Annotated in this window: 59 protein-coding genes and 1 tRNA gene (2 of these 60 cut by a window edge); 20 read left to right on the top strand and 40 right to left on the bottom strand. The window is 71.7% G+C overall.

Annotated features, from left to right (window positions below; genetic code table 11):
* From ACN27A_RS21170 to ACN27A_RS21160, 3 genes are all read right to left on the bottom strand, one after another.
* Nucleotides 1–217, bottom strand: partial view of a phosphocholine cytidylyltransferase family protein gene (locus tag ACN27A_RS21170; protein ID WP_132240563.1) — the beginning only. Its footprint begins 515 nt before the window's first position; 217 of the gene's 732 nt are visible here — the first part of the coding sequence; the start codon lies at nucleotides 215–217; its stop codon lies beyond the left edge, outside the window.
* Between the two features lie 79 nt (nucleotides 218–296).
* Nucleotides 297–1067: a hypothetical protein gene (locus tag ACN27A_RS21165; RefSeq protein ID WP_421456156.1), complete on the bottom strand. Its 771-nt coding sequence runs from the start codon at nucleotides 1065–1067 to the stop codon at nucleotides 297–299.
* On the bottom strand, nucleotides 1064–1513 hold the full coding sequence (locus tag ACN27A_RS21160) for an NUDIX domain-containing protein (protein WP_421456154.1): 450 nt from the start codon (nucleotides 1511–1513) through the stop codon (nucleotides 1064–1066). Before ACN27A_RS21160 ends, ACN27A_RS21165 begins: the two co-directional genes overlap by 4 nt.
* A gap of 180 nt (nucleotides 1514–1693) precedes the next feature.
* Here ACN27A_RS21160 and ACN27A_RS21155 point away from each other — a divergent pair, with 180 nt between their 5' ends.
* From ACN27A_RS21155 to corA, 3 genes are all read left to right on the top strand, one after another.
* A complete protein-coding gene (locus ACN27A_RS21155) occupies nucleotides 1694–2152 on the top strand; it encodes an ester cyclase (protein ID WP_132240536.1) in 459 nt (152 codons plus the stop codon).
* Nucleotides 2153–2258: 106 nt separating this feature from the next.
* The gene (locus ACN27A_RS21150) at nucleotides 2259–3353 is read left to right on the top strand and encodes a PLP-dependent aminotransferase family protein (protein WP_421456150.1); all 1095 of its coding nucleotides are present in this window, start codon (nucleotides 2259–2261) and stop codon (nucleotides 3351–3353) included.
* A 437-nt stretch (nucleotides 3354–3790) separates the two neighbouring features.
* Nucleotides 3791–4849 (top strand): magnesium/cobalt transporter CorA, encoded by a 1059-nt coding sequence (gene corA / locus ACN27A_RS21145; protein ID WP_421458551.1) that lies wholly within the window; start codon nucleotides 3791–3793, stop codon nucleotides 4847–4849.
* Nucleotides 4850–5000: 151 nt separating this feature from the next.
* On the opposite strand, the gene ACN27A_RS21140 is transcribed toward corA, so the two are convergent.
* The gene (locus tag ACN27A_RS21140) at nucleotides 5001–5813 is read right to left on the bottom strand and encodes a hypothetical protein (RefSeq protein ID WP_421456147.1); all 813 of its coding nucleotides are present in this window, start codon (nucleotides 5811–5813) and stop codon (nucleotides 5001–5003) included.
* Nucleotides 5814–5897: 84 nt separating this feature from the next.
* Between ACN27A_RS21140 and ACN27A_RS21135 the strand changes: the two genes are divergently transcribed.
* A complete protein-coding gene (locus ACN27A_RS21135) occupies nucleotides 5898–6428 on the top strand; it encodes a peptidylprolyl isomerase (protein ID WP_132240538.1) in 531 nt (176 codons plus the stop codon).
* Nucleotides 6429–6522: 94 nt separating this feature from the next.
* Nucleotides 6523–7437, top strand: coding sequence for a rhomboid family intramembrane serine protease (locus ACN27A_RS21130; protein WP_421456143.1), 915 nt, complete (start codon nucleotides 6523–6525; stop codon nucleotides 7435–7437).
* 27 nt (nucleotides 7438–7464) lie between these two features.
* Here ACN27A_RS21130 and ACN27A_RS21125 read toward each other — a convergent pair whose 3' ends face one another.
* The gene (locus ACN27A_RS21125; RefSeq protein ID WP_421456140.1) at nucleotides 7465–7893 is read right to left on the bottom strand and encodes a PH domain-containing protein; all 429 of its coding nucleotides are present in this window, start codon (nucleotides 7891–7893) and stop codon (nucleotides 7465–7467) included.
* A gap of 88 nt (nucleotides 7894–7981) precedes the next feature.
* Here ACN27A_RS21125 and ACN27A_RS21120 point away from each other — a divergent pair, with 88 nt between their 5' ends.
* From ACN27A_RS21120 to ACN27A_RS21095, 6 genes are all read left to right on the top strand, one after another.
* A complete protein-coding gene (locus tag ACN27A_RS21120) occupies nucleotides 7982–9154 on the top strand; it encodes an acetyl-CoA C-acyltransferase (protein ID WP_132240541.1) in 1173 nt (390 codons plus the stop codon).
* 77 nt (nucleotides 9155–9231) lie between these two features.
* A complete protein-coding gene (locus ACN27A_RS21115) occupies nucleotides 9232–10299 on the top strand; it encodes a phosphotransferase (protein WP_421456138.1) in 1068 nt (355 codons plus the stop codon).
* Between the two features lie 722 nt (nucleotides 10300–11021).
* Nucleotides 11022–11534: a hypothetical protein gene (locus tag ACN27A_RS21110; RefSeq protein ID WP_421456135.1), complete on the top strand. Its 513-nt coding sequence runs from the start codon at nucleotides 11022–11024 to the stop codon at nucleotides 11532–11534.
* Between the two features lie 68 nt (nucleotides 11535–11602).
* Nucleotides 11603–12295, top strand: coding sequence for a response regulator (locus ACN27A_RS21105; protein ID WP_393171922.1), 693 nt, complete (start codon nucleotides 11603–11605; stop codon nucleotides 12293–12295).
* Complete coding sequence (locus tag ACN27A_RS21100; RefSeq protein WP_421456132.1) at nucleotides 12288–13703, top strand: sensor histidine kinase; 1416 nt, start codon at nucleotides 12288–12290, stop codon at nucleotides 13701–13703. Before ACN27A_RS21105 ends, ACN27A_RS21100 begins: the two co-directional genes overlap by 8 nt.
* A 54-nt stretch (nucleotides 13704–13757) precedes the next feature.
* The gene (locus ACN27A_RS21095; RefSeq protein ID WP_421456130.1) at nucleotides 13758–14348 is read left to right on the top strand and encodes a hypothetical protein; all 591 of its coding nucleotides are present in this window, start codon (nucleotides 13758–13760) and stop codon (nucleotides 14346–14348) included.
* A gap of 101 nt (nucleotides 14349–14449) precedes the next feature.
* Here ACN27A_RS21095 and ACN27A_RS21090 read toward each other — a convergent pair whose 3' ends face one another.
* Complete coding sequence (locus ACN27A_RS21090) at nucleotides 14450–16048, bottom strand: ricin-type beta-trefoil lectin domain protein (protein WP_421456127.1); 1599 nt, start codon at nucleotides 16046–16048, stop codon at nucleotides 14450–14452.
* Between the two features lie 156 nt (nucleotides 16049–16204).
* Nucleotides 16205–18421: a hypothetical protein gene (locus ACN27A_RS21085; RefSeq protein WP_421456124.1), complete on the bottom strand. Its 2217-nt coding sequence runs from the start codon at nucleotides 18419–18421 to the stop codon at nucleotides 16205–16207.
* Between the two features lie 121 nt (nucleotides 18422–18542).
* Here ACN27A_RS21085 and ACN27A_RS21080 point away from each other — a divergent pair, with 121 nt between their 5' ends.
* Nucleotides 18543–19250, top strand: a complete 708-nt coding sequence (locus ACN27A_RS21080) for a glycosyltransferase family 2 protein (protein WP_311410093.1) — start codon at nucleotides 18543–18545, stop codon at nucleotides 19248–19250.
* 80 nt (nucleotides 19251–19330) lie between these two features.
* Here ACN27A_RS21080 and ACN27A_RS21075 read toward each other — a convergent pair whose 3' ends face one another.
* The gene (locus tag ACN27A_RS21075) at nucleotides 19331–20233 is read right to left on the bottom strand and encodes a transketolase family protein (RefSeq protein WP_421456121.1); all 903 of its coding nucleotides are present in this window, start codon (nucleotides 20231–20233) and stop codon (nucleotides 19331–19333) included.
* A 2-nt stretch (nucleotides 20234–20235) separates the two neighbouring features.
* Nucleotides 20236–21003 (bottom strand): transketolase, encoded by a 768-nt coding sequence (locus tag ACN27A_RS21070; RefSeq protein WP_421456119.1) that lies wholly within the window; start codon nucleotides 21001–21003, stop codon nucleotides 20236–20238.
* 46 nt (nucleotides 21004–21049) lie between these two features.
* On the opposite strand from ACN27A_RS21070, the gene soxR reads away from it, so the two are divergent.
* The gene (gene soxR / locus ACN27A_RS21065; RefSeq protein ID WP_421456116.1) at nucleotides 21050–21514 is read left to right on the top strand and encodes a redox-sensitive transcriptional activator SoxR; all 465 of its coding nucleotides are present in this window, start codon (nucleotides 21050–21052) and stop codon (nucleotides 21512–21514) included.
* 20 nt (nucleotides 21515–21534) lie between these two features.
* Here the strand turns inward: soxR and ACN27A_RS21060 are convergent, their stop codons facing one another.
* Nucleotides 21535–22512, bottom strand: coding sequence for an NAD(P)H-quinone oxidoreductase (locus ACN27A_RS21060; protein WP_421456113.1), 978 nt, complete (start codon nucleotides 22510–22512; stop codon nucleotides 21535–21537).
* A gap of 9 nt (nucleotides 22513–22521) precedes the next feature.
* Nucleotides 22522–23073, bottom strand: a complete 552-nt coding sequence (locus ACN27A_RS21055; protein WP_421456110.1) for an AAA family ATPase — start codon at nucleotides 23071–23073, stop codon at nucleotides 22522–22524.
* Nucleotides 23074–23156: 83 nt separating this feature from the next.
* Between ACN27A_RS21055 and ACN27A_RS21050 the strand changes: the two genes are divergently transcribed.
* A tRNA-Ser gene (locus ACN27A_RS21050) sits at nucleotides 23157–23243 on the top strand.
* A gap of 124 nt (nucleotides 23244–23367) precedes the next feature.
* On the opposite strand, the gene ACN27A_RS21045 is transcribed toward ACN27A_RS21050, so the two are convergent.
* The 15 genes from ACN27A_RS21045 to ACN27A_RS20975 form a co-directional block, all read right to left on the bottom strand.
* Nucleotides 23368–24777: a tyrosine-type recombinase/integrase gene (locus tag ACN27A_RS21045; protein WP_421456107.1), complete on the bottom strand. Its 1410-nt coding sequence runs from the start codon at nucleotides 24775–24777 to the stop codon at nucleotides 23368–23370.
* Nucleotides 24774–24980 (bottom strand): helix-turn-helix transcriptional regulator, encoded by a 207-nt coding sequence (locus ACN27A_RS21040; protein ID WP_145774200.1) that lies wholly within the window; start codon nucleotides 24978–24980, stop codon nucleotides 24774–24776. The genes ACN27A_RS21045 and ACN27A_RS21040 overlap by 4 nt, the downstream gene beginning before the upstream one ends.
* Nucleotides 24977–25174 carry a hypothetical protein gene (locus tag ACN27A_RS21035; protein ID WP_421456103.1) on the bottom strand — a complete coding sequence of 66 codons (198 nt, stop codon included), beginning with the start codon at nucleotides 25172–25174 and terminating at the stop codon, nucleotides 24977–24979. Before ACN27A_RS21035 ends, ACN27A_RS21040 begins: the two co-directional genes overlap by 4 nt.
* A gap of 342 nt (nucleotides 25175–25516) precedes the next feature.
* Nucleotides 25517–27115, bottom strand: a complete 1599-nt coding sequence (locus tag ACN27A_RS21030) for a YfjI family protein (RefSeq protein ID WP_421456100.1) — start codon at nucleotides 27113–27115, stop codon at nucleotides 25517–25519.
* On the bottom strand, nucleotides 27112–28206 hold the full coding sequence (locus tag ACN27A_RS21025; RefSeq protein ID WP_421456097.1) for a bifunctional DNA primase/polymerase: 1095 nt from the start codon (nucleotides 28204–28206) through the stop codon (nucleotides 27112–27114). Before ACN27A_RS21025 ends, ACN27A_RS21030 begins: the two co-directional genes overlap by 4 nt.
* A complete protein-coding gene (locus tag ACN27A_RS21020) occupies nucleotides 28203–28508 on the bottom strand; it encodes a hypothetical protein (RefSeq protein WP_421456095.1) in 306 nt (101 codons plus the stop codon). The genes ACN27A_RS21025 and ACN27A_RS21020 overlap by 4 nt, the downstream gene beginning before the upstream one ends.
* The gene (locus tag ACN27A_RS21015) at nucleotides 28505–28744 is read right to left on the bottom strand and encodes a hypothetical protein (protein ID WP_421456092.1); all 240 of its coding nucleotides are present in this window, start codon (nucleotides 28742–28744) and stop codon (nucleotides 28505–28507) included. Before ACN27A_RS21015 ends, ACN27A_RS21020 begins: the two co-directional genes overlap by 4 nt.
* Before the next feature lie 147 nt (nucleotides 28745–28891).
* Nucleotides 28892–31066 (bottom strand): cell division protein FtsK, encoded by a 2175-nt coding sequence (locus tag ACN27A_RS21010; protein ID WP_421456089.1) that lies wholly within the window; start codon nucleotides 31064–31066, stop codon nucleotides 28892–28894.
* Between the two features lie 99 nt (nucleotides 31067–31165).
* Entirely contained in the window at nucleotides 31166–31372 is a 207-nt protein-coding gene (locus tag ACN27A_RS21005) for a hypothetical protein (protein ID WP_421456086.1), read from the bottom strand.
* 88 nt (nucleotides 31373–31460) lie between these two features.
* Nucleotides 31461–31631 carry a hypothetical protein gene (locus ACN27A_RS21000; protein WP_421456083.1) on the bottom strand — a complete coding sequence of 57 codons (171 nt, stop codon included), beginning with the start codon at nucleotides 31629–31631 and terminating at the stop codon, nucleotides 31461–31463.
* Between the two features lie 28 nt (nucleotides 31632–31659).
* On the bottom strand, nucleotides 31660–32127 hold the full coding sequence (locus ACN27A_RS20995; RefSeq protein WP_421456080.1) for a DUF3307 domain-containing protein: 468 nt from the start codon (nucleotides 32125–32127) through the stop codon (nucleotides 31660–31662).
* A gap of 91 nt (nucleotides 32128–32218) precedes the next feature.
* The gene (locus ACN27A_RS20990) at nucleotides 32219–33091 is read right to left on the bottom strand and encodes an ABC transporter permease (protein WP_421458550.1); all 873 of its coding nucleotides are present in this window, start codon (nucleotides 33089–33091) and stop codon (nucleotides 32219–32221) included.
* Between the two features lie 245 nt (nucleotides 33092–33336).
* A complete protein-coding gene (locus tag ACN27A_RS20985; protein WP_421456077.1) occupies nucleotides 33337–34011 on the bottom strand; it encodes an NUDIX domain-containing protein in 675 nt (224 codons plus the stop codon).
* Nucleotides 34008–34382: an RRQRL motif-containing zinc-binding protein gene (locus ACN27A_RS20980; RefSeq protein WP_421456074.1), complete on the bottom strand. Its 375-nt coding sequence runs from the start codon at nucleotides 34380–34382 to the stop codon at nucleotides 34008–34010. Before ACN27A_RS20980 ends, ACN27A_RS20985 begins: the two co-directional genes overlap by 4 nt.
* Nucleotides 34382–34633, bottom strand: a complete 252-nt coding sequence (locus tag ACN27A_RS20975) for a DUF6284 family protein (RefSeq protein ID WP_421456071.1) — start codon at nucleotides 34631–34633, stop codon at nucleotides 34382–34384. Before ACN27A_RS20975 ends, ACN27A_RS20980 begins: the two co-directional genes overlap by 1 nt.
* A 407-nt stretch (nucleotides 34634–35040) precedes the next feature.
* On the opposite strand from ACN27A_RS20975, the gene ACN27A_RS20970 reads away from it, so the two are divergent.
* Nucleotides 35041–35907, top strand: a complete 867-nt coding sequence (locus ACN27A_RS20970; protein WP_421456069.1) for a winged helix-turn-helix domain-containing protein — start codon at nucleotides 35041–35043, stop codon at nucleotides 35905–35907.
* Nucleotides 35904–36599 (top strand): HAD family hydrolase, encoded by a 696-nt coding sequence (locus ACN27A_RS20965; protein WP_421456066.1) that lies wholly within the window; start codon nucleotides 35904–35906, stop codon nucleotides 36597–36599. The genes ACN27A_RS20970 and ACN27A_RS20965 overlap by 4 nt, the downstream gene beginning before the upstream one ends.
* Nucleotides 36600–36616: 17 nt before the next feature.
* On the opposite strand, the gene ACN27A_RS20960 is transcribed toward ACN27A_RS20965, so the two are convergent.
* The 7 genes from ACN27A_RS20960 to ACN27A_RS20930 form a co-directional block, all read right to left on the bottom strand.
* Nucleotides 36617–37240 carry a hypothetical protein gene (locus ACN27A_RS20960; protein WP_421456064.1) on the bottom strand — a complete coding sequence of 208 codons (624 nt, stop codon included), beginning with the start codon at nucleotides 37238–37240 and terminating at the stop codon, nucleotides 36617–36619.
* Entirely contained in the window at nucleotides 37227–37670 is a 444-nt protein-coding gene (locus ACN27A_RS20955; RefSeq protein WP_421456061.1) for a hypothetical protein, read from the bottom strand. The genes ACN27A_RS20960 and ACN27A_RS20955 overlap by 14 nt, the downstream gene beginning before the upstream one ends.
* A 294-nt stretch (nucleotides 37671–37964) precedes the next feature.
* Nucleotides 37965–38618, bottom strand: a complete 654-nt coding sequence (locus ACN27A_RS20950; RefSeq protein ID WP_421456060.1) for a hypothetical protein — start codon at nucleotides 38616–38618, stop codon at nucleotides 37965–37967.
* 571 nt (nucleotides 38619–39189) lie between these two features.
* Nucleotides 39190–39444, bottom strand: a complete 255-nt coding sequence (locus tag ACN27A_RS20945; protein WP_421456057.1) for a Txe/YoeB family addiction module toxin — start codon at nucleotides 39442–39444, stop codon at nucleotides 39190–39192.
* The gene (locus tag ACN27A_RS20940) at nucleotides 39441–39725 is read right to left on the bottom strand and encodes a type II toxin-antitoxin system Phd/YefM family antitoxin (protein ID WP_421456055.1); all 285 of its coding nucleotides are present in this window, start codon (nucleotides 39723–39725) and stop codon (nucleotides 39441–39443) included. Before ACN27A_RS20940 ends, ACN27A_RS20945 begins: the two co-directional genes overlap by 4 nt.
* A 155-nt stretch (nucleotides 39726–39880) precedes the next feature.
* A complete protein-coding gene (locus tag ACN27A_RS20935; RefSeq protein ID WP_421456053.1) occupies nucleotides 39881–40399 on the bottom strand; it encodes a hypothetical protein in 519 nt (172 codons plus the stop codon).
* A 59-nt stretch (nucleotides 40400–40458) separates the two neighbouring features.
* Nucleotides 40459–41262, bottom strand: a complete 804-nt coding sequence (locus ACN27A_RS20930; RefSeq protein ID WP_421456050.1) for a cyclase family protein — start codon at nucleotides 41260–41262, stop codon at nucleotides 40459–40461.
* 463 nt (nucleotides 41263–41725) lie between these two features.
* Between ACN27A_RS20930 and ACN27A_RS20925 the strand changes: the two genes are divergently transcribed.
* Nucleotides 41726–42970: a hypothetical protein gene (locus ACN27A_RS20925; protein ID WP_421456047.1), complete on the top strand. Its 1245-nt coding sequence runs from the start codon at nucleotides 41726–41728 to the stop codon at nucleotides 42968–42970.
* 17 nt (nucleotides 42971–42987) lie between these two features.
* Nucleotides 42988–43815, top strand: a complete 828-nt coding sequence (locus tag ACN27A_RS20920) for a PhzF family phenazine biosynthesis protein (protein WP_421456044.1) — start codon at nucleotides 42988–42990, stop codon at nucleotides 43813–43815.
* Here the strand turns inward: ACN27A_RS20920 and ACN27A_RS20915 are convergent.
* From ACN27A_RS20915 to ACN27A_RS20885, 7 genes are all read right to left on the bottom strand, one after another.
* Entirely contained in the window at nucleotides 43805–45091 is a 1287-nt protein-coding gene (locus ACN27A_RS20915; RefSeq protein WP_421458549.1) for an MFS transporter, read from the bottom strand. The genes ACN27A_RS20920 and ACN27A_RS20915 overlap by 11 nt on opposite strands.
* 50 nt (nucleotides 45092–45141) lie before the next feature.
* Nucleotides 45142–46503, bottom strand: a complete 1362-nt coding sequence (locus tag ACN27A_RS20910) for a hypothetical protein (RefSeq protein WP_421456041.1) — start codon at nucleotides 46501–46503, stop codon at nucleotides 45142–45144.
* Between the two features lie 72 nt (nucleotides 46504–46575).
* Complete coding sequence (locus ACN27A_RS20905; protein WP_421456040.1) at nucleotides 46576–47841, bottom strand: hypothetical protein; 1266 nt, start codon at nucleotides 47839–47841, stop codon at nucleotides 46576–46578.
* A gap of 8 nt (nucleotides 47842–47849) precedes the next feature.
* A complete protein-coding gene (locus ACN27A_RS20900) occupies nucleotides 47850–48695 on the bottom strand; it encodes an aspartyl/asparaginyl beta-hydroxylase domain-containing protein (RefSeq protein WP_421456037.1) in 846 nt (281 codons plus the stop codon).
* 65 nt (nucleotides 48696–48760) lie between these two features.
* Nucleotides 48761–49888: a DUF6421 family protein gene (locus ACN27A_RS20895; protein ID WP_421456035.1), complete on the bottom strand. Its 1128-nt coding sequence runs from the start codon at nucleotides 49886–49888 to the stop codon at nucleotides 48761–48763.
* Between the two features lie 100 nt (nucleotides 49889–49988).
* Complete coding sequence (locus tag ACN27A_RS20890) at nucleotides 49989–50789, bottom strand: DUF6202 family protein (RefSeq protein WP_421456032.1); 801 nt, start codon at nucleotides 50787–50789, stop codon at nucleotides 49989–49991.
* A gap of 229 nt (nucleotides 50790–51018) precedes the next feature.
* Nucleotides 51019–52449, bottom strand: a complete 1431-nt coding sequence (locus ACN27A_RS20885; protein ID WP_421456029.1) for an FAD-dependent oxidoreductase — start codon at nucleotides 52447–52449, stop codon at nucleotides 51019–51021.
* 341 nt (nucleotides 52450–52790) lie between these two features.
* Between ACN27A_RS20885 and ACN27A_RS20880 the strand changes: the two genes are divergently transcribed.
* Together ACN27A_RS20880 and ACN27A_RS20875 are read left to right on the top strand one after the other, a co-directional pair.
* Nucleotides 52791–54188, top strand: a complete 1398-nt coding sequence (locus ACN27A_RS20880; protein WP_421456027.1) for an FAD-binding oxidoreductase — start codon at nucleotides 52791–52793, stop codon at nucleotides 54186–54188.
* A 42-nt stretch (nucleotides 54189–54230) separates the two neighbouring features.
* On the top strand, nucleotides 54231–54314 hold the start of the coding sequence (locus tag ACN27A_RS20875; protein WP_421456024.1) for an ATP-grasp domain-containing protein. Its footprint extends 1155 nt past the window's final position; only the first 84 of its 1239 coding nucleotides appear in the window; its start codon is at nucleotides 54231–54233; its stop codon lies off the right edge, out of view.

Genomic DNA, 54314 nt, shown 5'->3' with positions numbered 1-54314 from the left:
CGTACCGCTTCTCCAGGTCGGCCTGGCGGGAGACGACCGCGTCGGCGGCGTAGCCGACCACGATCACGATGTCGGTGAGCCCCACCTCGGCCAGGTTGCGCAGCGCGATGTCCAGGATGGTGGTGTCGCCGTCCACCGGCACCAACGCCTTGGGCAGGGTGTCGGTGTACGGGCGCAGCCGGCGCCCCGCCCCGGCTGCGAGCACCATCCCGATCATTGAGGCGTCCTCCCTCGTACGACTCCCGGTCACCGCTGGAGGATAGCCCCGCGCGGCGGCACCCCTGCGGCCAACCGGGTCAGCCGGGCAGCGCCGCCAGGTCCGCCAGCACCGCCAGCCGCTCCTCGGCGGTCAGCACCGCGTACGGGGCGGCGGCCCGCCGGTCGGTCTCCAGCTCGATGGCGAGCTGCTCGGGGCCGGGCGGCAGGGCGGCGGCGCTCGCCGCGCTGTGTCCGGCGGCGGTCCACGCGGCGGCGTGCGCGTCGGCCCGGTGGTAGCGCATCGTGCCGAGCCGGTTCAGCAGCAGCACGCCGGTCGTGGTGCCGTCCGGCTCGTAGGGCGGCGCCGTCGCGGCGAACGCGGCACCCGCGTCGGCGCCCTCCTCGTCGGCCAGCACCAGCGCGCACGTGAGTACCCGGCCGAACGCCTCCACCAGCCGCAGCACCCGGTCCTCGTGCCCCGCCCAGAGCTCCTCGGTGACCTCCGCGTGCACCTGCCAGATCTCGGCGAGGAAGGCCAGCCCGCGCTCGGTGGCGGAGAGCCCGCCCTCGGGGCTGCGGTGGATCATCCCGTACGCGACCTGCTTGTCCAGGGCCCGCCGGCACTCGACCGGGTCCCGGTAGCGGGTGACGGCGGCGAAGCCCGCCTCGTCGACCGTCCCGCCCGGCGCCGCGAGGCGGGTGCGGAACTCCAGCAGGAAGCCGGTGGCCGCCGGCCCGCCGTACCGCTGGCTCAGCTCGGCGCCGCCGCCGTCGCGGCCGGCGAGGATGCCGGCGACGAACGCACGGTCCACCGCCGGGGCGACCAGGCCGGCGAACCGGTGCGGCGCCAGCTCGACGGTGTCGTTCACAGACCGATCGAACGCAGGGCGGCGAAGCCTTCGGCCGCGATCCGGCGGATGAGGCCGTCGTTGACGTCGCGGTGCTCGTCGAGCAGGTCCAGCTCGTCGGCGGCGAGCCACCGGAACTCGGTGTGCCTGCCCGCCTCCAGCGTCGGCCGGGCCAGGTCGCCGTCGACCCGGACCAGCCAGTCGCGCTCGACGCGGGCCAGGCCGTCGTCGGCGACGTAGCGGTACTCCCCGACGTGGCCGAGCACGTGCGACACCGTCCAGCCGGTCTCCTCGGTGACCTCCCGGCGCAGCGCGTCCAGCCAGTCCTCGCCCGGTTCCAGATGGCCGCCGACGATGTCCCAGCAGTTGGGAAAGATGCGCCGGTGGGGAGACCGTCGCTGGACGAAGAGTCGACCGTCGTCGTCGACGATCAGCGCGCCGGCGCAGCGTAGAGGCTCGGTGGACACGCCACGACAGTAGCGAGCGGTGGCGCGCTCCGGCGACGCCCGGCCTCGTCGCCGGTCCGGGGGCGGCCCCGATGGCCGGGCCGGCCGGAACGCCGGCACGCGCGATGGTGTGGCGGGCCGATCGACGGGTAAGGATTCCCTGCGGGCGCGGACGGGCCGTGACCCGCGTCGGAGGTCCTCATGCGTGGCGCGGATCGGCTGGTCGAGCAGCAGTACGCGATGCTCCTGCGGCGGGACGTGGCCCGGCTGCCGGACCTCTACGCCGCCGACGCCTTCTACTCGATGCCCGGCGTCACGGTGCGCCCGATCGAGTTGCCCGCCCTGCTGCGCACCTGGACCGGGGCGTTCCCCGACCTGTCCGTGGACCCGCTCGGGTCGGTGCAGACGGCCGGTGGCGCGGCCGTCGAGCAGCGGCTGACCGGCACCCACACGGGCGTGCTGCACACCCCGTTCGGCACCGTCGCGCCGACCGGCCGGCTGGTGAGCTGGGACGTGGTGGACGTCGTCCGGGTCCGGCGCGGAAGGATCGCGGCCTGGCGGTCCTACTTCGACTGGGGGCAGCTCATCGCGGCGCTCGGCCTGCACGTGGACGGGCTGTCCCGGGAAGCGCAGCACGACCCGCTCGGCCTTCCGGTCTGACCTGTCGCCGACCGGTCGACGCCGGTCACCCGTCCCGGTGGCTCAGGATGCGGACATCGCCGTGCCTTCCGCGCGCACCCCGTCGCCTTCCGTACGCTGAACAGCCATGACCGCCGAGCAGCTGATCTCCTTCGCCCGTGGCGCTCCCTCTCTGGACATCGTCGATGTCGAGGGGCTCAAGGCCGCCGCCGTCCGCGCGTTCGACGCCGACCCCGCCGGGGTGACCGCGTACGGCACCTCCGTCGGCTACCTCCCGCTGCGGAAGTGGATCGCCGAGAAGCACGGGGTCTCGGCCGACCAGGTGCTGATCACCAACGGGTCGTTGCAGGCGGACGCGTTCCTCTTCGACCACCTGGTCCGCCCCGGTGACGCGGTGGTGGTGGAGCGTCCGACGTACGACCGGACGCTGCTCAACCTCCAGCGGATGGGCAGCGAGTTGCACGGCGTCTCCATCCAGCCGGACGGGCTCGACACCGCCGAGCTGCGCAAGCTGCTGGAGTCCGGGGTGCGGCCCCGGCTGGCGCACGTCATCCCGAACTACCAGAACCCGGCCGGCGTGACGCTGAGCCTGGAGAAGCGCCGGGAGCTGCTCGACCTCGCGGCCGAGTACGAGTTCACGATCTTCGAGGACGACCCGTACGCCGACATCCGGTTCCGGGGCGAGGCGCTGCCGTCGATGCTCTCGCTCGACACCCGCAACGTGGTGGTGCACGCCTCCAGCTTCACCAAGACGGTCTGCCCGGGCGTACGGGTCGGCTACCTGGTGGGTCCGGCGGACCTGATCGGCGACATCGCGAAGAAGGCGACCAGCCTCTACATCTCGCCGGGCATGGTCTCCGAGGCGATCGTGCACCAGTTCTGCGTCTCCGGCGACATCGAGCGCTCCATCGAGACCGTGCGCGCCGCGCTCGGCGAGCGGGCCGGGGTGCTGGCCGAGTCGCTGCGCCGGCACATCCCGGAGGCCCGGTTCGTGGAGCCGGACGGCGGCTACTTCCTCTGGGTCGAGCTGCCCGAGGACGTCGAGGTCGACAGGCTCGCGCCGGCCGCCGCCGAGCGCGGCGTCGCCGTGGTCAAGGGCAGCGACTTCGTCGTCGACGGCGGGCGGCACGCCCTGCGGCTGGCGTACTCGGCGGTGACCGCCGACCGCATCGACGAGGGCGTGCGGCGCCTGGCGGAGGCCATGGCGGCCGTACGGAGCTGAATTTCTGTCAGATTTCTGACAGTTGGACGATCGTTGCCGCCCCGGGTCTCCCGCCGGGGCGGCCGACGGCCCACAATGCTGCGAGCGTCACTCACCACGTGTAGCGGAACTCATCGCCAGGTGCCGGCCCCCGCCGCGCCCGGCGACGGGACCGGGCCGGCCCGACCGGCGGCACGTGGGGCGGCGCGACCAGCACAACCCCCGCCCCCAAAGGGCGCCGGGTGGGCCGTGTCGTCCCCTCACCCCCCTGAAGCGACCCGGCCCACCCGGCGCCACCCTCCCGCCGATCGTCACCGGCGGTGATCATCGACGGCGGCGTACTGTTCACCGGCGGCAGCGCGTGGGGAGGGGGCGTGATGACGGACCGGGAACGGACGACCGCGTCGAACGGCGGACGGGTGCTCAGGCCCCGGGACTGGGTGGCGCCGGTGCGGGCGATGACCCGCCGGCTCAACTCCGACACCCCCCAGCAGGCGTCCCCGCCGACCGGCCCGCAGCGCAGCGCGGTGGTCGACTGCGCCCTCTACGTCGACGGCCGCCGGCAGCCCGGCGACTGGCGGTACGCCGAGGCGCTCGCCGCGGCCCGCCGCGAGGAGCACGGCTTCGTCTGGCTTGGCCTGCACGAGCCGGAGCTGGCCGAGATGACCGCCATCGCCGCCACGTACGGGCTGCACGAACTGGCCGTCGAGGACGCGGTGAAGGCGCAGCAGCGCCCCAAGCTGGAGCAGTTCGGCGAGGTCAGCTTCCTGGTGCTGCGGACCGCCCGGTACTGCGAGCACGCCGAGCTGACCGAGCACTCCGAGGTCGTCGAGACCGGCCAGGTGATGCTCTTCATCGGCCCGAACTTCCTGATCAGCGTGCGGCACGGGGACGCCTGCCGGCTCGCCCCCGTCCGCGCCGACCTGGAGACGAAGCAGGACCTGCTGCTCCAGGGGCCCTGGGCGGTGGCGTACGCGGTCACCGACCGGGTGGTGGACATCTACCTGGAGGTCGCCGACCGGCTGGAGGACGACCTCGACACGCTGGAGGCCGACGTGTTCGACCGCCAGTCCACCGGCCGGATCCAGCGGATCTACCAGATGAAGCGGGAACTGGTGGAGTTCAAGCGCGCGGTGATGCCGTTGCAGCGCCCGCTGCTGACCCTCACCGCGCAGATGAACCGCGACGTGCCGAAGGAGATCCGCCGCTACTTCCGCGACGTGCAGGACCACCTGAGCCGCACCGTCGAGCAGGTCAACTCCTACGACGACCTGCTCAACTCGATCCTCCAGGCGCGGCTGGCCCAGGTCACGGTCGACCAGAACAACGACATGCGCAAGATCGCGGCGTGGGCCGCCATCGCCGCCGTGTGGACCGCGATCGCCGGCATCTACGGGATGAACTTCGAGGTCATGCCCGAGCTGCGGATGACGTACGGCTATCCGGTCGTGCTCGCCCTGATGCTCGCGATCTCGCTGGCCCTCTACCGCTGGTTCCGCCGCAACGGCTGGCTCTGACGGCGGCCCGGCGCCCAGCCCGCTGACGGCCCGCGGCCTGACGCGCAACCGCCGGGCGCGGACCGGGCGCCGTGGGCCCCGTCGGGCGCGGAAGCGCCGGCGGTGCGGCCGGGAGCCGCTTCGCCGGCGCTTTCCGGGACCGACAGGGGCGTCAGCGACGGCCGTTCTTGGCGCCGCCCTTGCCGAGCGCCTCGGTCAGGTCGTCCGCCGGGCGGCCCGAGGTGTCCTTGGCGCCCTCGGCCACCGACGGGACCTTGTCCGTCGCGTGGACCGTCGGCTGCTTGCCGGGGGTGGTGGTGGAGGCGCTGTCGCCGCCGGCCACCGCCGAGCTGCCGGCGCCGGTCGGGCCGCCGGCCACGCCCGAACCGCTCGACACCGTCGAGGCGTCGGTCACCGGGGTACGGATCTCCATGGTCTCCACCTCGTCGCGCATCGGCTCCAGGGTGCGGGTCGGGTCGTACTCGGCCCACTCCTGCTGCTCCCGGCGCCGCCGCATCGCCACCGCGGCGACCCCGGCCACCGCGCCGGCCGCGAGCAGACCGGTCATCATGGACCCGCCCCGCCGGGAGTTCTTCTTCCGGGAAGCCTTCATGTTCTTCGCCTTGACCTTCCTGCCGGCCGCGACCTGCTTGGCTGCCAGGGCCTTCCTGCCGGTGACCGCCTTGCCCGCCGCCTCGGCCTGCGCCTTGCGGACGGCCAGGGCCAGCGGCGCGAGCGCGGCGACCGTGGACGCGAGGCCGCTCGACGCGCGGTCGCGCACGATGACGGCCGTCGGCGCGACGGCGCCCCGGGCCGCCTGGACCCGCGGGGCGACGGTGGCGCCGGCACCCCTCGCGGCGTACGTCGCGGCCTGCCTCAGGTGACCGAGGCCCTGGTTCAGCTCCACCTTGGCCAGCTGCCCCTGGGTCTTACGCCGCCCGATTCCAAACACGGTCCCACCTCCTGGGAGTTGTTCCTTCGTCATCCTCCACCTTCGGATGCCTCCGCACTGCCAGATCGGGCACATGGGAGGATCCGCATGGAACTGACCAACGAGTGAGGAGTACCCGTGGCCGAGGCTGTCTACGCCACCTTGCACACCAACGCTGGCCCGATCCGGCTGGAGCTCTTCCAGAACCACGCCCCGAAGACCGTGAAGAACTTCGTCGAGCTGGCGGAGGGCAACCGCGAATACATCGACCCGCGTACGGGTCAGCCGGGCAGCGGGCCGTACTACGACGGCACGATCTCGCACCGGGTGATCAGCGGCTTCATGATCCAGATGGGTGACCCGACCGGCACCGGGCGCGGTGGTCCGGGCTACAAGTTCGGTGACGAGTTTCACCCGGAGCTGCGCTTCGACCAGCCGTACCTGCTGGCGATGGCGAACGCCGGGCCGGGCACCAACGGCTCGCAGTTCTTCATCACCGTGTCGCCGACGCCGCACCTGAACAACCGGCACACCATCTTCGGGAAGGTGGCCGACGAGCAGTCCGTGAAGGTCGTCGACGCGATCGCCAACACCCCGACCGGCCCGAACGACCGGCCGCTTCAGGACGTCGTCATCGAGCGGGTCGAGATCGAGCGGACCGCTGCCTGAGCGGTCCGCGAGGTACCTTTGCCGACATGACTGAGCGCTCCGAGGGCCGGAACCGGTTGGTGGTCCGCGCGATCCGCGACGGCGGGCTGGCGTGGTGAGCGAGTCACCACCCACCACCCCGGTCTGCTATCGGCACCCCGACCGGGAGACGTACGTCCGCTGCACCCGCTGCGACCGGCCGATCTGCCCGGACTGCATGCGGGAGGCGTCGGTCGGCTTCCAGTGCCCGGAGTGCGTGGCGGAGGGACGTCGTAGCGTGCGGCCGGCGCGCACCGCCTTCGGTGGCGGTGCCGCCGGCCGCCACGGCTACGTGACCAAGGCGCTGATCGCGCTCAACGTGCTGATGATGCTGCTCTCCATCGCCTCCGACCGGGGCGGGGACGCGGTGGTCGGCGGCTCCGGCTTCGGCGGTCTGATGGGCGGCAGCACGCCGCTGACCGACTGGGGCTCGGTGCTCGGCGGCGCGATCTTCCCGGACGGCACGGTCGGCGGCATCGCCGAGGGCGAGTGGTACCGCCTGGTCACCGCGATGTTCCTGCACTACGGCGTGGTCCACCTGCTGCTGAACATGTGGGCGCTGTGGGTGCTCGGCCGGTCGCTGGAGGCCAGCCTCGGGCCGCTGCGGTTCCTGACGCTCTACCTGGTGGCCGGGCTGGGCGGGAACGTCGCCGCCTACCTGTTCAGCGCCGAGAACCAGCTCACCGCCGGCGCCTCCACGTCGATCTTCGGCCTGTTCGCCGCGCTGGTGGTCATCGAACGGAAGATGGGGCGGGACATCTCCCAGGTGCTCCCCGTCCTGGTGATCAACCTGGTCTTCACGTTCACCGTGCCGGGCATCTCGATCCCCGGGCACCTGGGCGGGCTGGTGATCGGCGCGCTGCTGGCGCTCGTGTTCGCGTACGCCCCACGGTCGCGTCGGACGCTTGTGCAGTTCGCGGGCGGCGCGTTGATCGTGGTGGCGTTGGTCGGGCTGGCCATGGTCCGTACCGCGGCCATCGTCGGCGGCTGACCTCTGCGCCCGGATGCGCGGGCCCGCTCAGTGCGGGCGGGCCTCGCGCAGGGCCTCGGCCACCTCGGCGGGATCCGCGCCGAGGTCGTGGCGGCCGAAGAGGTGCAGCGACTCCCCCGCGTCGATCTCCAGCAGTTCGCTGGTCAGGCCCCGCCGCGCGCGGCGGTCCACGGTCACCTTCTCGACGGCCGACCAGGGCAGAAGCCGGTGTCCCGCGAAGCCCTGGACGACCGTGATCCCGTCCGGGTCGACCGCGAGCCGGACGGGCGCGACCAGATCGCGCGCGGCCCAGCCGGCGAGCGCGGCGGCCGTGAGCACGGCCAGCGCCAGCCGGACCGGGTCGCTCCCGTCGAGGAGCAGGGCCAGCGCGAGCAGCGCGACCGCGCCGGTCAGCTTGAGCGCCGGCAGGGCGGGCGGCACCCGCCACTGCCGGGTCGGGGCCGGGTGTGCAGCCATCCGTTCAGCATGCCAGGGCACCGGGGGAGGACGCCCGACCCGCCGACGACGTAGGATCGGGGCCGGCCCAAGTTACCGGGGAGTAGTCATGAGTGACGCAGTCATCGTCGGCGCGGTACGCACCCCGGTGGGGCGGCGCAAGGGCAGCCTGGCCGCCGTGCACCCGGTCGACCTCTCGGCGCACGTGCTGCGTGCCCTCGCCGAGCGCACCGGCATCGACCCGGCGCAGGTCGACGACGTGATCTGGGGCTGCGTCTCCCAGGTCGGCGACCAGTCGTGGAACGTCGCCCGCAACGGCGTGCTCGCCGCCGGCTGGCCCGAGTCGGTGCCCGGCACCACGCTCGACCGGCAGTGCGGCTCCAGCCAGCAGGCCCTGCACTTCGCCGCCGCCACCGTCCTCTCCGGCCAGGCCGACCTGGTCGTCGCCGGTGGCGTCGAGTCGATGACCCGGGTCGCGATGGGCTCCAGCGTGGCCGGCGGGTCGCCCTTCAGCGACCAGTTGCGCGACCGCTACCGCGGCGTCGAGGGCTTCGCCGACGACGCGCCGCTGCCGTTCAACCAGGGCGTCGGGGCGGAGCTGATCGCCGAGCGCTGGCGCTTCTCCCGCGCGCAGCTCGACGAGTTCGCCCTCGCCAGCCACGAGAAGGCCGCCGCCGCGCAGGACGCCGGCGCCTTCGACGCCGAGATCGCCCCGGTCGCCCTGGCCGACGGCGGCAAGTTCGCCGCCGACGAGGGCATCCGGCGGGACACCTCGCTGGAGAAGCTCGGCGAGCTGGCCACCCCGTTCCGCCCCGACGGCGTCGTCACCGCCGGCTCCGCGTCGCAGATCTCCGACGGCGCGGCGGCGCTCGCCGTCACCACGAGCGAGTGGGCCAGCCGGCACGGTTTGCGCCCGCTGGCCCGCGTGCACACCGCCGTCGTCGCCGCCGACGACCCCGTCACCATGCTCACCGCGCCCATCCCGGCCACCGCGAAGGCGCTGCGCCGCGCCGGGCTGGGCATCGAGGAGATCGGGGTGTACGAGGTGAACGAGGCGTTCGCGCCGGTGCCGCTGGCCTGGCTGGCGGAGACCGAGGCGGACCCGGAGCGGCTCAACCCGCGCGGTGGTGCGATCGCCCTCGGCCACCCGCTCGGCGGATCCGGTGCCCGGATCATGACCACCATGCTCGCCCACATGCGGGACAACGACATCCGCTACGGCCTCCAGACGATGTGCGAGGGCGGCGGCATGGCCAACGCGACAATCGTCGAGCTGCTGTAGGGCGCACCGCCGAGCTGCCGTGGGGCGACGGGAAAACCCGTGGTCCCGCGGCACGGGCGGCGGCTAGGTTCCCCGGCGTGACCGAGTTGCCCGGCGTGCCTGACGCCACCACGCCGCCCGCCGACCGGGCGACCACGCCACGCGCCCACCGGGCGACCACACCACCTGTCGACTGGACGGACCCGCACTGGCGGGACGCCGCGCTCGGCTGGGTCGGCGACCATCTCGGTCGGCACGGCCGGCGGATCGTCGGGCCGGTCGAGCCCCGGGTCCGGCCCTGGTCGCTGGTCTGGCGGGTGCCGACCGACGCCGGCGACGTCTGGTTCAAGGCGAACAACCCCGGCACCCGGTACGAGGCGGCGCTGCTGGCCGCGTTGGCCCGGCTCGCCCCCGGCCGGGTGCTCGACCCGGTCGCCGTGCACGCCGAGCGCGGCTGGTCCCTGCTGCCCGACGGCGGCCGGACGTTGCGCGACGCGCTGGGTGGCGACCGGAGCCTGCTGAGCCGCTGGGAACGGGTCCTGCCCGAGTACGCCGACCTGCAGCGCGTGGTCGCGTCCGGGGCCGGCGAACTGCTCGCCCTCGGCGTGCCCGACCACCGGCCGGAGATGCTGCCGGAGCTGTTCGAGGCGTTGCTGGAGGACGAGGAGTCGCTGCTGCTCGGGACGGCGGACGGGCTCACCGCCGAGGCGTACGGGCGGCTGCGCGCGCACCGGCCCGCCTTTGCCGAGGACTGCCGGCGGCTGGCCGCGTCGGGCCTCACGCCGACCGTCCAGCACGACGACCTGCACGACGGCAACGTGTTCGTGGCCGGCGACGGGCACCGCTTCTTCGACTGGGGTGACGCCTCCGTGGCCCACCCGTTCGGCACCCTGTTGGTGACGCTCAACTCGGTCGCGGACGCGTTCGGGCTGCCCGAGGGCGACCCGGCGCTGACGCGGCTGCGCGACGCCTACCTGGAGCCGTGGTCGGACGGGCACGACCGAGCGACGCTGCGCGAGGCGGCCCGCCTGGCCGTCCGCGTCACCCGGGTCAGCCGGGCGCTCTCCTGGCGCCGCGCCTTGCGCAGCGTCGACCCGACCCGCGCGGAGTACGCGGCCGCGGTGCCCGGCTGGTTGCAGGAACTGTTCGCGCCGGACCCGGTCTGAGCCGGACGTCGGCGGCGGTGTGTCGGACGTGCCGGTGTCGGCGCCACGCCGGCCGACCGGTCCTCCGGTGGCCGGCGCTTCGGGCCGCACAGGCGGGGCGTCGGGTGGCTGCGGTGCGTCGGGGTTGTGGTGCGTCGGGTGGTTGCGGTGCGTCGTGGTGGGGGTGTGGCCCGCCGTGCCCGGCTCCGGGCGGTCAGGCTTGATCCCTGCGCCGGGCACGGCGGGCCACACCCCGTCGGTGCCTACTCTCGCATCCGTCCGCCGGGCTCCAACCGGAGATCTTGGCAAGAAACGGCCCCTCCAGGGGCCCGCTCCTACCAAGATCTCCACCGGTGCCGCGGTGCCGCGGTGCCGCGGTGCCGCGGTGCCGCGGTGCCGCGGTGCCGCGGTGCCGCGGTGTCGCGGTGTCGCGGTGTCGCGGTGTCGCGGTGTCCGGGGCGACCCAGGTGACTTCCGTGACCCCGTGACCCCGTGACCCCGTGACCCCGTGACCAGGGTCCCGTGGAGCAGGTCCCGCACCGCCTCCTCGGGGCGCGGTGCCGCCAGGAGTTCCCGCATCAGGTGGTGGTCGAGCTGGTCGTCGACGCCGTCGGCGCAGAGCAGCCAGACGTCGCCGGGGCGCAGCGACACCGCGAGCAGGTCCACCTCCGGCTCGTCGCGTGGAAGTTCCAAAATTCCGGCGTGACCCACGTCACCCCAGGTCGCGCCTCGTTGGGCAGGGCATGGACGTCTTCTCCCGAACGTTCCTCCCGGCCGCCACCGAGGCCGGGCTGGCGGTGCAGACCGTCACCCGGCACATGCCGGTCTTCCGGCGCTGCGTCGGTTCCGGCGACGCCACCATCCTCGTCACCCGGTGCGCCCGGCCGGACCGCCCGATGGCCGGCGAGTACCTGCTCCTGCTGACCCACCGACGGCTGGTCGTCACCCAGCAGACCCGCGTGCTGCACCGGCTGCGCCTGCACCTCAACACGGAACTGCGCGAGCTCAGCAACGTCACCTGGAGCCCCGACCCGCGCCTGCACTCGGTCGAGCTGGCCGCCACCGCGATCGACGGGATCCGCGAGCGGTTCCTCATCCGCACCCGCCACCCGAAGCAGGTGTGGCAGCTCGACGCGCTGCTCAACCAGGCCTTCCGGACCCGGCTGCGGACGCCCAGGGAGCGGCTCGTCGCCACCATCGGCGAGGTGCCGCCGGTCGCGCGGCCGGTCGCCTTCCGCCCCGCCGTGGTGCGCTGACCGTCTTCTTACCGAATCCGAACATCCGCTGACCCGCGCGGCGGCACCGGGTCGGCAATCATGGGCCGGTGACCGTCGACGCCGCGCCTCGCGGGCTCGTCCTCGTGGTGGAGGACGAGCCGGCCATCGCCGACCTGGTCCGGCTCTACCTGACCCGGGACGGCTTCGGCGTACACCTGGAACGGGACGGGGCGGCCGGGCTGGCCGCCGCCCGCCGCCTGCGCCCGGTGGCGTGCGTCCTCGACATCGCGCTGCCCGCCATGACCGGCACCGAGGTCTGCCGTCGCCTGCGCGAGGCCGGCGACTGGACGCCGGTCATCTTCCTCACCGCCCGCGACGACGAGGTGGACCGCGTCGTCGGGCTGGAACTGGGGGCGGACGACTACGTCACCAAGCCGTTCAGCCCCCGCGAACTGGTCGCCCGGGTGCGGGCGGTGCTGCGGCGCACCGCCGGGACGCCCGAGGGCACAGGCCTGCCCCGGGTCGTCGGCGCGGTGGCCCTCGACCCGACCCGCCGGACGGTGACGGTCGCGGGCACCCCGGTCCAGCTCACCTCCACCGAGTTCGACCTGCTGGCGCACCTGATGGCCCGACCGGGGCGGGTCTTCACCAGGGAGGAACTGCTCGCCGGGGTCTGGGGGTACGCGGCGCACGCCGGCACCCGGACCGTCGACGTGCACGTCGCACAGGTCCGGGCGAAGCTGGGCGCGGCCGGCGTGATCCGCACCCACCGGGGCGTCGGGTACTCCGCCGATGGCTGAGCCGACCCTCGCGCCGCCGCCACGGCACCGTCCCGGCCGGACGCTGACCTCCCGCGCGGTGCTGGTCACCTGCGCGGTCGCCCTGGTCTCGGTGCTGGTCACCGCGATCGTCGCGGTGCCCCTGGCGGTACGCGGCGTGGAGCGGCACGACCGGGAGGCGTTGGCCGCCCAGGCCCGGCTCGCGGCCGAGGTGCTGCGCCCCAGGCTGGAGACCGGGCGGACCACCGACGAGGAGCGGATCGTCCGGCAGCTGAATGCCCAGGGCGTCGACGCGTACCTCGTCCGGGGCGGGGCGGCCGAGCGCCCCGGCCTGCCGCCACGGGTGGTGCGGCGCGTCGCCGAGGGACGCAACGTGTCGACCCGCCGCGTGATCGACGGGCGGCGCACGCTGATCGAGGGCCGCGCCCTGCCCGGGGGCGACGGGGTGGTGCTGACCCGGGCCCGGCCCGCCGCGCCGTGGCGGCAGGTGGTGCCCAGCCTCTGGCTGCCGCTGCTGGCCGGGCTCGCCGCCGGGGTGGCCGCCGGGCTGCTGCTCGCCCGCCGGCTGGCCCGACCGATCCGGCGCGCCGCCGACGCCGCCGCCCGGCTGCGCGCCGGGGACCGGGCGGTACGCGTGCCGGTGGAGCCGCCCGACGAGGTGGCCGACCTGGCGTACGCGCTGAACGGGCTGGCCGCCGCGCTGGCCACCAGCGAGGGCCGGCAACGGGAGTTCCTGCTCTCCGTCTCGCACGAGCTGCGCACCCCGTTGACCGCGATCAGGGGCTACGCCGAGGCACTGGCCGACGGGGTGATCGAACCGGCGGACGCAGCGGGCGCCGGTCGTACCGTGCTCGCGGAGGCGCGGCACCTGGACCGGCTGGTCAGCGACCTGCTGGCGCTGGCCCGGCTGGAGGCCGCCGACTTCCCGCTCGAACCGGTGCCGGTGGACCTCGCCCGGCTGGCCGCCGACGCGGGCCGGACCTGGGCCGACCGGTGCGCGGCGGTGGGGGTGCCGTTCCGCGCGGAGGTCCCGGACGCGCCGGTGCCGGTCCACACCGATCCGGGCCGGATCCGGCAGGTGGTGGACGGGCTGCTGGAGAACGCGCTGCGGGTCGTACCGCCGGGGGCGCCGATCGTGCTCACGGTCCGGGCGGCCGGCGCGGACCCGCTGGCGGGCGGCGTCGTCGAGGTCCGCGACGGCGGACCGGGTCTCACGGACGACGACCTGGCGGTCGCCTTCGAGCGCGGCGCCCTGCACCAGCGTTACCGGGGGGTGCGCAAGGTCGGCAGCGGGTTGGGGCTGGCGCTCGCCGCCGGCCTGGTCCGCCGGCTCGGCGGGGACATCGCGGCCGGGCACGCGCCGGAGGGCGGCGCCGCGTTCACCGTCCGGCTGCCCCCGGATCCTTACCGGACCCGAACATCGCTCTGACCCTCCGCTCGCCGGTGGGCGGGAGGCTGGGGTTCCACGGACGAGAGGGAGACCATGGCACGTTGGGGAATCGCCACCACCACGCTGCTCGCGGCCGTCGCGCTCGGCGTCGGCGGATGCGGCGCCGCCGGACCAGCCGGTCAGCCGGCCCGGGAGACCGCCGTCGAGGTCGCCGCGGCGCTGGGCGCGGAGGGCCAGGCGCTGGCCGCGCTGGGCTTCGACGCCGGCGACCTGGACGTCGAGCCGCTGGCCGCACCCGCCTCGCCGGAGGCGTCGCCGGGCGCGGCCGGGGAGAAGCGGCGGGAACGCGCCGAGGAGCGCCGCGAGCGCCGGCAGGCCCGGGTGCTGCTGCGGCGCGACGCCCTGCACGGCGAGGCCGTGGTGCGGACGAAGGACGGCGGTACGCGGACCGTCGCCGTGCAGCGGGGCGAGGTGACCGCCGTCGACGGCGACTCGATGACCGTGAAGTCCGCCGACGGCTTCACCATGACCTGGACCTTCGGCGACAAGCTGCGCGTCGTGGAGCGTCGCACGACGATCCGCTCCACCGATGTGAAGGTCGGTACGACGGTCGGCGTGGCCGGTGCCAAGGAGGGCGACGGCGGGGTCGCCCGCCTGGTCGTCGTGCCGGCCCGGCAGAAGTAGGTGTGGAGGTGGCCCGTCGGCGACGGCGGGCCACCCCACGCCGGTCGGCGCGGGCGGTGCCACCCGGGGAGGGCGGCACCGCTCACGCGGACGGGTCGGACTCAGTAGACGCGGGAGCCGATGAAGTCGTCGTGCCCGTAGCCGACCGGGTTGGCGAAGTTGCGGGACTCGAAGGACCACTGCTGGCGGCTGCTGGTGGAGCAGGCGGCCAGGCGCAGCCGGGGGGTGCCCAGCAGCGGGCTGTCGAACGCCAGGCAGAGGTTGGCGTTGCCGGCCGCCTTGATCTGGTTGCCGGCCAGCACGAACTTCTGGTTGGCGCCGCCGTGGCAGTCGTGGATGTTCACCGCCGTGCCGGCGCTCAGCGATCCACCCGAGACGTCCAGGCAGCGGTCGTGGGAGAGCTCCGAGTGCAGCGACTGGCGGGTCGGGTCGTACCAGAAGCCCTGGTTGCGCCCGCCGTGACAGCCGTACGACTGCTGGGGGGTGCCGTTGCGCGAGTCGTAGCCCTTGCCGTCGACGCAGGTGCCCGTGGCGGCGTTGCGCAGCTGCTTGAACTCGAAGAGCCCGTCGTAGAGCACGCCGTTGCCGGTGCTCGCCGGGTCCACGCAGGTCGCCCGCTGCCGCCCGGAGTCGACGAACTGGGTGACGCACTGGGCGAACATGCCGTGCCCCCGCTTGTTCGGGTGGAACGACTGCCGGGCCGCGTTCTCGTCCCAGACGCCGAGCTCGATGAACAGGCCGCGTACGGAGGTGCTGTCAGTGCAGACCTCGTGGCCGTGGAAGAGCCGGCTGGCGTCCAGGTAGCGGGTGCCCGTGTTGGTCGCCGCCGCCCGCAGCGCCGACTCGAACAGCGGCACCGCCTTGTTGCGGGCGAACGCGGCGTCGGCCAGGTAGAGCAGGCAGCCGCCGGCGTACCAGCCTGGGAAGTTCGGGTTGTCCTCCACGTCCGGGCTGCCGGGGCTCGGGTACGACATGAGCACCAGTTCATAGTCGGACTGGAGGTAGCCGGCGCCGGTCATGGTCCGCCGGATGTCGGTGAGCGCGTCCTGCACGGCCCGGCGGCTGCCGTCGGTGCGGACGGTCCACTGGTCGGTGTAGGTGGGATAGCAAACGCCCTGGAGGAGGACCCGGCGGACGGCGCAGTCGGTGGCGACCGGGCCGAACTGGATCGTGCCGTCGCCGTTGGCGCCGACCACCACCCAGATCAGCTTGATGTGCGTGTTGCGCGCCTTGATGGCCAGGTGGTCGCCCTGGTTCAGCTCGTTGTGCTGGGTGGGCCCGCCCCGGATCAGGTTCCACGGGGTCGCCCCGGAGCAGGCGATGTTGTACTTCTCGTCGGCGGTCAGCCCGGTGCGGAACACCGCCTGGTCGTACGAGCGGTCGCACCAGTTGCCGGGCTGGTGGGTGCCGGGCACGTAGTTGCCCACCCCCTCGCCCGAGATCTCGCTGTCGCCCATGGTGATCAGCGCGGTGCGGCGCTGCTCGATGGGGCGGACGGCGGGCGTGCCGTAGAGCGCGGTGGCCTCGGCGGCGCGGATCGTCTCCAGGTTGGCGGGGAGCGGCTGGACGGCCGGACGGTCGGCCGCGGTGGCGGGGGAGGCCGTTCCGGCGAGCATCGGCAGGACGAGAGCGGCGGCGGCGACGACGGTGAGGGCCCGTCGTCGGGTCGCGCGTTCGCGCCTGGTGGAGGAACCAAGCATCGACGCACTCCTTTCGAACTCGATCGCGGGACGTCGATCGAGTTACCAGAAGGTAGCGTCGGCTTCGAGGTATGTGAATGCGTCTCGTAATCGTTGCGCGCAGAGTGCAGAACAGGGCGATCCGGTCGAATCGCGCAGCGGTCGGCTTCCCGGCGGTCAGCTCCCCGGCGGGAGGGCGTAGCCCACGTAGCCCCGGAACTGCACGCGCCAGCCCGCCGGCACGAGCGCAGTGCAGGCCGGCCGGCTGCCCGTGCAGACGATGGCGTCCATTGAGGCCGGGTCGGCCGGCGGGCGCCCCGGCAGCACCGACTGGAGCGCCACCAGCTCCGGCGGGCGGCCGTCCGCACCGCGCAGCAGCAGCCACCAGGGGTACTCCCAGTTGTCGTTCTGCTGCACCAGGCCGATCCGGCGGGCGTCCGTCGCGCGTACCGCCCCGGCGGCCCAGCGGAACTCCTCCGCCCACTGGGGACGTCGCAGGAACCGGGTGTCCCATTCGGAGGTGGTGAAGACCGAGCCCGCCCCGACCAGCCGGCGCGGGAAGCCGTACGACACCGCCAGCACCCCGGCCAGCGCGCAGCCGGCCAGCGTGCTCACCGCGAGCCCGAAGGCCACCGGCCGCCGGCCAGACGCGCCGCCGGCCCGGCGCCGGAACAGCGCTTCCAGCCAGAGCCCCGCCAGCGGTACGGCCAACGCCAGCGCGTAGAGCAGCAGGCGGTTGCCCCACGGCTGCCACTTGATCATGGCGGTGTGCAGCAGCACGGCCGCCACCACGACCACCGCGTACGCGCGCAGCGGACCCGCCTGCGTCGGGGCGACCCGACCGGGCCGGACCAGCGCGTACGCCGCCCCGATCGCCGCCAGCGCCCCGGCCAGCGGGAAGGCCACCCGGTCCTCGTCCGGGTACCACGACGGCACCGGGAACCGTTCCCGCCCGAAGGTGGTGGCCCGGTCCTGCGGGTCCACCCCGATGATCCCGGCGGCGCCGACGATCGCCTCGGCACCCGCCCGGCGCAGCGGCGCGAGCGGGGTGTCGAACGCGGTGTGCGCGATCCGCAGCGCGTTGACCAGCAGCGACGGCGGGTCGTGCCGTTCCATCGGAATGGACTCGCGCAGCCGGGGCGGCCCGAGCGGATGCCCGAACTCGGCGGTCACCCGGGCCAAGAACGGCCCGACCACCACCACCGCCACCAGCAGGATCAGCGCCGACCCGGCGACCGTCCGGCGCACCTGCCGCCGCGACCGGACGCCACCGGCCCGGGACGCGTCGGTGCCCCGGCCGGGCGGCCCGGCGCGATCCGGCGCGGAGCCGGCCCGGGCCAGCCGGAGCTGGGCCAGCCCCCAGAGCAGCAGCAGCGGCCCGACCGCGACCAGGCCGCTGGTCTTGGTCAGCGCGGTCAGCCCGGTGGCCGCCCCCAGCGCCAGCACCGCCCCGGCCCCGGCGCGCCGGCGCAGCCCGTCCAGCGCCACCGTGGCCGCGCAGGCCACCCAGGCGGCGCAGACCAGGTCCGTCTGGGTGCTGGTCGCCTGGAGCGCCACCATCGGGGTGGTGGCGAGCACGAACGCGGTCAGGAGTTGGGCCCGCCGTCCCCCGCCGAGCTGCGCGGTGATCCGGGTGGCCGCCAGCAGTACGCCGACGCCGGCCGCCCACTGCACCAGGTGGTGCAGCGCGTCCCCGCCGGTGAACAGGCGCAGGTGCAGCAGCAGGTACTCGGCGCCGGGCGGGATGGTCACCTGCCGGTGGATGGCGGTGGGCCAGAAGTCCAGGCCGCCCTGTGCCACCCAGCGCTCCACCTTCGGCAGGTGGTAGGTCTGCGAGTCGAAGTTGTTCGGCTCGGCCAGCAGGGCGATCAGCAACTCGACCAGCAGCAGCCCGCCGACCGTGCCGGCGAGCAGCCGCTCACCCCGACCCGCCGTACGCCAGGCGTCAGCCAGCCGGGCCCATCGGCCGGCGGGGCGGGGTGCGACGCGGCGCGCGGCGGCCGGCGGCGGAGGGGGCGGGGTGCCGCCGGCGGGGCCGGCCGTCGCGCCGACCAGCGCGGGCTCGGGCGCGGCGACGACCTCGACCGCGCGGTGCGCGGCGGCGACCACGGCCGTGCCGCGCGCGTCGTCGCAACGGCGTCGCCAGCCGACGGCGGCGAGCGCGCCGGCGAGGAACGTCAGCCAGGCCACGGCGAACGCCGGCAGGGTGAGCAGCCGCAGCGCGCCCAGCAGTTCCACCGTGAGCACCGCGAACGCCCCGGTCACCAGAGCCGCCCGGACCAGCGCGAGGCGCCGCCCCGCCACGGTCCCGGCCGCGACCGGACGGAGCGCGACGGCGAGCAGTCCGATCGCGGCGACCGGCGCCAGGGCGAGCGGGTAGCCGACTGCCGACATGGCGGCAGTAAACACCATGAACCTGAGGTCGCCGCGCCCAATGCCCGCAGTGCTGAGCACCGCGTCGTCAACCGCCAGGCTAGGCTAGGGCCGACATATCGTCGCCACCGTGGAGATTCCCGTGAAGCTCTCGATCCTCATGCCGGTCTACAACGAGGAAGAACGCATCGCGGATGCCCTCAAGCAGGCATTGGCGGTCGACTACCCGTGTGAGATCGAGCTGGTCGTGGTCGACGACGGCAGCCGGGACGGCACCGGTGAGATCCTCGGTCGGGCCGACGACGCGCGCCTGCGGGTCATCACCCACCAGCGTAACGCCGGCAAGGGTGCCGCCATCAAGACGGCGGTCGACAACGCCGAGGGCGACTACATGGTCATTCTCGACGCCGACCTGGAATACGACCCGCTGGACATCCCGAAGCTGCTCGACCCGGTGCTCGACGGGCGGGCCACGGTGGTCTACGGCAACCGCACCTTCGGCAGCCACAGCGCCTACAGCTTCTGGTACGTGATGGGCAACAAGGGCGTCACGATGGCGGCGAACGTCCTGTTCAACTCCTACATCGGCGACCTGGAGACCTGCTTCAAGCTGATGCCGGTCGCGCTCTACCGCTCGCTCGACATCCGCTCGCGCGGCTTCGGCATGGAGGCCGAGGTGACCGGCAAGCTGCTGCGCCAGCGCATCCGCCCCTACGAGGTCCCGATCAGCTACCGCGCGCGGGGCCGCGAAGAGGGCAAGAAGATCACCTGGAAGGACGGCGTCGAGGCGATCTGGATCCTGGGCCGCGAGCGCACCCGCCGCCGCCCCCTCGGCGCCCCGACCCGCTGACCCCTCCCGCCCTCCCGCGCCGCCCCCCGCCGCCGGCCTCCACGCGGCCGCCACCGGCGTGACTCAGCGGCCGGCGTGACTCAACGGCCAGCCGGCACCGGCGCCGCGTCCAGGAAGCCGGCGACCGAACGGCGCAGCCCGGTGGCGTCCAGCCCGTGCCAGCGGGTGTGGTCCTCGGCCGAGCCGTAGCGGCGCAGCTCCTCCCGTCCCACGCCGAGGGCCAGCAGCCGGTGCGGCCGGTCGGCCAGGGCCGCCGACACCACCCGGGCCGACGTACCGGCCAGGTAGGGCTCCACCAGGATCACCGCGTCGCCGGCCAGCGCCCGCAGCCCCGCCGTGTCGAAGGGCCGCGGCCGGTGGGTGTAGGCCACCGTCACGCCCAGGTCGGCCACCGCCGCCACCGCCGCGTCCAGCACCGGCCCCACCGCGACCACCAGCGGTGCGCCCGGCCCCGCGTCCCGGACGACCCGCAGCGCGCCGTCGCCGCCGTACGGCCGGGCGTTGTGCAGCGTCGACAGTCGCAGGTACGCCGAGCCGTCGGCGGCCACCGCGTCCCGCAGCAGCGCAGGCACCTCGTCGGGGTGACCGGGGACGTGCACGGTCCAGCCGTGCAGGGTGTCGATCAGCGAGACGTCGGCCGGGGACAGGTGGGTACGGCCGGCGGCCGCCCGGTCGTACGACGCGCCGATGCTGACCAGCACCGCCTCCACGCCCTGGTGGTCCAGGTCGAGCTTGAGTTGCTCGTACGCCCGCTCGACGAGGAACGGGGCGTAGCTGTGCGCGATCGGCCGGAGCCCGGTCAGGGCGAGTCCGCCGGCCACGCCCACCAGCAGTTGTTCCCGGATGCCGACGTTCAGCACCCGGTCCGGGTGCCGGTACGCGGCCGGGGTGAACGCGTCGGCGGAGATGTCGGCCAGCACCAGTGCCGTACGCGGATCCTCCGCCAGCAGCGCGGTGGTGGTCTCGATGAAGCGGTCCCGCACGGTCACTCCCCCTGGTCGACGACCGCGACGACGACGTGCGGCCGGTGGTTGTCGTGCCCGGTCAGGGCGGTGTGCAGGGCGTCGTGGTCGTGCCCGTCGACGGTGGTGGCGGTCCAGCCGTTGACGGTGAACCGGGCCGCGGCGCCGCCCGCCCAGCCGTGCGTGGCGGAGCCGTTGTCGACCACGATCGCGGTGAGGCTGCCCAGCCGGGTCGCCCCCGCGTACGCGATCGCCTCGTGGTTGGAGCCCTCGTCCAGTTCCGCGTCGCCGAGCAGCACGTGCACCCGGGGCGTCAGCAGGCCCTGGGCGCGCAGCCCGAGCGCGGTGCCCACGCCGAGCCCGAGCCCGTGGCCCAGCGAGCCGGAGCCGATCTCCACCCCGGGCACCAGCACCCGGTCGGGGTGGTCGCCGAGCCGGCTGGCGGGCCCGCCCTGGTCGTCGAGCCAGTCGGCGGGAACGAACCCCCTCGCGGCGAGTACGGCGTAGTAGCCGGACACGGCGTGGCCCTTGGAGAGCAGGAACCGGTCCCGCGCGGGATCGTCCACGGTCTCCGGGGTGACCCGGAGGACCCGGTCGTAGAGCACCCAGAGCACGTCGACGGTGGAGCGGACGTTCGGGCTGAACTCCCGGCCCGCGCGCACCCGCTCGTACAGCGGCGCGACGGGTCCCGGCAGCGGCGGGGCGCCCGGGTGGCGGGGTGGCGCGGCGGTGGGGTCACGGGGTGGCGCGGCGGTCGGGGCCGGACCCGCGCTGGCGGTGGTCGTGGTCATGCCGCTAGCCTGCAAGTTGAAGTCCACTTCAACTCAAGGCGACGTGATGCACGAGTCTCTGACCATCGGCCAGCTCTCCGTCCGCAGCGGCGTCGCGCCCTCGGCGCTGCGCTACTACGAGCGGCTCGGGCTGATCCGGGCGGAGCGGACGGGCGGCAACCAGCGCCGCTACGCCCGCACCGAGCTGCGCCGGGTGGCGTTCGTCCGGATCTCCCAGCAGGTCGGCATCTCGCTGGAGGAGATCCGGGAGGCGCTCGACTCCCTGCCTGCGTCCCGCACGCCGAGCGCGGAGGACTGGGCGCGGCTCTCCGCGACCTGGCGGGAGCGGCTCAACGAGAAGATCCGGCTGATGACGAAGCTCCGCGACGACCTCGACGGCTGCATCGGCTGCGGCTGCCTGTCCCTGCAACGCTGCACGCTCAACAACCCCGGCGACTCGCTCGCCGGCGAGGGCCCCGGCGCCCGCCTGGTGCTCCCCCGCGAGGTCGCGGACCCGACGCCGACGCCCTGACCGCCGGGGCGGACCGCGCGTCAGCCGGTCGTCAGCAGCACCTTGCCGACGTGGTCGTTCGACTCGACCAGGCGGTGCGCCTCCGCCGCCTCCGTCATCGGCACCCGCCGGTCCACGACCGGCCGGACCGCGCCCGACTCGACCAGCGGCCACACCTGCTCGCGTACGCCGCGTACGATCTCCGCCTTCTCCTCCAGCGGCCGGGACCGCAGCGCGGTGGCCGCGATCGTGCCCCGCTTGGCCAGCAGCGCCCCGAGGTCCAGCTCGCCCTTGCGGCCACCCTGCATGCCGATCACCACCAGCCGGCCGCCCGTGGCCAGCGCCGCCACGTTCCGGGGCAGGTAGGCGGCGCCCATGATGTCGAGGATGACGTCGGCGCCCCGGCCGCCGGTGACCCGCCGGACCTCCTCGACGAAGTCCTGCTCCCGGTAGTCGATCGTGTGCGCCGCCCCCAGCTCACGCAGCCGCTCGTGCTTGGCGGCGCGGGCGGTGACCACCACCGTGGCACCGAGCGTGGCCCCGAGCTGAATCGCGAAGGTGCCGATGCCGCTGCCGCCACCGTGCAGCAGCAGCGTCTCGCCCCTGCCGAGCCGGCCCACCCGCACCACGTTCGACCAGACCGTGCAGGCGACCTCGGGCAGCGCCGCAGCGTCGACCAGGTCGACGCCGGCCGGCACCGGCAGGAGCTGCCCGGCCGGCACCGCGACCCGCTCCGCGTAGCCGCCGCCGGCCAGCAGCGCGCAGACCTCTCGGCCCACCTCCCAGCCGGCCACGTCGGGCCCGATCGCGCTGATCACCCCGGAGCACTCCAGCCCGGGGTACGCGGGCGCGCCCGGCGGCGGCGGGTAGTGTCCCCGCCGTTGCAGCAGGTCGGCCCGGTTGACGGCGCTGGCACGCACGTCGACGACCACCTCGCCCGGGCCGGGCTCGGGATCGGGCACCTCGCTCCAGACCAGTGCGTCGGGTCCGCCGGGCTCCGGGACAGTCATCGCGCGCATGTTCCGTGTCTACCCCACCCGCCCGTCGGTCCACGCCCGGGCCAGGATCTCGTCCACCGTCCGCGCCGGGGTCAGCGCCGACGTGTCCAGCCAGAGCCCGATCCGGGGCGTCTGTGCCCGGAAGTCCGCGTCCAGGTCGGCGACCGGCCAGTCCCCGTACCCCTTCTTCTCGCGCGCCTGTTCGCGGGCGGCGACGGCCTCGGGGCTCGGCGCGAGCACCACGACCGCCAGCGGCCGGTGGCGGATCCGGTCGACCATCGCCGGCAGCTCCGCGCCGAGGATCACGTCCTGGAGCAGCACGGTGAAGCCGGCGGCGGCGTACCGGTCCGCCGCCGACGCCGCGAGGTCGTAGCGCAGCCGCAGCTGCCGCCAGGCCTCCGCCGACGGCTCGGCGGTCATCTCCTCCCGGCCGCTGACCACCATCCGCCGGAAGACGTCGCCGCGCAGGTGCACCGCGCGGGGCAGCCGCCGGGCCAGTGCCTCGGCCACAGTGGACTTTCCGGCGGCCATGATTCCGCTGATCAGCACCACCGACGGGTTCTCCCACACGCCGTCGATCATGCCAGCGCGGGTGCGGTGCCCGCTCGCGCGCAGCGGGTCCGTGGCAGACTAGGCACGTCGCGCACCCTTGGGCGCGCGGCCCGGGAGGGTTCGCCTAGTGGCCGATGGCGCTGGTCTTGAAAACCGGTAAGGCAGCGATGTCTTCGTGGGTTCGAATCCCACACCCTCCGCTCCCCTGGACAGCAAAAACGCCCCCTGACCAGCGCAAACGCGGGTCAGGGGGCGTGTCTATGTGCGGTGAGTCGGTCTCACTTCGTCCCGCTCGGGACAGTCGTGTCTCACTGGTCGTGTCGTTTACGTGTCGGCGTTCCTCGGCTCTCCCTCGGCCGCTTCCGGCTGTTCGGTGCCCAACGCTCCCTCAATCCGCTTCCGCGCGGCCTCGTCCTGTCCGTCGATGCATGAGGCGTAGACCCTGAGCAGCACGTGCACGCTGTGTCCGGCCCACTGGGCAACCTGGGTAGCTGGCACCCCGGCGTTGAGCCAGAGCGACACGGCGGCGTGCCGCAGGTCGTACGGCCGATGCGCCAGGGGTGAGCGCTGCTGAACCGGCGTCAACGCCGCCTCCCGCGCTTGCCGCCAGGCACGCAGGTAGGTGCTTTTCGACACCGGGGCCGGCCGAGCGCCAGCGGCATTGAACATCCGGCCGTTGGCATCGCGGCAGTGCTCGCGTAGGTGGCGCCGCAGGATGCGGACCAACTCCGGGCAGGCTGGCACGTCGCGCGTTGCCTTCTTGGCTCGGTGCTTCAATTCCCGGTCTTCCAGCGATTGGCCGGTGTCGCTCCAATCCTCGCCGACCTGCTGCGTAGAGCCGCTGAGGTGTAGCCACCCCCACCCTTTCTCGGGCAGCTCGCATTCGTCGGCACGTAGGTGGATCACCTCAGACGGCCGGAGAGCGGCGAAGTACATGCAGGCGAAGAAGCCTTCCAGGTGTGGATCGCGTTCCCGTACCGCCGTTAGCAGTGCGCAGGCTTGCTTAGGGTTCACCACCACCTTTCGGTCGACCTGATCGGTGTTCTTCGGCGCGCGCCACTGGATGAAGTCCATCGGGTGGGCGTCGAGATAGCGCAGTTCTACGGCGTACTTCAAGGCGCTGTAGAACACCGCGCGCTTCCTGGCGACGGTATTTGCTGCGGCCGGCCGACCGTCAATCCGGGTCGTTAGCAGGTCAAGCGCCTTCCGGATGGTGGCCGGATTCGCTACCTCGGTTAGCGGCAGTGTGTTCGCGCTGAGCCATCGGACAACCGGACCGATCTTCTCCGGTGGCACGCCGCCGTCACGGTCGCGCTGCAACTTGTTGAAGGTCCACGCGTAGAGAGCGTGACGGATCTCCGCGTTGCTCGGTGCTCCGCGCGACGTGGCGAGCAGTGCGGGCGTGACCGTGGTAAGCGCGTCAGCGATGCTCTTGCGTTGGGTCGCTGCGGCGCGTGGCCACTTCATGTCCACGAAAGCAACGGCCAGGTCGTACCAATTTCGGCTGTTCAGTTCTCGGGCCATCGGTTCGGGTAGCCCGTTCTTCTCATCGAACGCCGTTCCCTCGCGCTGCGCCACGACCAGTTTCGAGCGGTAGCTCTCGGCCAATGCGCGGGTGGCGAACGTCTTCCGGAACGGCTTGCCGGCGACCTTCCACCGAACCGTGTACGACTTCGTCTTGCCGGACAGCTCGTTGGTCAGGATCGCGTGGATTCGTACGTTGTAGCTACTCAAGCGGCTGCCTCTTCCTCGTGGTCGGTAAGCCAGGCGTCCAGGTCGCGGCGGCGGACGTACAGGCTGCCGTTGGGGTACTTGATGGTTCGGGGCGCGCGGCCGGTGGCCTTCCAGCGGAAGAAGGTCGACCGGGGCACGCGGAGTTCGTCCAGGACCTCGGCGAGGGTGAGCAGGTTCCCGGTCGGGGTGCGGCGGGTGGTCATCGGCGGGTGTCCTCCCTCGGAGTGGCGTCGACGTAGATGCGCTGGAACATCGGGGATCGGCGGTCGGGGTAGGGCCGGGAAACGGTGTGGATGTGCAGCACTTGGCCGATGGCGGCGAGCGCGGCGGCTGTTTCAGCGGGTGTGCCATGCAGCCTGATTCGCACGGTGAGGGCCTTCCGGTCGGCGCGGGTCACTTATGGAGGTATAGGGAGGCATCGCCGCAGAACGGCGTAGAGCGGCCCACTGAGAGCGCCGTAGACGCAAGATCCGGCGCAGGCCGGGGTAAGGCATAGGGCCGAACCGTCTCCGTGGCTCTCAGCGGGCCGTTTCCGGGGTGCCGGCGGGCCGCCCGGCGGCACCGGCGAGCGTCCGCGAGGGGGCCGGGAAGCGTTGACACGTTGACAATCGGCCGACACGCGGACGTTTCCGCAGGTGAGAGCCGGTGTCGGGGTGTCAACGCCCCCCGTTGACAGGCGTTGACACCCGTTGACACCGGGCGGGCCGGCGTGCGGAGTGTCAACGCCTGTCAACGGCTGTCAACGCGGCCCGTTGACACCCTCGCGGGTGTCCTGACCTGCGGAAACGTCGCCGTCGAGGGCGGGTGTCAGCGTGTCAACGCTTCCGGGCACCTCCGCCACGGCGCGGGGGTGCAGTTCGTAGCGGCCATCCGGGCCGTGGCGAACCCAGCCGAGGGCGGCCAGCTCGGCGAGCACCGCCGACACCTCCTCGGACTTTGGGAGGCGTCGGGAGACGCGGCGGTGCAGTTCCCGGCGGGTGAACGTAGCCATGCCCTTGGCGGTGAGCACGCCGAGCACGTAGCGGGCGTTCTCCATCGCGGTGTCCGTGCCGATCGCGGTGAGCGCGGCCCGGTAGTGCGCGGCGAAGAACTCGGCCAGTCTCACGGCGTCGGCCATGCGGTCGGCGTCGACCGGCCGCCGCCAGGCGTCGGCGGGGTGGTGCGCGACGTGCAGCAGCCCGGCCAGCCGCAGCGTTGCGCCGGACAGCTTGTTGCCCCACTCGCGCATGTCATAGAGGCTGCCGCCGGGCCGCAGCTCGGCCTCTACCTGCTCGGCGGCGGCCCGCCGCACGCGGCCGGCGTTCTCGGTGAGGGTGACCACCGCCGGGTCGGTCCACTCGGCGAGGGTGGCGGCCAGGTCGTGAACGCGGTGGGCGTAGCCGGCGGTCACCTGCTCGGGCACCGGCTCGGTGTCGACCGCCCGATACCCGGCCAGCGACCGGGGCAAGGCGAACAGGAACCGGGCGGGTAGCCCTCGTCCGGCGAGGTCGGCGTTGCCCCCGAACTTGCGCAGCACGGTCGGTTGCGCCATCACGCACACGGTCAACGCGGGTTTCTCGACCGAGGCACCCTCGCGGGTCTGCCGCTCGTTGCTCATCGGCTGCCCCGCGTGCCCCTTGAGGTAGGGGTCCAGGTTGGGGGCACCGGAGTAGCGGCCGGCGAGGGTGTCGAAGATGCCGCCCTCATCGCTGATGATCGCCATACGCCCGCCGTTGGCGGCCATCAGCCCGATGAGGGCTTCCGGGGTGGCGTCGTCCACGATCAGTTTCGGCAGGCCGGGAACGGTGATCGCCTCGGCCGCGATGGCGGCGGCTACCGCCTCGGCCGATGCCTCATCGCGCTTGTGCGGGTCGCTGGCCTTGGCCGCTGTCGCTTTGGCTTGCTCGGCCTGCCGGTCGGCGATGTCGCGCAGCGCGGCGGCCTCGGCGATCCTCGGGCGCATCGCCTCGGCCAGCGTCGACTGTGCCGCGAACAGCGGCGCGGTCATCGCCCGGTGAACGGGCGACTTGCGCTCGCCGGGGCCGGCGATGACGGCGGCGAAGATGTTCACCGGCTCCCGCCACCCGGCGACCGGCTCCACCTCCAGGCGGCCACCCGCACATGCGGACAGCACCGCCACGGCGAGGGTGCCGGCCATGGCCGGATCGGTCTGGGTGAACCGGGCAACGCCGGTCACCATGTCGCCGAGCCAGCGGGGAAACACGTCGACCGGGAACGGCGGCGGCGCGGTGTTCGGGCCGGTCAAAGGCACTGGAACATCCCACAGCGGACCGCCCGCGGTCGGCTCGCCGGTGGTGCCGGCGGGGTCGGTGACGAGGTGCAGACGGGCGGCGGTCATGCGGCCACCTTTCGGGGACGGTGGGAGCCAGCAGCTAGCCCGGATCGGATGGTGCGTGCCGTCTCGACGTGGCCCAGCCCGGCACGCGCTGCGGCCTGTTCCAGCACTGCTCGGGCGTCGTCCTCGGCGAGCGCGCCACCGGCCGCAAGTTGGCCGAGCGCTACGGCGGCGATGTAGAGCGACCGATTGCGCTCTCCGTCCGGCGCGGTGGTCACCCGCTCGGCCTCTCGGTTGATCGCGGCCCGCACGTACGCCTCGGTCCGGTCGGTGGGCAGGTCGACCACCACCGGGCGCTGCGGCGGCAGCGGGGCCGGGGCGAGCAGCTCGGCGAGCCACGCGGGCAGCGGGGCCGGGTCGGTGTCCAGGTCGACCACGTACGGGCGGCCGGCGACCGTCGAGCCGGCGGCGACGACGTAGCCGCCGTGCGCGCGGGTGTCGACCATCGGGCCGAGGGTGCCGGCGGTGTTGCGCAGCGCCGGCCCGTGGTCGGAGTGCCGGTAGTAGAGGTGGGTGCCGCCGCGCCCGGTGGTCACGGTGTAGGTGGCGTCGATGCCGGTGGCGTGCGCGGCGGCCAGCTCGGCGAGGGTGTCCAGCCCGGTCGGGCCGCCGGTCGCGTTGCCCTTGGGCACGTCCAGGTCGACCACGACGAGACGGGACGGCCCGCACGCGATGCCGACGCCGTAGGGGCGGGTCGACCACGCTCGCCGGATGCGGTCGGGGTCGGTGGTGGCGCGGGGTTCCCATCCGAGGTGACGGCCAGCGGCGCGGCAGCGCGGGTCCCGGCCGGTGCAGCCGTCGGCCGCGTGGTCGGGGAACGCGGGCCGCTTGTCGTCGGGGCGTAGCGGGAAGACGTGCCAGCCGCGTGCGGCGTGCGCGAGCGCGGCGGCGAGCAGGTCAGCGTCAGGCATGGTGCTCCCTTCCGGTGGGGTCGGGGTGTGCAGTGGTGTCGACGGGGGCTCGGGCCGCCCGGCCAACGCCGAGGGCGTGTGGGCGGGACAGCGCAGACCTTGCAGGTAGGGCCGTAGAGCCTCGGTGGTGTGGCAGTAGCGGCCGGCGGTGCCGATCCAGTGGCCGCACCGCCCGCCGGTCACCGCTCGGCCCGCCTCGGCCGGGGCCGGGCCGCGATGGCGGCGCGGGTCACGGCCTGGCGCACGTCGCCGAGCAGCCCCACCAACTGGCGGCGGGCAGCCAGCTCGCCGGGGGCGAGGGCGACCCTGACGCGCACCTCGGCGTGTTCGCGGCCGGTGGCGGTACGCACCCTGACGAGGACGGCGCGGGCGTGGCCGGCAACGTCGACCACGATTTCGTCGGAGCGGTGCTCGCCGAGGCCGCAGCGGTGGTCTCGGCCGCACCAGTCGGTGTGCCCGGCGCGGCCGGCTCGGCGGGCGGTCATTGGTGGCCTGCCCGGTACTCGGTGCGGATGTAGTCGATGAGGCGGCGGCCGACGCGTACGCGGATGCCGGTGCCGTCGCAGCGGCGGCAGTCGCGGCGGGTGCCGATGGCGGTGCGGTGTGAGCGGGCACCGTGGCAGCGGCGGCAGCGTCCCCAGGGCGAGGTGAAGCACACGGCCAGGTAGCACAGTGCGTAACCGAGGGCCGTGAGGCTAGCGAGCAGGGCAATGGTGGTCACGAAACGCCTCCACGAGCCGGTTTGAGGGTGCGGAAGGCTGACGCCGCTAGGAGTTAGGGCGCTGGCCAGGGTTGGGATTGGTTGCTAGCGGGGGTGCTAGGTCTAGCGGGGGGTGCCGCTAGACCTAGCGACCACACGCTGTCCGGGTTAGGCGGCTTTGTCGCCTCGCCGCTTGTGACGCTCCGCGACCGCATCGGCGATGTGGGCGCGTTCGATGCCGCGCCGGTTCGCGCCCTTGCCGGTCGTCGGGTCGGTGCCCCACACCTGCCCCGTGGTGATGCCGTACGGCTTGAGCGCTGCCGTGAGCTGATCGCGGGTCAGGTCCCCGTACGCCTCGGCGTTCAGGTCGGCTAGCCGCTCGGTGAGCGTCTCGGCCCACACCTTCGCCTCGGTCGCCGGAACGACGGTGAGGATGTCGTCCAAGAGCGTGTCCCGGCGGGCCGCCGGGGCGGCCGTGGTCTGCCCGATGGCGTGGCCGGTAAGGGTGCCGGCAGCCTCTCGCAGGGCGCGTGCCCGGTCGGTGATCTTCTCGGCGGTGGGGCCGTCGACGTAGAAGGTGCGCACGATCTGCGCGTCGTCGGCGGCGCCGACGAGGTAGCCGACGCCCTTGTCTTTCTTGGCGAACATGGTCGCCCGGATGCCGTTCTTGTACGCCGAGGTGCCCAGGATCATGTCGTTCTCGATCTGACCCATGACCCGCAGGCAGAACCGCGTACCAGCGTTCGCGCTGACCCCGGTAGGCAGGCTCTTGGCGTCCGGCCGCTGCGTGGCCAGGACCAGGATGATGCCCAGGGCGCGACCGAGCTTGATGATTTTCTCGGCCAGTTCGCCGGCTTCCTTGCCGAACTCCGGGTGCGAGAACAGCTCTTGCACCTCGTCTAGGGCGACGACCAGCCAGTGAAGGCCCAACTTCTTGCGGCGGGCAAGTTCGGGGGTGACCTTGTTGTCCGGGCATACCGCCTTGGGCAGGCCCTTGATGACGGCGGCGCGGCGCTGGCACTCCTTGCGCAGCTCCCGCAACGCCATCAGGCCCTCTTCGGCGGTGTCGTCGTCCTGCCCGGAGGCGTAGCGGGCCGACACCTTCTCCAGGGGGTCGAGGCCGCCGGTGCCCTTGAAGTCGAAGCACCACAGTTCCGCGTACGGGTCGAGGGCGGCGGCGAGCATCGGCACCTGCGTGGCGGCCGTCTTGCCGTAGCCGGGAATCGACCCGATCAGCACGTTCGTGTAGGGCAGCTCGAAGGAGATGACCCGGCCGCGTGGGTCGGTGCCGAACGGCACCGGACGGCCCAGGTCGAACCCGCCGGACGCCTTGAGCAGCGGCCATGGCTTCGGCGGGGTGGCGGCCATGTCCTGATCGCCCACCCACAGCAGCAGCCGGCCCGGGTGCACCTCCGGCTGTCCCTCGGGCCAGACGCAGCCCAGCGGGCGGGTGAGGCCGGCGGCGAGCCGGTCGCGGCGCTCGATCACGTCGCCGGCCGTGACGCCGGGCGGCAGGTCGATGTCGGCCCGCCACCCCGGCCCGTCACGCACGATCGGGGCCGTAAAGGCGATGGCGCGTTGTCCCTGCTTGGCGATGGCTTGGGTGATGCCGGAGATGCCGAGCACGGCCAGGGCGCGCACCACCACATCGGAGGTGAGTCGGGCGACGCGGGGGATGACCACGGCGGTGTCGAGTAGCGGCTTGTCGGCCGGCTGCCCGAGCATCCCACACAAGGTGACCAGCATCGCGAGGACTGCCCACCGCGACCACGGCGGCGCGAACGCCACCGCAACGCCACCGGCGAGGGTGACGGCGAGGGTGAAGGTGGCGACGATGCCGCGCCACCGCACCCGCCGGTCACGCTGACGCGACAGCTTTAGATACAGCTCTCCATCCTTGGTTTGGGAGGTCGACTGCCGCAACTGCTCGCCTTCCCAGTCGAACAGCCACCGGGTAGCGCCACTGGCGACCCGGGCGGCTCCGGCGGGGGCGCGCAGCAGCAGCTTGCCGCCGTACTTCGGCAGGCGGGTGGCGTGGTAGACGGTGCTGTGTAGCAGGTGTCCCACCGTCCACCGCATCACGTCGCGCAACTCATCGAGCGACCGCACCCAGGCGGGCAGGATCGGCCGACGCTGACCGGCCCGCGCGCCCGACAGGGTGAACCGCGGGGCCTTCTGCGCGGCGGGCGAGTCCACCAGCACCGGCCCGCCGTCGTCGTCGGGGTCGGGGGTGCGGGCGGCGCGGGCGGCGTCCAGGTCGACCACCTCCGCATCCGGGCCGGCGGTGATGTCGGCTTCGGCGGCCTGCCAGTCGAAACGGTCGTCATCGTGGGGGGCAGTCATGATGGGGGTTCCTCCATCTGATCCGTACTCGGGTCGGGGGTTGAGGGCCGGCGGCACGGCACGGGTTGTCGAGGCCAGGGGCCGTGCCGCCGGGCCGGGTCAGAGCCGGATGTGCAGGCTGCCGGTGATCTCGTCGACCTGCCGGCCAACGCGGGCGTTGCCGGTGCGGACGTTCTCGGTCCGGCCCGCCGTGGTGTCGGCGGTGCTGGTGTCCTTCGGGGTCTTGCCGGTGTCGCGGCGGCCAGCGACGTGACCGACCTGCACGTCAACGCGGTCGGTACCGGAGGCGACGTTGCGGTTACCCATAGCGGTGGTGCTCCTTCGGTCTGGCCGTCCAGGGGATCTGGCGGCTTCCGCGCGTCACCGGGTGATGAGCCGGTGACGACGGGAGCGGTCAGCTCTTGACGGAGACGCGGTTGCCGCAGTCGCCGCAGGTCGCGTGCGTGCGCTGGTTGTCGGCAGTGATGTCGCGCCAGTTGCTTTCGTTGCCGCAGGCCGGGCACCACAACTGCGAGTTGCCGGTGGTGATGCGCCCGCCGGTGGAGCCGATCGAGATGCTTGCCATCAGGGGTTCTCCTTCGTGTGGGGGTGGGTTAGGCGGCGCAGAACAGGGCGGCGATGAACAGCCAGCCGATGTGCCAGGACTGGTCCAGGGCGTAGGCGCCGGTTCCAAGCGACGGGTTGTCGTCGCGGCCGGGGCGAGGTGCGCCGAGGGCGTAGAAGCGCGCCGAGCCGAGAGCGGCGGCGATGCGCTTGAGCGGGGTGCGCCGGTCGGCGACGTAGTGACTGACCGCCGAGATCGTCAGCCCGACCGCCACGCCCCACGGGTCCAGCCGCAGGCCGGTACCGGCGACCAGGACGACCAGGGACAGCAGGGCGGTGAGGGTGTAGGTGGCGATGTGAGCGGCACAGGCGATACGGCCCGGCCAGCCCGGTTCGCCCTTGCAGTCGGCCTGGTGCTGGCTCTGCACCCAGTGATCGCCCACCTGATGGGCGACGTAGAGGGCGACGTACACGGCCGCGAACGTGGCGGCGTGGCGGCCGGTGGGGTCTGCGAACATGGGTGGTCTCTCCCGAGGTCGATCGGCTGAGGGGTGAGGGCCGGCGGCACGGCATCGGTTTCCAGGCCAGGGGCCGTGCCGCCGGGCGTAGCTAGTCGTGGGTGCGTACGAGGTGGGCAAGGGCGGCACCCATGCCGAGCACCGCGACCGGAAGGCACGCCACGGCGGTGGTGATCCACAACGGGGCCGAGGTGACGCCGGCCGCGACGAGCAGGTGATAGGCGACCTGCCCGAGCGCGCCCACCGCCAGGGAACCGAGGGCCGACCACTTGGCGAACCGTCGCGCCGCGTCCGGCACCCGCCCGGACAGCCACACGTACAGGGCATACGCGCCGTACGTCTCGACACCGATCGGCAGGGTGATCGCGGTGTTCAGGCTGAACCCGTCCGCGATGCCGGGCAGCGGGTGCACCACGCCGAACCCGGTGAGTCCGCCGAGTCCAACCCACCCGGACCAGATCGCCACGAACGCGGGCAGCGCCAGCAGCACCACCGGCCACACCACCGCCGGTCGGACCGGATTCGGCGGGGTGGGCGCGTCCGGGTGACCGACCACCGTGACCTGCTCGGCCGCCTCAGCGACGGGGGCCGCCGGTGCGGGGGGCGGGGCCGACTCGGCGACCGGCACGGACTCGGGTACGCCCGGGTCCGTCCACGACGTGCCGGCGGGCGGCAGCAGCGCGCCCCGGGCGATCATCGCCGCGCGCAGCGTCTCGGCTCGCTCCGTCGCCTCGGCCGGTTCCGGTGCCGGGTCCGGGCCGATCGGCTCGGCGTAGTCCAACGGGTTTCGGGTCGGCTCGTCGGTGTCGACCGGCGGGGTGCTCGCGCGGAACCTGGGAGCCAAGGACACCAGTTCGGCCAGCGCGCTCGCCCGGTCCATCGCGAGTCCGAACACGGCCGCGTATTCGGCGGCGGTGGGAACCTCGCCACGCTCGTCGGCGATGTCGATGGCCGCCTGAATCATCGCGGGACCCGTAATGCCGGTCAGGTCCGGCGCGGGGGTGGCGTCCTTCTCGGCCAGGTCGGTGCCGGCGAGCAGCCGGACCACCTCGGCCCGCACCGCGTCGGCCTTCGGCGCGCCGATGCGGTACTGCCGCATCAGGGCGTTACGAGACGGAATCTTGCGCTCCTGCTTCGCCCATGCCAGCGCGCGGGGCACCAGCTCGTCGATGGGCTGCGGGTAGCGGGTGCCATTGATGGTGGGAGCGGTCATCGGGTCACCTCGTCCAGGTTGTCGGCGAGCAGGTCACGGTGGGCGGGGAACACCTGGCCGTCGTAGGCGTCGGCCAGGTGGTCGGCGAGCACGTCGTAGTCGTCGGCGGGCAGCCACAACGCCCGGCGGGCGTCGTCGGCGCCGGTGACCGGCGGGAAGTCGTCGCGGCGGTGGTGGCCGATCCAGGTGCGGGCCAGGACGGTGACCATCCATGCCTCGTCCGAGGCGCGGGGGTCGGGCACGTAGCGCGGGGCCGACAGCTCCCACCGGGCATCGGGAAGGGTCAGGCCGGTTTCCTCGGCCAGCTCTCGCACGGCGGCGTCGGCCGGCGTCTCGCCGGGGTCGACCTTGCCTCCGGGCAGCGCCCAGCCGTGGCCGTCGCCGCGCTCCACCATCAGAATCCAGCGGTGCCGGTTCTCGTCCCAGAGCGACACCAGGGTGTCGGCGCAGACCTGCTCGCCCCAGTGGCCGAGCTGGTTGCGGCCGTAGCGGATGCCGGTCGGCGCGTACGGGTTGACCGGCCGTCCGTTGACCAGCGGGAACGGGAGCGCGGCGGCGGCCCGGCGGGCGGTCCAGTCGATGGCGGTGGGGTCCATGGTCGGGTCGACCCACGCGGCTCCGGCGGCGATGCCGTCGAGAACGCTCGGGTGGGTGTAGGTGCGGGGGATCATGCGGCGGCCTCCATGGGGTGGGCGCATTCGAGGCACTCGCCGAGCGAGCGCGGGATGTAGTACGGCCGCACCTGCCGGCAGATGCGGCAGGTGCGGCGGGCGGTGAGCGCGGCGCGGACCGCCCGGAGTTGGGCGGGGGTGGCGGTGCGCTTGGGTCGGGCCAGGTCGACCCGGTAGAGGTAGGCGGCGCGGGTACCGCCAACACCGCGCCAGAGAACCTGGGCGGCGATCGGCTGACCACCGGGCCGTAGGCCGGCGGCGGTCAGTTGGCGGCGGGTGGCGTAGCCGGCGGGGGCACCGCGCCACCAGTAGGTCGGGATGCCGTACCGCGTGCCCTCCGGGTCGTGGAAGGCGGCGCGGATGCGTGACATCAGGCCGCGCGGTGCGGGCCGGCGAGGGTGCCGGCGGCCAGCTCGGCGGCGGCGCGGGTGACACGGGCCTCGGCCCGGCGCAGCCGCCGCCAGTCCAGCGGCGTGGGGCCGCCGTGGTCCTCGGCGTAGATCAGGGTGATTTCGGCGTCGAGCACGTCCAGCTCGGCCGCGATCAGCGGCCACTCCATGTCGATCGCGGCCAGGTCGGCTGCGGTCGGCTCGGCGGTGATCGGGGCGAGGTGCTTCCTCACGGGAACCTCCGGGAAGGTCGATGAAGTGGGGAACGTCCCGGGGCGCGACCAGACCGGCCGGACCCCGGGACGGGCAGAAACAGAAGGCAGAAGCAGAACCGCGTGCCAAGATCCGGCCCACTCGCCCCGCTCGCCCGGGACCTACCGGGGTCGACCACCGTGTGGCTCAAGGCGGGGATGCCGCAGACGGATCTACGCGGCGCTTCTGCTGTGAAGTTCTCAATGGACGACCACACGACCGGTCCGTGGGCGCGCAGCGCAAAAGCGCCACCTTCCCCGGCTTCCGCCTGGCTTGTCGTTCCTGGCTAGCCAGGTGCGACGTGATGACCGTAGGGCGGCTTGGCTAGTCAGGTCAAGAGGGCGCGAGCAACTTCCCTAACTTGGCTAGTCAGAGCTACCGTGGGTGGGTGAGCGAGAACCTTGACTTCCTGGGTGAGCTAGATCCCGATGACCCGAAACAGGCGTCGCAGCAAATTGCGAACAAGCTGCGAGCGGCCATCCTCACGCGGCGGCTCGCCCCCGGTGACAAGCTGCCGTCACAGCCCGAGCTAGCCGCCCGCTACGGCGTCGCGCGAGAGACCGTCAAGCGAGCCTTGGAGCTGCTTCGGGCAGAGCGGCTGATTGTGTCCCGGCAGGGCAGCGGCGCGTTCGTCCGGGCGCAGACACAGCGAGCCGTCGAGCTGCGTCCGCATATCGAAGCCGCGTTTGACCGGCCCCACGTCACCATCGACTTCGCGGGGTTCTCAGGCGAGACGTTGCGAGACGCGGTCGCCGAAGCGCTCGACAAGGTGCGCGTCGGCCGGCTCGCGCCGGAAACGATCGCCGTGCGAGTCCTGATCTCCGACATGACCGTGCCGATGGCGCTGCCCGCACGGGCCGAGACACAGGCCGACGACCAGGCCGTACGCGAACGCGCAGAGCGGATCACACGCCGGGCAGCGGACGGCATCATCGATCAGGTCACCGAGCTGGGCGACCTCGGCCTCATCCGGTCGGCCACGGTTGAGGTGCGAATGCACCGGGCGTCCCCGCTGTTCAAGCTCTACGTCCTGAACGGTGAAGAGGTTTTCTACGGCTTCTATCCGGTCGTGGAGCGCACCGTTTCGATCAAGGGCGAGCCAATGGCGATCTACGACTTGATGGGCAAAGACGTGCCGCTGTTCCACTACGCGGTGACCGATGACGACGCTTCGCACGGCACGCAGTTCGTGGAGGCGTCCCGCCAGTGGTTCGACTCGGTGTGGTCGACCATCGCCTACCGGTACGACGGATGAACGCCGACCTCGGTCGACTGCTCGCCGGAGTCGGCGCGGTGCTGCTCGATTTCGACGGGCCGGTGTGCAGCATCTTCGCTGGCTATCCGGCGCCGCAGGTGGCCGTCGAGCTGGTTGACGTGCTGCGGCGGCACGGGGCCGAAGTGCCGCCGGATCTTGCTAGCGAGCCGGACCCGCTTGAGGTGCTCCGCCGTACCGGCGCGGCCGGCGACCAGGGCGTCACGCGGGCGGTAGAGGACGCGCTCTGCGTAGCCGAGCGCCGGGCCGTTGAGACTGCCGAACCCACGCCGTACGGCCGTGAGGTCATCGTGGCGGCTAGGCAGGCCGGGATGCCGGTGGCGGTGGTCAGCAACAACTCCGCTGGCGCGGTGGCCGCCTACTTGGCAGCGCACCGGCTCGCCATGCACGTCTCGCCGGTGGTTGGTCGGGCGTACGCCGACCCCGACCGCATGAAGCCCAACCCGGAACCGATCCTGCAAGCCGTGCGCGCCGTCGGCGAGCCGCCGAGCCGGTGCGTGCTGGTCGGCGACTCGCTCTCGGACATCGACGGGGCGAGGGCGGCCGGAGTGTGGGTGATCGGCTACGCGAATCGGCCGACCAAGGCCGAGACGTTCCGGGCCGCTGGGGCGGACGTGGTGGTCACGAGCATGGGCGAGATAGCCGACGTCCTGATCGAAGGGACTTGCGGTTGATCCCAGAAACCATCGAGTTACGAGCTTCTGCTCATTTGACCGAAAGCCCATCCCGAAACTTCGTCTATCCGACCCCGCCAGTAGTATCCGTTCGCTGGTACGGGATCGGGAAGAAAGTTTCGAGCGTCCCTGAGATGGATGTGAGTGGATGGTTGCCGCAGGCGTGCTCGTTCTTCTTTGGTCAGATCTTCATCGTTCTTTGCTAGAAGCTCTAATTCCTCGTTGTGTGCCTTCCTTACGGCGTCGGCGAAGAAGCTTACAAACGAGCGTTCGCCCTGCTGTTCCGCCTGCTCGGCGAACCACTGCCAGTGAGGTATAAGCTCGCCCGATATTAGGGATCCGCGCACATTTAGAGTTAGCCAGATCCCTTCACTCATCGGCTCTTTGTGGTTATTCAGAGCTCCGACAAGGATGCCGAGTACGGCATCGTGCTCCTCCCGCAATGTATTCTCCGATTCTTCTTTTACCTCCTCTTTAAGGTCGGCTTGAGAGGCTGCCGACGTAGGTGGCACGCTCACGTATACGTTTACCTGTTGCCCCGAGCCTTGAACGCTGCTGTTGGCGTGACCTGACGCCCAGGCGGTTTGAGAAACATCAGTGAGGTGGCGGCCGAATCCGACGTCACCGTTACCTGCCGCCATCACTCTGCCCTGCGCCGAAAACGTTCGACTGGTGACCGTGTCCTTGAATCACCTGCTGGGCGTTGTCGAAAGCTGCGGCATTCTGGGTAACATATCCGGTCGAACGCGAACTTCCGCCCGCGTTGATCTGGCCGATTAGGCTCTGAAGTTCTTCGGCGGCCCCAGGATTCTCCGCCAAAAAGTCCTCAAGTCGGGCTCTCCAGGCGATATGCTGCTCCGCCTTCACTCGCTCTGCATCGGACCCGGCCGACTCAATGGCGACCCTAGTGCGTTCGAGGCGTTCCTCAGTGGTCGCCATTTGGGCTTGATCGCCGCGCCCGAAAAGTCGGCCAAATCCATTCTTCGCAAGTTGCCAAGTGTCCTCGGCTACAGCGCCGATTAAGGCCGTTCCGCCGGCGGTAGCCAGTCCGACTAGTGCTGCATCCACCATCGACACTGCTTCCCTTCGTAGAGTGCGTTCACCTTCGCCTATCATTCTGGGGAGCTACGATAGCGCCCGCACGGGCGAATGGCGTGCAACGCGGCGGCGTGCCGACATCAGGACACTTGCCGTCGCTGTGCCGTGGCCCCCATGCCATGGGAGCGATCGGCGCAATTCGTGCCAAAGTAGGCCGTTCCCTCTGCGGTCTGCGGAGCCGGAGGCGGTCGTGATACTACGCCTCTGGTGGCGCGCTTACAGAGGGCCGGGTCGGCGGCAGAGGATGCTGAACGCGCAATCTGGCGGTTAGTCGGAGTTGGCTGGATCTGGTTTGTGTTGCCGGGGATGATTTTGTATATAGGATTCTCGGCTTGGTCTATCAGTAAGCCAGGGCCAATTAGGGTCATGCTTGGCAGGGAAAGTCGAAAGGCCCGATTTGGGTAACCCCAATTCGGTGCGCATTTCCTCGTAGAGAACGTTTGCTAGGTCTTTAGCCTGAAACCATCCAGGGTAATAAGACACGAAGCTATTTCTTAGTTCTATTGGTGTTGTAATTTCCATTAAGCCACCCGACACTCGATTTGCCAGGTCGGCCACCCTTGGTCCGGCCATCAGCTGCACTTCCAGCAATGCAGGCTGAAGCTCGTCGTCCCATTTTCTTATGTACTCATGAAGGTCTTCCCCTATGGACGATTCGTCCTCTTCGCTTATAGGTTCGTCGCCATAGTAGGGCAGAAATGCTCCGATCCTGTCTATGTCGCGAAGCATTGCTTCTACTAAGACTATGTATGAGGCAAACACCTTTCGCCTGTCGGCTAGCCAACGCCGGTCATCTTCGGCCTTCCAACGTCGAAGATCGTTATTGCGTGCAATTCTTCCGCTAATCATCACGCCGCCAATGCCGCCAATAATGGCAAATGCTCCGGCAAGTAGGGATGGTGCTAGAACATCTAATTCCATAGCCGTAGTCTAGAGGTGCAGTGCAAAGCAGCAGGCGAGCGCGACATGCTGCGTCGAGCATGAAGGCGAGCAGCCCGATCACGCGACAAGATCCGGAACATGTACGGAAGTGTCAAGTGCTCGGCCGGGAGTCGGCGTACGAGTGTCCTGGTAGGACGAGGTGTAGCGGAGGCGGCACTAACCTCCTTCCCCAACCATGAACGGAAGTGCTACTGACAGCAGCGCTGACAGTAACTGCGCGGCGCCCCGAGCCCACCCGCGGAAGCGGACGGACAATCGCCAGCGGTAGGACGCGGTCCTTGCGGCCCATTGGAGGCGGCTTGGAGTTGGCAGGTCAGGCCATGGTCTGAGTGGTCCAGTGCCGTATCCGTGTCGCAAGGTGGGTGATGGCTCGCATATCAGCAGGTCAGCGCCGTGGGCTTCGTGGTCTTGAAAACCGGTAAGGCAGCGATGTCTTCGTGGGTTCGAATCCCACACCCTCCGCTTGACGATGATCTATTCCGGTGCAGCTCAGCCCCGGTTTTCAGGCCGGGGCTGACCGCCGGTGAGGGCTGGTGGGGGCTGGGAAGGCTCATTCGTAGTGGTAGCGGCACTGCGCGATCTGCACCGTGTCGTCCGTGATCCGGTACACGAGGCGGTGTTCCTGGTCGATGCGTCTCGACCAGAACCCCGCCCAGTTGCCGCGAAGCTGCTCCGGTTTGCCGATGCCTTCATGGCCGTTGCGTCGGATGTCCTCGATCAAGGTGTTCACTCGTCTGAGCATCTGGCGATCTCGCTGCCAGGTCAGGTAGTCGTCCCAGCCTTGGCCGGCGAACTGGACCTTCACGCGGCCGAGGCCCCACCTGAAGTGGCGTCGAGGTCGATCAGGTCGTGTGTCTCCCCACCCCCGTTGCGCAACTCCTCGACGGCTTCGTTCAGGCGGCGCGCGTTGGCGGGGCTGGCCATCAGGTAGGCCGTCTCCTTCAACGACTCGTACTCCCGCAACGAGATGATGACTGCGGCCTCCCGGCCGGAGCGGGTCACCACCACTTCCTCGGCGTCGTCCACGACATGATCGAGCATCTTGGCCAGGTTCTGTCGGACTTCTGAGTAGGGGACGGTCCGCATGCTGCCTCCCAACGTTACGTACAATAAATTGTACAAGGTTACGGAGCTGCTTGTCGGAGGCTCCGACGCCAGGCAAGCCTGAGTCTGTGCAGAAGAGGGTGCGGCGGCTACGCCTGCTTCAGCCTGCTCGCTCGGCTCGCCGCGACGTGGTGTCGTCAGCAGCGGAGGTAGGTGCCGCACAGCGGCGGCGCGTCGACGCGGCAGACCTTCCAACCGCCGCCGAAGCCGCCCTCCTCCGTCGTGTGGAAGCGCCACCGGTGGGTGGCGCCGGTGAAGGTGACGCTCCCCGAGGGGGCGACCTCCGTGAACCGGAGGTCCACCATCGCCGAGACCGTGCCGTCCGGGTCGGTCTGCCAGTTCGTCGTCTCGACCCGTACGCCGAAGGTGACCTGTGATTCGACCTGTTTGCGCAGGTCGCGCGCCTGCCGAAACAGCTCGTCCCGATTGTCGCCGCACAGGCACCGGTTGATGTCGGGGTTCTCCGCCGGCTGGAAGACCGCCAGGAGGTACGCCTCGGCCGCCGCAGCGGGCGTCTTCTCGCCCCGCCCCGCCTCGATCGCCCTCGTCACCGCCTGCCTGACGGGCGCACCGATGCAGGCAATCGCGAAGGCGACGGCGGCGGCGATCATCGCCCGGCGACGCCACTGCCGGGCGGTGAGGGGCATCTCGATCACCGGGCGAGACTACGTGTCCGAGCGACGTCGGGCGGGGGCGCGAGGCGGCCGGGCGCGTGTCACACGACGGCCAGCGGGCGTACGGGCGAACCCGTGCCGCCGACGATCGGCAGCGGGGCGAGGACGAACAGGAACTCGCTCACGCCGGCCTCGGCCAGCGAGTCCAGCCGCAGGTGCTCGACGATGTAGATGCCCGCCTCCACCAGCAGCAGCCGGTGGACCGGCAGCACCCGGAACCCCGCGCCGGGAAGGATCTGCTCGTAGGCGGTGGTGTCCGCGCCCGTCAGGGCGACCCCGTGCTCCCCGAGCCAGGCCGCGCCGGAGGGGTCGACGCCGGGCACCCCCGTGTCGAGACCGAGGTAGGCCGCCGGATCCGACCAGTGCCGGGCCCAGCCGGTACGCACCAGCGCCACGTCACCCTCGGCCAGCCGCACACCCGTACGCCGCAGGCACCGTTCGAGGTCGTCGGCGGTCACGCCGTACCCGCCGGGAAGGACGTCGACTCCGTGGGCCGAGGCGACGTCCAGCAGCACCCCCCGCCGGACGAGCGGCGGAATGGTCTCGGCGCCGTGTACGCCGAACCGGCCACCCGACTGCGCCTCGGCGGCGTCGTGGCCGCCGTGCAGCAGCCCGTCCTGCGAGATGTGCGACAGCGCGTCGACGTGCGTTCCGACGTGCCCGCCGGTGACGATCAGCTCGCCGGCCGACGAGCCGCCGTCGGCACGGACCACGTCGCCGTGCCGGCGGAGCAGGGCCAGGCGGAACCCCGGGTGGTTCGGCGCGCAGGGCATCCCCTCCTCGAACGGCTGGGCGAGGTCGTGGATGGTGACGCCCGCGGCGACGGCGTCCAGGAGTGCGGTCATGGCGGTGATCCTGTCTCTGCGGGGGTGCCGGATGCGTACCGGGCCGATTCCGGGTGCGGGTCTCGGGTGATGATTCCCCGTAATGGTTCCGCCACGTGTCCGGCACGGGTCACGCGACGAAATCGGGATTGCAACGGCCGAAGTCGTCGCCGTCGCGTGTGAAGCGGGACCAGCCGACGGCCGGTCACTCTACTCGGCGACCCCGGACCGGTCGACCCCTGAAATGTTCGACACTAACCGTGTCCGCAATCAATACCGCGAGTTCGCCCCTGCCCGCCAAGCCGCTCGTGCCGTACACTCGCATCCGATTCATTGACGAGTCGGGCGAGGGGTGCGGTTCACGGTGCGACACGACAACTCGGACTGCAATTTCGCGGAATTGAACGCGCCGCTGGTGGCCGCGCTTCAGGCCGAGCCGGCGCGGTCCGCGCTCGTCGCGGCAGCGCCGTCGGTACGGCGATTCATGGACGATCTCGGTGCCACCCGGATGCGGTTCATCCCCTATCCGCTGGTAATCGACCGGGACGAGTTCGACCGGATGGCGGAGGCGGCCTGCGCCATGATCGAGGCGCAGACGGCGGTGATCCGCGAGTTCCTCCGGTCGGGGCCTCCCGAGAAACTGTTGACGGAATTCGGCCTGCCCGCCGAGATCGCGCCCTTCGTCAATTGGGAACAACTGGATTCCGTCGAGCAGGTCTTCGCCCGCGTCGACGTGCTGCCGACCCCGTCCGGATATCAGTTCTGTGAATTCAACATCGACTCGTCGATTTCCGGATTCGAGTTCCACGACTGCTACCAGGTGATGGGTGAGGCGGTCGACATTCCGTGGCTCGCCGGCACGCCGCGGCCTGAGGAACAGATCGCGGACGTCGTCATCAGGGCTTTCCACCAGGGCAGTTTCGACCGGGTGGTGGTGTGTGACTGGTCGAGCCGCATCGGGGTCGGCTACTTCGGCTTCGAGTTGCTGACCGAGACGCTGCGCCGGCGACTGCCCGACGTGCCGGTCGAGCTGGTCTTCCACGCCGACTATCCGCAGCGGTGGCTCGATCCGGCGGCCGGAAAGCGCACCCTGGTCTATCGCGGCTTCATGCACGAGGACATGGACGACGACTACGACTTCATCACCCGGCTGGTCGGCAGCGGCGCCTCCGTGATCAACCTCTTCGAGGCCGAGATCCGTACGCACAAGCGCTGGATGGCGATGTTCTGGGAGGAGCGCTTCGCCAGCCTGCTGCCCGCCGGCGTGCGCGACATGGTCGCCCGCTACGTGCCCCACACCGTCTCGGTGACCCCGGAGAACCGTGACCGCCTGCTGGCGGACCGCGCCGAGTACGTGTTCAAGTTCGGGCACTCGTCCGGCGGGCACGACGTCCTGCTCGGGGCCGACCACGACGCGGACACGATCGCTGCCCGGCTGGCCGAGCGCGGCCCCGACGGCTGGCTCGCCCAGCGCCGCGTGCAGCTCGCCGAGTGCCGGTTCGCCCCCGAGGCCGATGCCGAGCCGGTGCCCCACCACGTGGTGCTCGGGCTCTACGTGCTCGGCGGCGAGTGCTCCGGCATGAACATCCGCGCCGACCGGGGATCGGCCGTGGTCAACATCCACCAGTCGGCGGCCAGCGGCTGGGCCATCCCCATGGACGCCGACGAACGGCGACAGCTCATCGAGCGCGTGCAGGCGATCGGGCCGGCGGCCCGCGAACGACACTGACACCAGTTGGAGGCACGATGGAAATTCCCCTTTACCAGGTCGACGCGTTCACCGACCGGGTGTTCTTCGGCAATCCGGCCGCGGTCTGCCCCCTGGACGAGTGGCTCAGCGACGAGGTGATGCAGGCGATCGGCCTGGAGAACAACCTCGCGGAGACCGCGTTCATCATCGACCGGGGCGACAGCTTCGCGCTGCGCTGGTTCACGCCGTCGATGGAGGTCGACCTGTGCGGGCACGCCACGCTCGCCGCGGCCCACGTGGTGCTGCACCACCTGCGGCCCGAGTGGGACGAGGTCACCTTCCACTCCAACACAGGTCCCCTCGTGGTCAGCCGTACGCCCGAGGGGCAGTTCTCGATGTCCTTCCCCGCGTTGCCGCGCGAGCGGGTCGACCCGCCGGAGGCCCTGCTCGCCGGGCTGTCGATCGCGCCCACCGCCGTGTACGGCGGCATGGACTACATGGCGGTCTACGACAACGAGGAGGACCTGCGCGCGATCGAACCCGACCAGCGGATGCTCGGGACCCTCGACCGGCGCGCGGTGGTCGTGACGGCCCCCGGCGTCGCCTCCGACTTCGTCGCCCGCTTCTTCGGCCCCAAGCAGTCGATCCCGGAGGACCAGTTCACCGGGTCGTCCCACTGCATGCTGGTCCCCTACTGGGCGGAGGAGCTGGGCAGGAACAGCCTGACCTCGCGTCAGTTCTCCCCCCGGCTCGGCAAGACGCTGACCATCCAGGCCAACTGCGAGCTGCGCGGCGACCGGGTCGTCCTGGGCGGGTCGACGCGCCAGTACCTCGCGGGCGTCATCACCCTCGACGACGACGAGGTGGCTCAGCTCAGTCGCTGAGCTGCCGAGCCTCCGGCCGCGCCCCGTCGGCCGCCGCCCCTGCGGGCGGCGGCTCCGGGGCCGGCTCGGGCCCGGACTCGGGCTCGGTGGGCATCTCCACCACCCGGCGCAGCGGCGAGAAGTACAGCGGGACGATGGAGACGAGTTCGCCGGCGACCGCGAGCGCGAGGGTCTGGCGGACGCCGATGACGTTCGCGACCAGTCCCGCGACCGACGCGCCCAGCGGGATCACACCCCAGACCAGGAACCGCATCGTCGCGCTCAACCGGGCCTGCATGCCCGGCGCGCACAGCGCCTGCCGGACCGACAGTTGCAGGATGTTGGAGACGACGATGCATCCCGAGGCGATGCCGTAGCCGATGCCGGCGACGATCAGCCAGGTGCCGCTGCGCGCGAACGGCAGCGGGATCGAGGCGATCCCCGCCAGCACGCACGCGGCGAGGACGGTCGTCCCGACGCCGAAGCGCCGGGACAGCCGCACCGCCAGGAGGGCGCCGAGGGTCGCGCCGGCACCGGCGCCGGAGAAGATGATCCCGATGTACGCCGACGGCAGCCGCAGCACCGACGCCAGCAGCAGCAGGAACATGGTGGTGGTCGCGATGTTGCAGAAGTTGTACGTCGAGCTGCGGAGCGCCATCACCCGGAACATCGGCACCCGCAGCACGTACCTGACGCCGTCGCGTACGTCCCGGAACAGCGTGGTGGTGGGGCGCGGCGGCGGGGCCGCCGCCGCCCCGGTCACCCGGATCCGGCTGAGCAGCAGCGTGGCGATGCCGAAGCAGACGGCCGTGGCGCCGAGGACGTACGACGACGTGGCCAGCGCCATCAGGAAGCCGGCGATGGCCGGGCCGGTGATCTCCGCAAGCGAGAGGGTGAACTCCACCCGCGAGTTGGCGCCGGGCAGCAGCTGCCGGTCGACGATCCGCGGCAGGACGCTCTGGTAGGAGATCCCGAGGAAGACCGTGCAGAGGCTCCCCGCGAACATCAACGCGTACAGCGAGGGCATGGTGAGACCGCCGGCCAGCGCCAGCGCCGCGACGACCCCGAACACGGCCGTACGGCCCAGGCTGGCGAACACCAGGACCCGCTCGGCGCGCCGGCGGTCGATCCACGCCCCCGCCGGCAGCCCGAGGAGCAGGAAGCCCAGGAACTCGCAGGTCACCAGGAAGCCGACCTGCGCCGGTGTGGCGTTCAGGGTCTTCACGGCGAACAGCGGAATGACGACCGTCGCCACCTCGAAGCCGAACTGGCTGACGGTCTCCGCAGTCCAGAGCAGGCGGAAGTTCTTCTTCAGGGTGATCTCCTAGCCGTGACCGGCGACGGTGTTCAGGCCCCCGGGTGCAGCAGCACCGGTGCCAGCAGGACGTTCGTTATGCCACGGACCACGGCACCCGGCACGGTGGTGAGGCGGCAGGTGAAGCCGGTGTGCCCACCGGGCCCGTAGTGCATCCCCCACACCGCGTACCAGTCCCGTTCCGTGACGCCGTCGGTGTCGAAGCCCGGCTCCGCCCGCTGGACGACCCTCCGTTGCAGGATGTGCCGACCGCTCCCGGCCGCCGAGGCGAGCGCCGCCCGCCACGTCTCGTCGTCGACCGTCCAGCCGGCCACCGTGCCCTCGCCACGGGCCAGGGTGGTGGGCTTCAGGATGGTGTCCGCCCGGTCGCGGACGAAGCGGGTCAGGTCGGTGGCCGCGTCGACGTGGGTCGTCTCGGGCAGGACGCGCCGCAACGCGGCGCGTTCGTCGTCGGTCAGCGCGTCCTGCACCTCGGGGAGCCACACCAGGGCGAGGCACGCCTTGCTGTTGTACATGTCGTGCACCGGCGAGGTGGCCATCGGCGGCAGGGCGGAGCCCGGCGCCGGATGCAGCCGCTGCCAGGCCGCCACGGGGTCCGGCTCCTCCGCGAGTTCCGTGAGGTTGAACAACCGCAGCAGGTGGGTCGTCCCGGCGACGTGGCCGGCGACGCTGCCGTCCGGCTCGTGCAGGTCCGCGACCTCCGCCAGGCGGGTCCGCAGCGGACGATCGGAGTACGCCTCCAGGCACTCGCCCAGGGGACGCCAGTCACCGGCCCACTCCGCGAGGGCACCGGTCGCCTCGACCATCAGCACCTCCGCCTGCCCGGACGCCTCGGCGTCGTGCCCCGTGCGCGTGGTATCCACCGTGCGCAGCAGGTCGAGCAGGGCGGTGATGGGGTCGAAGTGTCGCAGGCCGTGCCGCTCGGCGAAGGGCCGGAAGGCCGGCTCCGCCATGACGGCGGGTAGCCAGGCGGTGCGTTCGGCACCGCCGACGGCGGGGCTCAGGCCCAGCTCCAGGACCTTGAATCCGGTCCCGTCGTGGATCAGGTCGGCGCGGCCGTACGGCACCAGGGCGGGCAGGTCGGTGCCGGCCAACAGCGGGCGCAGCACCTCCGGCACGTCGGTCAGCGCGCCGAACGCGGCGGCGCTGCCACCCGCGAGCAGGTGCGGCAGCCGCCCCACGACGTCGAGCAGCACCGTGAAGTCGGCGTAGAACGACGCGAGTTCCCGCTCGTCGACGAACATCACCCGGTGGAAGCTCTGTGCCTCGATGTCGGGCCCCAGCACCCGTCCGGCGGTGCGCGCCGGCAGGTCCGGTGGCAGCTCGCCGTCGCGTACCGCCCGCAGGTAGTCCGTCGCCGGGTCCTGCGACGCCGACAGGTGCGGCGCGCTCATGCGGCCGACTTCCGCGTGGCGGCGGCCCGCCGGCGTGCGGTGCCGCCGACGGGCAGCCGTGGCGTGCGCTGCTCAGGCCGACAGGAACAGGGCACCCGCTGCCTCCAGTTCGCGTAGCTGGCGGTAGTCATCCGAGATCGTCTCCGGGCTCTCGTGGACCAGGAAGACCAGGCCCGGGGTCGTGTACGAGTTGACGGTGACCTGCAACGGGTCGCCGGGTTCCAGGTAGGTGTCGACGGTGTGGAACGACGGCAGACCGCGCAGCAGGGGCAGGTCGTAGCCGGCGAGGGTCCCCGAGTGGCGGGACAGCAACTGCACCATGGCGGCGTGCCGGCGGAGCACGGGACGCCAGCCCTCGCGGACCCGGGCGGCGAAGCGGTCCGGATCCGCGATCGTCTCGGCCACCAACTGCACCGCGTTGGTGCCCGTCGCCTCGGTCAGTTGCGAGATGTCGATCGAGCCCATGAACCGGGCGCCGGTCTCGACGAGCACCGGCTCACCGGCGATCAACATGACCTCCGTGTGCGCCGTCCCCTCGCGGATGTCGAGGGCGTCGAGCACGGTCCCGACGAAGCCGTGCAGCTGGTCGAAGACGGCGTCCCGCGGATCGACGAGCCGCTCCAGGTCGTAGAGCGCCGTACCGCCTTCGTGGCGCTTCCTGGTGTGCCAGATGTCCGAGACGACGTACCCGCCCCCCGCCGACACGGTGTTGACGGCGTACTCGTCGCCGGTCATGAACGGCTGGACGAGAAGTTCCCCGATGGGGTCGCCGAACACGTCGGGTGCGCCCAGCCAGCTCTTGAACGCGGTGTCGAGGTCCGCCTCGGAGCGGCACCGCAGGAAGCCGAAGCTGCCGGAACTGGCCCGGGGCTTGACGACGGCGTCGCCGAGCCAGCCCCCCGCGCGCAGCCACTCCGCCGCCTCGTCGCGGGAGGCGGTGCTCAGGTGCGGGATGACGGCGACGCCCCCGGCCGCCGCGGCGCGTGCCATGTGGTGCTTGTCGCGGCGGCACCGGGTGGTCGCCGGGTCGTTGCCGGGCACGCCGAGCGCCCTGGCCAGCTGGTCACCCAGCTCGACCCCGGTCTCGGCGCCGGCCACCACGCTGCGCGCGCGCAGGCCCGCCCGGTCGAGCCGGTCGACGATCGTGCTGACGTCGCCGTCGTGGAGGTAGGTGTCGAGATAGGCGTGGTCGACGCCGGTACGCAGGAGGAACTGCGGCAGGTCCGGGTCGCTCTGCACATGTACCGCGCCGAAGCCGTAACCGGCGAGGGCCGGCGCGAGCGCGTTGGCCGTCGAGTACCCGTCCACGACGACACAGACTTGGCTGGCGTGTCGCATGATCCGCCTCAGGACTCTCGGGCCAGCAGGAAGTACGTCCGCATCGGGGGGATCATGTCGAGCCGGTCGGCGACGGGTGAGTGCCGGGCCGCCCCCTCCAGCAGGTCGAACACGTTGTCCGGGGTGATGTCCCGGGTGAACATCGTCTTGATGGCGATCTTCAGGAAGTCCCGGTAGTTGGTGGTGTCCATGAGCACCCCGGCGCGCTCGAACGCGGCGAGTTCCTCCTGGTCGATCGGCTGCCGCGCGACCTGGTGGGTGCTCGGGATGCGGGGCGACTGCACCTCGCCGGTGAAGCAGGCGGCGAGCGAGTCGGCCTGGAAGTCGAGCACGAGGTGGGTGCGGTCCTTCGTCCAGCCGGAGACCGCGCTGTGGGCCTGGGTGGCGTCGAGGAACCAGATCTCACCGACGTTCATGTGGTAGAGCGTCGAGTTGTGCGAGCTGACGCAGGACTCGTGGGTCTCCAGCGGAAGGTGGATCCGGATCAGGTTGCTGTCGAGTTCGAGGTAGTCCCGGTGCGGCACGAGCGCGCTGCCGGGGGTCAGCCGGGCGAGCCGGCCGTACTTGAGGCGGGACATGTCGAACAGCTCACCCACCAGGTGCCGCACGTACGGCAGGCGCTGGCCCAGGTCGGTGACGACGGCCGGGCCCTCGAACGGGTCGAGTCCCGCGTCGAGGCCGAGGCCCGTGCCGTTCCACACCGCGCAACTCTTCCAGGCGCCGCAGACGAAGTCGCTGTACTTGTCCGTGTAGGGAAACGACGCCATGGTGTCGAGGTCCGTGGCGAGGCTGTCGGCGTCGATGTCGCACGTGCCGAGGATGCCGGTTTCGGTCGAGTTCATAACGGTGGTCATGGTCGGTACCTTCCAGCGGGGTGAGGGGCGGAGCCGCACGTCGTCGGGAGGGCGGCCGGCGTGGCTCACACGCCGAGTCGCCCCTTGAGCTCGGCGAAGAAGGGCACGTGGAGGAACTCCCGCTTCTCCTCGTCGTACCGGGTGTACCGGCGGGTGAAGTCGATCAGTCCGGCCCGGGCGGCCTCGACCCCCTCGGTCAGGACGACGTCCTCCAGCTCGGTGATCTCGGTGACGAGCGTGCTCAGCGCCTCGGGCAGGCTCGGCAGGAGCCGGATCCGGCCCTCGTCGATCGTCAGGGCGCCCTGCCCGCGCAGGTAGTTGAAGAGCAGTTGCGACGCGATCGCGTCGTAGTTCGGCTTCGGGATCCCCTCGACCGAGTACCGCAGCAGCCGCTCGGCCAGGACGAACTCGAAGGTCAGCGCGGCGAGCTCACGATCGATGTCCGCGTCGTCGAGGCAGACCAGCATCGACTTGACGTCGACCCGCATCTCCTCCAGGCCGGCCAGCGGCTTGTAGCTCTTCGCGGACAGGAACTGCGGGATCGGCATGCTGCCCGTGCGGTGGTGGAACTCGTGCAGCCGTACCCAGGAACCGGCGGCCCGCTCGACGCCGGAGTCGTCGACGCCGGAGAGCAGCGGGAACGAGCCCGGGACCATGGCGGCGTCGATGAGCCGGCGGGTGAGGCGGTGCCGGGCGACGAACTTGTCGATGAAGTAGAAGATCAGGTCGTCCGGTTCCTGGCGCCCGTCGATGTGGTTCTCCGGGAAGAGCGCCACGACGACCCGACTGTCGAAACCGTCGCTGTGCCGGAGCAGGTTGACCGGCATCGTCGGGCTCGGGTAGCGCTCCACCAGCACGGGATCGGACGGGATGGGCTCGTACTCCAGGTAGTCCAGACCGAGGGACGGAAAGTACGCGGCCGAGAACACGGACAGGAGCGTGTTGTCGGCCCGCGAGTTGATGTGCCGCTTCGTGGCCGTGAGCTGCGGCGTGTCGTGTGCGCCGGACAGGTCCTCGACGAGTGCCCGGGCCGCGGGCTGGGCACCGAGCGTCGCCGAGTCGGCGATCCAACCGGCCAGCCGGCGCAGCGCCTCCGGCGATCCGGGCTCGGTCTCGCGCTGGTAGCGGGCGCGCAGCTCGTTCACTTCGTTGACGACGGCGTCTGTTTCCACTGTTGGCAGGGACGATCGCATGGCAGCTCCTTTCCTCGGAACCGGATGACTCCGGCGGTCGCCACCACGGGCCCGGGGCGTCGTCGGTGGCGGCCGTCAGTGCCGTTCTCGGTTGGTCGCGCTACGCCAGGTCCCGGGCGAAGTCGTCCAGCAGGTCCGCCCACGCCGGGACGTACGACTCCGCGAGCGCGACGAAGTGCTGCGCCTCGGCCGGGGTGGAGACCAGGTGACTCATGCCTGCCTCGTCGTCGCTGACGGACGCGGCGTGGCCCGTCTCCGCCCGGATGTGCGAGTCGATCCAGGCGTAGTCGCGCTGCTCGGGAAGGACCTGGCGACCGTCCACCGTGACCTTGCCGTACAGGCGCCGGAAGGCGACCGCGATGTCGAGGGCGATGGTTTCCACGACACGGAGCTGGACGGCGCCACCCAGCTCCTCGGCTGCCATGGCGTCCATGACGTCGAGGATGCGGGTCAGCGCGGGGGATTCGGCGGGCGCGTCCGCGCTGCCCAGGGCCGAGCGCAGCGGCGCGCAGATCGTGTCCGCCCACCACAGGTAGTGGACACCGTCCACACCCTCCGGTGCGACCTCCGCGAATGCCGCCGCCCGATTGTCCAGATCGTCCCCGATGACTCGGTAGGCCATCTGATACGCTCCGAGCACCTCTCGACTCACTGTGTAGTCGCGAGCCAGACGTCGCCCGTGGGCACCGAGGCTGGAGATGGTGGTGAACATGAACGCCTGAGTGGTCCGCTGCCACTTCTCCGCGATCCGCAGCGCACCGGCGGGGCTCACCGAGGTGGCCTCCTTCGCGCCCGCGAAGAACCGGTTGTTGCGTCGGGTGAGGCCTGCCTCGTCGATCAGTCGATCGATGGTGGCGTCGGCCTGCACACGGAGGTCGGTCAGGTCGAGTGCGGTGGTCATCGTGCCCTCCTCGCTTATAGGGACCGGGCGGAACGCTCCCCGAAGCCCGCCAGGACAGGCCAGTGTCGACGAAGGTCATCGAGTCGACGCGGGCCTATGATCATCGAATACGGTGTATCGCGCAACGGGAAGACGACTGAACCCCTGTGCTGCCCCCTAAGCGGGGTGCATCCCCTCGCGCGGTGCCTCAGGGGGCGGATAATCCCCCGCCAGTTCAGCGTGACCAGCGTCAACTCGACGCGAGCGACGGTACGGCGCGGGCCAGACCGCTGTCCGGCTCGCCGGCGTCCACGAACGGCGCCGCCAGTCGCTCCGGCACCCCCATGTTGCGCGCGAAGATCCCGAGCCGGCGCTGCCAGGCGGACACATCCGATGGCGGCGCGATCGGCACGGTGCCGCGGGCGACCAGCTCGGCGTACTCGTCGCGATCCGCGTTGCCGGTGGCGATCGAGTGCCGGAGGGCCGCCTCCAGGTCGCGCTGGGCGTTGACGACGCACATCGTCCACTTGAGCAGGACGGTCGCGGTGCAACCGGGTGCGACGTCGAGCACCCCGGCGTTGCGCCGCAGTCGCGACGAGTCGGTGGTGTTGATCGCCACCTTGAGGTGGGCGGACACCACCTCCGCACCGCGCACCTCCGGATACCACTGGCTGAGCTGACGGAGCGCCAGTCGGGCGCGGTCAGCCGCCTCGGGGTGACCGTTGCGCAGGAAGTGACGGAAGTCGTCGGGCAGCGCGTAGGTCGTCGAGTCGACGCGGTGCACCGCGATGTGCGCCGCCGGCGGGTAGTAGACGAGCGCGGTGTCCTGGCTGAAGGGACTCAGCATGCCGCCGTACTCGTCCTCGAGCTTCAGGCACGTGTAGTTCTTCGTGGTGCGCTCGGGCAGCTCGACGAAGAGGATCTGGCGCAGCGCCATGTAGATGGGCGGCAGCGCGAGCGACGGGTTGAGACGGCGGGCGATCGCCGGGGTCTCGGTGGCGGCACAGAGGGCGACCTGGTCGCCGACGACCGTCTTCCGCGCGCCGTCCTCGACGTACTCCACCTCGTAGGTGCCGTCGGAGCGGCGGCTCACCCCGGTCACGTCGGCGCCACCGCGTACCTCGACACCGCTGCGGCGCAGCTCCTGGTCGAGCAGCGCGGTGACCACGACCGGGTTGATGCCCCGTTGCGGAGTGACGAAGGCGGCGCCGACGTCGGCGACCCCGTCCGGCGCGGGGATCTCGCGGCAGACCTGCTCCGGCGCGCCGAACAGCGCGTTGGCCGGGTCCTCGGCGCAGAGCTGCGCGTAACGGTCCTGGATGACCCGCATGTTCTCCCGGCACTGGCCGATGATGTCGGTGCCGCTGTCCTGCATGGCCTGCGAGGCGATGACCCGGCTGTGGTCCTTGCCGCCGAAGACGAGGTCGGGGAAGAAGCGTTCGTTGACCAGGCGCCCGTCGAAGCAGTCCCGGGCGCTCTGCGGATCGAACGGATACTCGGCACCGCTGTGGTTCTCGCTGACGATGTTGCTGGCCCCCGTGCAGATCGGGTGGGCCTCGGGCGAGCGCGCCTCGGCCCGCTCCAGCAGAAGGACCCGGTATCCCGCGCGGCTACGCATGATCGCGGCCAGGCAGCCCGCGATACCTCCGCCGATCACGATGTGCAGCTCGGTTCGCTTCACTCTGTCAATCCCTCTGTCATGGGCAACGATCCTTTGCCGCAACACGAGCTGAACCAGGTCCCGGTTTTCGACACCGTGCCCGGCCGGGCAGCGCGTCCTGCTGCGGATCTTGGGGTGGAAGAGCGTGAGGTGGCAGGCCGGGGGACGTTGGCTGGAGGAGGGGTGCCCTCGTTGGCGGTAGACGGTAACAAACTTCGATCAACCCCGGAAGGATCTTCCGATAGGACAGGGGTTCGAGCGACCGGGCCCGCTCACACCGCTCTCACCAGCACCGATGCCGGATCGGGGGCGCCCACGTTCGCGCTCCGGAGCGGATGACGCGGATCTGTACCCTCTCTGCCATGTCTGGTTCCCCCCTCGTCGACGACCTGCGTGCGGCGCTCGGCGACGCCGTCCTGACCGACCCCGACCTGCTCCGGATGCACCGCAAGGACGAGGCCGACCTCTGCGAGGCCGGCACTCCGCTGGTCGTCGTCCGTCCACGTGGCACGGCCGATGTGGTCGAGGCCGTGAAGATCGCCGGGCGGTACGGCGTGCCGGTGGTGCCGCAGGGGGCGCGTACGGGGCTGGCGGGCGCGGCGAACGCGGTCGACGGCGCGGTGGTGATCAGCATGGTCGCGATGGACGCGGTGCTGGAGATCGACCCGGTGAGCCGGATCGCGGTGGTGCAGCCAGGGGTGGTCAACGCGGCGTTGTCGGCGGAGGTGGCGAAACAGGGGTTGTGGTATCCGCCGGATCCGGGATCGTGGGAGATGTCGACGATCGGTGGGAACGTCTCCACCAACGCGGGTGGCATGTGCTGCGTCAAGTACGGCGTGACCACGGAGTACGTGTTGGGTCTGGAGGTCGTGTTGGCTTCCGGGGAGGTGTTGCGTACCGGTCGGCGTACCGCCAAGGGGGTGGCCGGTTACGACCTCACTCGGCTCTTCGTGGGTTCCGAGGGCACCCTCGGGGTGATCACGGAGGTGACGGTGGCGCTGCGGCCCGCGCCGGCGGAGTCGCTGACCATGGTGGCGGTCTTCCCGACCACCGCCGCCGCCGGTCGGGCGGTCGCCCGGATCGCCGAACACGGACTCACCCCCAGCCTGCTGGAACTGATCGACCGCACGTACCTGCGGGCGATCGAGGCGTACCGGCCGATGGGCCTGCGTACCGACGTCGAGGCGCTGCTGCTGGCGTCGGCGGACACCGGGCCCCAGGCCGCGGGGGACCTGGCGCGGCTCGCCGAGCTGTGCGAGGCGGCCGGCGCCGACGAGATCCACACGGCCACCGACGCCGTGGAGGCGGCGGCCCTGTTGCAGGCCCGCCGGCTGGGGCACGCGGCGATGGAGAAGTTCGCCAGGGAGTCGTTCCCCACCGGCAACGGTGGGATGGTCATCGACGACGTGGCGGTGCCCCGGGCGGCGTTGGCGGCGCTGCTCGACGGGGTGGCCCGGATCGCGGCCGAGTGCGACGTGACCATCGGCGTGGTCGGTCACGCCGGCGACGGCAACATGCACCCGAACATCGTGGTGGACCGGGCCGACCCGGCGAGCCTCGAACGCGGCCGGCGCGCGTTCGACGAGATCATGCGCCTCGGCCTCGAACTGGGCGGCACCTGCACCGGCGAGCACGGCGTGGGCCTGCTCAAGCGCGACTGGCTGGCCCGCGAGATCGGCCCGGTGAGCCTGCGGGTGCACCAGGCGATCAAGGCCGCCCTGGACCCGGCCGGCCTGCTCAACCCCGGCAAGGTCTTCTGATGCCCGCCATCCTCCGGCGGGCCGTACGGAGATGAGGAGAGCGTGCCGACCATAGCCATCGTCGACGGATACTCCACAGGCAGCGCGCTGAGCCGGGCGCTTGCCGAACGGGGGGTGACCTGCGTC

The sequence above is a fragment of the Micromonospora sp. WMMD737 genome, from assembly GCF_049179055.1.
Lineage (GTDB): Bacteria > Actinomycetota > Actinomycetes > Mycobacteriales > Micromonosporaceae > Micromonospora > Micromonospora reichwaldensis.
The sequence above is the reverse complement of the archived record's forward strand: the minus strand, read 5'-3'. Positions and strand labels throughout refer to the sequence as shown.

Coding starts and splice junctions, on each gene's coding strand:
- ACN27A_RS21155 (WP_132240536.1), top strand. CDS start 1,694: ATGCGTGGCGCGGATCGGCTGGTCGAGCAGCAGTACGCGATGCTCCTG.
- ACN27A_RS21030 (WP_421456100.1), bottom strand. CDS start 27,115: ATGACCGCCGCCCGTCTGCACCTCGTCACCGACCCCGCCGGCACCACC.
- ACN27A_RS20910 (WP_421456041.1), bottom strand. CDS start 46,503: ATGAGCGCGCCGCACCTGTCGGCGTCGCAGGACCCGGCGACGGACTAC.
- ACN27A_RS20895 (WP_421456035.1), bottom strand. CDS start 49,888: ATGCGATCGTCCCTGCCAACAGTGGAAACAGACGCCGTCGTCAACGAA.
- ACN27A_RS21000 (WP_421456083.1), bottom strand. CDS start 31,631: ATGGCAAGCATCTCGATCGGCTCCACCGGCGGGCGCATCACCACCGGC.
- ACN27A_RS21110 (WP_421456135.1), top strand. CDS start 11,022: ATGGACGTCTTCTCCCGAACGTTCCTCCCGGCCGCCACCGAGGCCGGG.
- ACN27A_RS20960 (WP_421456064.1), bottom strand. CDS start 37,240: ATGGCGGCAGGTAACGGTGACGTCGGATTCGGCCGCCACCTCACTGAT.
- ACN27A_RS20980 (WP_421456074.1), bottom strand. CDS start 34,382: ATGTCACGCATCCGCGCCGCCTTCCACGACCCGGAGGGCACGCGGTAC.
- ACN27A_RS20890 (WP_421456032.1), bottom strand. CDS start 50,789: ATGACCACCGCACTCGACCTGACCGACCTCCGTGTGCAGGCCGACGCC.
- ACN27A_RS20950 (WP_421456060.1), bottom strand. CDS start 38,618: ATGGAATTAGATGTTCTAGCACCATCCCTACTTGCCGGAGCATTTGCC.
- soxR (WP_421456116.1), top strand. CDS start 21,050: ATGCACGAGTCTCTGACCATCGGCCAGCTCTCCGTCCGCAGCGGCGTC.
- ACN27A_RS21125 (WP_421456140.1), bottom strand. CDS start 7,893: ATGGCTGCACACCCGGCCCCGACCCGGCAGTGGCGGGTGCCGCCCGCC.
- ACN27A_RS21055 (WP_421456110.1), bottom strand. CDS start 23,073: ATGATCGACGGCGTGTGGGAGAACCCGTCGGTGGTGCTGATCAGCGGA.
- ACN27A_RS21040 (WP_145774200.1), bottom strand. CDS start 24,980: ATGACCACCCGCCGCACCCCGACCGGGAACCTGCTCACCCTCGCCGAG.
- ACN27A_RS21095 (WP_421456130.1), top strand. CDS start 13,758: ATGGCACGTTGGGGAATCGCCACCACCACGCTGCTCGCGGCCGTCGCG.
- ACN27A_RS20920 (WP_421456044.1), top strand. CDS start 42,988: ATGGAAATTCCCCTTTACCAGGTCGACGCGTTCACCGACCGGGTGTTC.
- ACN27A_RS20965 (WP_421456066.1), top strand. CDS start 35,904: ATGAACGCCGACCTCGGTCGACTGCTCGCCGGAGTCGGCGCGGTGCTG.
- corA (WP_421458551.1), top strand. CDS start 3,791: ATGACCCGCCGGCTCAACTCCGACACCCCCCAGCAGGCGTCCCCGCCG.
- ACN27A_RS21020 (WP_421456095.1), bottom strand. CDS start 28,508: ATGACCGCCCGCCGAGCCGGCCGCGCCGGGCACACCGACTGGTGCGGC.
- ACN27A_RS20930 (WP_421456050.1), bottom strand. CDS start 41,262: ATGACCGCACTCCTGGACGCCGTCGCCGCGGGCGTCACCATCCACGAC.
- ACN27A_RS21070 (WP_421456119.1), bottom strand. CDS start 21,003: ATGACCACGACCACCGCCAGCGCGGGTCCGGCCCCGACCGCCGCGCCA.
- ACN27A_RS20905 (WP_421456040.1), bottom strand. CDS start 47,841: ATGCGACACGCCAGCCAAGTCTGTGTCGTCGTGGACGGGTACTCGACG.
- ACN27A_RS21120 (WP_132240541.1), top strand. CDS start 7,982: ATGAGTGACGCAGTCATCGTCGGCGCGGTACGCACCCCGGTGGGGCGG.
- ACN27A_RS20900 (WP_421456037.1), bottom strand. CDS start 48,695: ATGACCACCGTTATGAACTCGACCGAAACCGGCATCCTCGGCACGTGC.
- ACN27A_RS20990 (WP_421458550.1), bottom strand. CDS start 33,091: ATGATTCAGGCGGCCATCGACATCGCCGACGAGCGTGGCGAGGTTCCC.
- ACN27A_RS20925 (WP_421456047.1), top strand. CDS start 41,726: ATGGACGATCTCGGTGCCACCCGGATGCGGTTCATCCCCTATCCGCTG.
- ACN27A_RS20940 (WP_421456055.1), bottom strand. CDS start 39,725: ATGCGGACCGTCCCCTACTCAGAAGTCCGACAGAACCTGGCCAAGATG.
- ACN27A_RS21150 (WP_421456150.1), top strand. CDS start 2,259: ATGACCGCCGAGCAGCTGATCTCCTTCGCCCGTGGCGCTCCCTCTCTG.
- ACN27A_RS21060 (WP_421456113.1), bottom strand. CDS start 22,512: ATGCGCGCGATGACTGTCCCGGAGCCCGGCGGACCCGACGCACTGGTC.
- ACN27A_RS21085 (WP_421456124.1), bottom strand. CDS start 18,421: ATGTCGGCAGTCGGCTACCCGCTCGCCCTGGCGCCGGTCGCCGCGATC.
- ACN27A_RS20995 (WP_421456080.1), bottom strand. CDS start 32,127: ATGTTCGCAGACCCCACCGGCCGCCACGCCGCCACGTTCGCGGCCGTG.
- ACN27A_RS21010 (WP_421456089.1), bottom strand. CDS start 31,066: ATGACTGCCCCCCACGATGACGACCGTTTCGACTGGCAGGCCGCCGAA.
- ACN27A_RS21005 (WP_421456086.1), bottom strand. CDS start 31,372: ATGGGTAACCGCAACGTCGCCTCCGGTACCGACCGCGTTGACGTGCAG.
- ACN27A_RS20880 (WP_421456027.1), top strand. CDS start 52,791: ATGTCTGGTTCCCCCCTCGTCGACGACCTGCGTGCGGCGCTCGGCGAC.
- ACN27A_RS21140 (WP_421456147.1), bottom strand. CDS start 5,813: ATGACGAAGGAACAACTCCCAGGAGGTGGGACCGTGTTTGGAATCGGG.
- ACN27A_RS20955 (WP_421456061.1), bottom strand. CDS start 37,670: ATGGTGGATGCAGCACTAGTCGGACTGGCTACCGCCGGCGGAACGGCC.
- ACN27A_RS20985 (WP_421456077.1), bottom strand. CDS start 34,011: ATGATCCCCCGCACCTACACCCACCCGAGCGTTCTCGACGGCATCGCC.
- ACN27A_RS21090 (WP_421456127.1), bottom strand. CDS start 16,048: ATGCTTGGTTCCTCCACCAGGCGCGAACGCGCGACCCGACGACGGGCC.
- ACN27A_RS21100 (WP_421456132.1), top strand. CDS start 12,288: ATGGCTGAGCCGACCCTCGCGCCGCCGCCACGGCACCGTCCCGGCCGG.